The organism is Comamonas sp. MYb69 (assembly GCF_037479315.1).
Lineage (GTDB): Bacteria > Pseudomonadota > Gammaproteobacteria > Burkholderiales > Burkholderiaceae_C > Comamonas.
Map to the genome: position 1 here is coordinate 1 of NZ_JBBGZG010000024.1, position 48,787 is coordinate 48,787.

Here is a 48,787-nt window from a genome sequence, read left to right on the forward strand (position 1 = left end):
CCGCGTGGCGCCAGCGGCCGGCTTGGGCACTGCCCCGCCGCACCAGCAAGGCCGGCTGCCGCAGCCAGCCCGTTGCCGTTTGCAGCGCATGGCCCTGGGCCTGGCACCAGGCGGCCAACTGCGCCTGCCAGCCCGCCGCCTGGCCGCTCACCCGGATGGATTCGCCCACGGCGACAGCGGCCAGGCCGTGCTTGACCAGCAGGTGCGCACCGGCATCAAAGCCCAGCCGGCCCAAATCAACCAGCGGCATGCTCGCGGGGTCGGTCTGGCCTGGGCTTGCAGGGCACGTACTGCTGCAGGGGGCTGGCGGTTTTTCCATGGGCCTCAGTACCGGTAGTCCGCCGCCAGGATGCGGCCCGCGTCATCGTAGAAGCGCTCATCGCGCACCGCACGGGACAAGGGCACATAGCCCGAAGCGCGGCCGGGATGCCAGACCTTGAGGCCTTCCAACTCCAGCAAGGGGCGAATCAGCGGGTCATCCCAGGACATGGCCAGCAAAATCTCGGTAAAGCGCGCCGCATCGGCAGCGCTGATGCTCGGGCCGGCGGTCATATTGCAGTGGTCAAAAGGCTGCGAGGTGTCGAGCACGCGCGTGGCGCCTGCAGGCAGGGTCCCTTCGGCGGCAAAGGCCAGGTAGTTCTTGGCAACCATCCAGGACGCCGCAATCTCACCGGCCACCATGGCCTTGGCCGCCAGGCGCTCGCCACCAATATGGTCGCCATGCTTGCCGCCCAGCACATCAAAGCGGCGCGCCTGAAAATCCTGGCCCGCCAGCAGGCCGTGCTGGCGCAGGTGGTCCAGCGGAATCAAGGTGGCCTGGGGCGAATCAATGGCGCCAAAGCCCAGGGTCTGGCCGCGCAGGTCGGCCAGGGTCTGGACGGGGCTGTCTGCGCGTACCACCAGCAGCGACTGCACATCCATGTCGGTGTCACGCATCGCGATCGATCGCACCTGCTGGCCGGCGGCCCGCGCCATCAGCTCGGCGCGCACAAAGGCGAGCGGCGAGTTCCAGGCCAGTTGCACCGTGCCATCCATCAGCGCCTCTGTGAGCGACTCGTAGTTGGAATACAGCACATAGTCAAAGTACAGGCCTTGCTCGATGAAGTGGGCCTTGAAGCCCTCCCAGATGGTGATGACCTTGGGCGCATAGGCCACGGCGCCCATCTTGAGGGTGGTGTAGGAAGCGGTCATGAATGCGTATATCTCCGGTTGATTGGTCACAGGGGCTCAGGCTGCAGCGTCGCACAGCGCCTTGCCCAGCAGGTCATAGATCACATCGGTGGTGGGCGCCATCACCGAGGCCGCGCGGGCATCGCGGAACAGCCGCTCAATGCCCAGGTCCTTGCGGAAGGCCGCGCCGCCGCAGACGCGCATCGCCGTATCGCTCACCTCCAGCGCCGCCTCGGCCGCAGCGGCCTTGCATTGCAGCAGCCGGGTCTTGGCATCGGGCCGCCCGGCCAGTACCGCTTGCACGGCGTCATCGCGCAGCAAGCGGGCCTGGTCGGCCTTGAGCTGGGCCTTGGCGAGGTAAGCCCGGATGGTCGGCAGGTCGGCCAGGCCGCTGCCGTTTTCGGCAAAGCGGGTGGTGGCCACATGCTGCAGCGCGCGGCGCAGCACCCCTTGCATCAGGCCGACCGACGTGGTCGCGATCAAGGTAGGGAAATACGGCATCAGGTAGCGCGCCTTGAGGTCCTCGCCCTGGCCATCCTCGCCCAAGCGGCAGGCCAGCGGCACAGCCACATCCTGGGCGATGATGGGAGACGAGGCATTGCCGCGCAGCCCCATGCCATCAAAGCGCGACGGAATCTGCAGCCCGGGCAGGCGGCTGTCGACCAGCCACAGCGTATTGCCCTCGCCCGTGCTCGCCCGGGAGATCCAGACATAGGAATCGGCCTCACCCGCCGAGGTGATCATGCTTTTGTGGGCATTGAGCAGCACCGCGCCCTGGCCCTGCGCAGCGGCGGTACCGGTGGGCGCCCAGATATGGCTGCGCGAGCCGGTCTCGGACACCGCCAAGGTGGTGATATGGCGGCCCTGGGCAATGGCGCGGCGCGTGTCCTCGGCCGCAAAAGGCTCGATCAGCGCCACGCCGCAGTAGTGCATGGTCAGCACCATGGCCGTGCAGGGGCAGTCCTGGGCAATGCGTTCCACCACTTGTACCGCATCGTGCAGGCCTGCGCCCATGCCCCCTACATCAGCGGCACTGATGAGGCCCAGCAGCCCCTGGCTACCCAAGGCCTGCAGCGCCTGGCGCGGGTAGACCGCCTGGCTATCGGTATGCGCGGCCGCCGGCGCAATGAGGTCGCGCACGATCGGCTCCAACGACGAAAGGATGTCCATGCTGCTCCAGATGCTGGCGCAAAGGCAGGCCCATACCGGAACCCATGGGGCAGAAAGCGGCCAGGCGCATGCTGCGCTCCCGAGCCCCTACCCCGTGTTTCCTGTCGCACACAGACCTGCAATCACGACAGACGTCACATTGAAAAAGGCATTATAGGCAGCGACTTTGCAGCCAGATGGCAGCGGGCGCACACGGCGATTGCCCAGCGTTTTGCCATTGCAGACTGGAAAAATCTACAATAGCCCCTTTTTTGACGCGGCCCAGCGCCCCTTGCCGGGCAAGCGCCACCCCTGCCGCTTGTGCTGAGCGGCACCTCCATGACCATGCAATCTTCTTCGACGCCTGCTGCTGGCCCCGTGCCCGAGCCCATCATCACCAACGCACGCGATGCCAGCAGTGCGCCCGGCCATGCGCCTGCGGATGTGGCCCATCCCAAGACCATCCGCTCCTACGTGCGCCGCGCAGGCCGCACCACCACCGGACAGGCCAAGGCCTTTGAGACGCTGGGCACCCGCTATGTACTGCCCTACACCGGCGAGGCCTTCAATGCCGAAGCAGCCTTTGGCCGCCAGGCCAAGGTGATTTTGGAAATCGGCTTTGGCATGGGTGAGGCCACCGCGCACATCGCCCGCGTTCGCCCGGACGACAACTTTCTGTGCTGCGAAGTGCATGAGCCGGGCGTGGGCGCGCTGCTCAAGCGCATTGGCGAGCAGGACATCACCAATATCCGCATCTTCCAGCACGACGCCGTGGAAGTGCTGGAGAACATGCTGCAGCCGGGCTCGCTCGACGGCATCCATGTGTTCTTCCCTGATCCCTGGCACAAGAAAAAGCACAACAAGCGCCGCCTGATCCAGGCGCCGTTTGTGGCCCAGCTCGTCGCCCATTTGAAGCCCGGTGGCTATATCCACTGCGCCACCGACTGGCAGCCCTATGCCGAGCAGATGCTCGAGGTGCTCTCGGCCAACCCCGAGCTGAAGAACACGGCCGACGGCTACGCGCCGCAGCCCGAGTACCGCCCGCTGACCAAGTTCGAAAACCGGGGCTTGCGTCTGGGCCATGGTGTCTGGGACCTGGTGTTCACCCGCGCCGCATAAGCGTGCTGGGCTAAATGGCCCACGCTCTCGCAAAGGCTGCCTCGGCAGCCTTTTTCGTTTTTGGCTGCCCGGCGCACCGCGCTGGCCAGGTAACCGTTGCTTTGCGTATCAAAATTGATAGCAGAATCGGCCGCCTGCAGCGCACTATGCGGTAGGATGGCTGCTGGCACCCACGCGCTGGGGCCAATGGCACACGCCGCCCCCTGCCCCACGGTTGTGGGTATAAACCTTGCGCCCTGCTCTGGTGCGACAGCCCCTGGCGGGATGCAAGGCTTGTGACGCAGCGGCCCGGGCTGGCAGGCCATCACACCGGAAAACTGCAATGACCGTCTCTCGCTTCCATATCCCGCAACAGGACCACAGCCCTTCTGCCGAGCAACCGGCTGCGCTGCGCAGCTATGGCTGGGCGTCCGCCGTGCCGGGCCCCTCGCTGCTGATCTTTGGCGCCGTGCATGGCAATGAGCAAAGTGGCACGCATGCGATCCGCCGCTGGATCGAGCGCTTTGAATCCGGCCAGGTGCGCCTCAAGCGCGGGCGCCTCACCATGGTGCCCGTGGCCAACCCCAAGGCCTTTATCAAGAACGAGCGCGAAGGTGACCGCAACCTCAACCGCAACTTTGTGCCCCAGGCCAAGCCGCAGAACTTTGAAGACCATATGGTCAATGCACTGGCACCGCTGCTGGAGAGCCATGATGCGCTGCTCGATCTGCACTCCTACAGCGGCGAAGGCCGGGCCTTTGCGATGACCGGCCCGCTCAACAACACTGGCACGCTGGAGCCCTTTGCCCGCCAGCAAGAGGAAGAGGCCTTTGCCAAGGCCGTGGGCCTGCCCGTCATCGTGCAAGGCTGGCTGGAGGTGTATGAGCAAGCCGTCAAGGCCAGCGGCGGCGCGATTCGTCCCGAGCATGGCATCGGCACCAATGAGTTCATGCGCAGCCGGGGGGGCTACGCGATCACCGTGGAATCGGGCTCACACGAAGAGCCCCAGGCCATCGAGGTGGCCGACCGCTGCATCGCTGGCGTGCTGGCCCTGCTGGAGATGGCCGATGTGACCGTCGAGCCCGTCGCCCAGTACACCACCCACCATATGCGCCAGGTGTTCATGCGCCAAAGCGCCGATGACCGCATGCAAAAGGAGTGGCAGAACTTTGATCCGTTCAGCCAGGGTGACCTGCTCGCGACCCGCGCCGATGGCAGCCAGATTCTGGCGCCCTTCGATGGCTGCGTGATCTTCCCCCAGCCCGATGCCGCCGTGAACCGCGAGTGGTTCTACCTGGCGCAGACGGACCACAGCTGATACAGGGAAAGCGGGCTGCCCATTAAGGGCAGCCCTTTAAATTTCCGGGACCGGGTCAAGCTGTCCGCGTCAGCCTGCCGTGACGATGCTGACGCCGCCATCAACGGCCAGGCATTGGCCAGTGATGTGTTTGCCGGCATCGCTGGCCAGCAGTACCGCAGCGCCCTTCAAATCATCATCCCCGCCCAGGCGCCCCAGCGGCACGCCGGCCGTCATCGCATCCTCGCCGATCTGGTCAATCAGGCCAGTGGCCATCTTGGTGCGGAAAAAACCCGGCGCAATGGCATTGACGCGGATGCCGTAATGCCCCCATTCGGCAGCGAGCGCGCGGGTGAAGTTGATGACCGCGCCCTTGCTGGTGTTGTAGGCGATGGTTTTCATGCCCACCGGGTTGCCGCCCAGCCCGGCAATCGATGCCAGGTTGATGATGGCGCCCTGCCGGCGCGCAATCATGCAGCGCTTGGCCAGCTGCTGCGACAGCAGAAAATAGCCACGCACATTCAGGTTCATCACCTTGTCCCAGGCAGCGGCCGGATGGTCTTCTGCCGGCGCCCCCCAGCTGGCACCGGCGTTGTTGACCAAAATGTCCACATCGCCCACGCGTTCGAGCACCTCGATGGCCAGGCGCTCGATCTCGCTGTCGACCGCGCAGTCGGCGGCGATCCAGCGCGCATCGATGCCTGCGCCGCTCAGCTCCGCCACCGCGGCCTCCAGCTCACTGGCCTTGCGGCTGGTCACCACCACCTTGGCACCGGCCTCACCCAGCGCGTGGGCCAGCTGCAGCCCCAGGCCACGTGAGCCGCCGGTGATCAGGGCCGTCTTGCCGGTCAAATCCAATAATTGCCCAATCTTGCGCGTCATGCAAAGGCCTCCTGGTATGCCTGGAAAAGGGGTTCAGCGAATTATTCAAAGGGGCCGTCAAGCCGGCAGCACATAGTCCTTGAACTGCTCGCGCAGCCGGGTCTTGAGCATCTTGCCGGTGGCGCCCAGCGGAATGGCCTCCACAAAGATCACGGCATCGGGGATCTGCCACTTGGCCATCTTGCCCTGGTAGAAGGCGAGCAAGTCCTGCTCGCTGACAGCGGCGCCCTTCTTGAGCGCGACAAACACCACCGGCCGCTCGTCCCACTTGGGATGGGGCATGCCCACGCAGGCAGCCATCGCGACGGCCGGGTGCGCCATCGCAATGTTCTCGATATCGATGGAGCTGATCCATTCACCGCCGGACTTGATCACATCCTTGCTGCGGTCGGTGATCTGCATAAAGCCATCGGCATCGATGGTGGCCACGTCACCAGTGGGAAACCAGTCGCGCCCCTGCGCATCAGTGACCAGCGGCGAGGCGCCCTCGCTGCGGTAGTAGTCGGCCACCACCCAGGGGCCGCGCACCAGCAGGTCGCCATAGGTCTTGCCATCCCAGGGCTGGTCCTGGCCATCGTCGCCAACGATCTTCATGTCCACGCCAAAGATGACCCGGCCCTGCTTGGCCAGCAGCTGCGCCTGGGTGTCGGCCGGCAGCTCCAGGTGCTTGTGCTTCAAGGTGCAGACGGTGCCCAACGGGCTGAGCTCGGTCATGCCCCAGGCATGCAGCACGGTGACGCCATAGTCTTCCTGGAAGGTCTTGATCATCGCTGGCGGGCAGGCCGAGCCGCCAATGATGGTGCGCTGCAGGCTGCTAAAGCGCAGGCCCTGGCTTTGCACATGGCTCAGCAGCATCTGCCAGACGGTGGGTACGCCGGCGGCAAAGGTCACCTTTTCCGCCTCCATCAGCGCGTAGACCGAGGGGCCATCGAGCGCCGGGCCGGGAAACACCAGCTTGGCACCATTGAGCGGCCCGGAAAACGGCAGGCCCCAGGCGTTGACGTGGAACATCGGTACGACCGGCAGCACCACATCGCGCGAGGAGATATCCATCACATCGGGCAGCGAGGCGCCATAGGCATGCAAGACGGTGCTGCGGTGCGAGTACAGCACCGCCTTGGGGTTGCCCGTGGTGCCGCTGGTGTAGCACATGCCGCAAGCGGTGTTTTCGTCAAACTCGGGCCACTGGTAGGCGCCGTCGGCAGCCGCAATCCAGGCCTCGTAGGCAACCAGGCCCGGGATGCCGGCATCGGCAGGCAACTGGTCGGCATCGCAGAGCGCCACCCATTGGCGCACCGTCGGGCAGCGCGCGTGGATGGCTTGCACGATAGGCAGGAAGCAGCTGTCAAAGCACAGCACCTCGTCTTCGGCATGGTTGACGATCCAGACCACCTGGTCCGGGTGCAGCCTGGGGTTCAGGGTATGGATGACCCGGCCCGATCCGCCCACGCCGTAGTACAGCTCCATATGGCGGTAGCCATTCCAGGCCAGGCTCGCCACGCGCGTGCCCGCTGCCAGCCCCATGCCATCCAGGGTCTGCGCCAGTTGCCGTGAGCGCTGCGCAAAATCGCCATAGGTGTAGCGGTGGATATCACCTTCCACTCGGCGCGAGACGATTTCGGTATCGCGGTGGTAACGCTCCGCAAACTCCAGCAGGTTGGAGGTCAGCAGTTGCTGCTTTTGCATCAGGCCTAGCATTGGGTCTCCTTGTGGTATGGCCAGTGGCGGCGCACAGTCAAGGCTGCACATACCACCACCGGCATGCATCTGTTTTTATAGCGCGTGCGCGCGGCAAAGGGCATCGTAGCAACCCGCACTGCCAGCGGGCTGCATGAGCAAATGCCTGCAGCTTATGACGAGGCATACAGTACAGGCAGGCGCGCGCGGTGCGCAGCGCGCGCTGTCACCTAGGCTGCAGCACTTAGAATCGGGCGCTGCGCTCTCACCCCCTTCCCCATGCTGATCCCCGACTACATCGACGAACACCTGCTGGTGCTGAACAAGCCATCGGGCCTGTTGTGCGTCCCCGGCCGGGGAGAAGACAAGCAGGACTGCCTGAGCGCCCGGGCCCAGCAGCAATGGCCCGATGCGCTGGTGGTGCACCGGCTGGACCAGCCCACCTCGGGCCTGGTGGTGATGGCGCGCAGCCTGGCCGTGCAGCGTGCGCTGGGCGATGCCTTTGCGGCCCGCGCCGTGCGCAAGCGCTATACCGCCGTCGTCTGCGGCAGCCCCGCTGCACAACCGCTGCCACCCAGCCATGCGCTGCATGCCGCGATGCCGCAGGATGGCCACCGCTGGAGCCTGGTCGATCTGCCACTGATCGCCGACTGGGAGCGCCGCCCTTTGCAGCGGGTGGATGGGGAGATGGGCAAGCCCAGCCAGACCTGGTGGCGGGCGATGAATGCGGAGGAAGCGGCCGCCCTGCCCGCCATCCCTGCCGGCAGCACGCGCCTGTGGCTGGAGCCGCTGACCGGTCGCACCCACCAGCTGCGCCTGCATATGCAGGCCATCGGCCATGCAATGCTGGGTGATGGCCTCTATGCCAGCGCCGCAGTGCAGGCGATGGCGCCACGCCTGCTGCTGCAGGCGCAGCAGCTGGGTTTTGCCCACCCGGTGACCGGCCAGTGGCTGGACTGCCGGCTGGCGGCTGATTTCTAACGGCCGTGCTGGAACGGCCGGATCGTCTTAAACGTGGCGCATCAGGCCGCCATCCACGCGGATGTTCTGGCCGGTGATATAGGCCGCCCCCTCGGAGGCCAAAAAGGCCACGGTGGCGCCAATCTCGTCGGCCTTGCCGTAGCGCTGCAGTGGCACCGCTGCCTGGCGCTCGTCCTTCTTGGGCAGGCTGTCGATCCAGCCGGGCAGCACATTGTTCATGCGGATGTTGTGCTTGCCGTATTCGTCGCAGAAGATCTTGGTGAAGGCCGCCAGCCCGGAGCGTGCCATGGCAGAGGTAGGGAACAGCGCTGCCGGCTCAAACGCCCAGGCCGACGAAATATTGATGATGGCGCCGCCGCCCTGCTTTTGCATAATGGGCGCAACCAGGCGCGTGGCGCGCACCACGTTCAGAAAGTACACCTCCAGGCCCTTGATCCAGTCCTCATCGCTGATCGACAGCAGATCGCCCTTGGGGCCGTGGCCGGCACCATTGACCAGCACATCGATGCGGCCATAGCGCGCCATCACCGCATCCACCAGCTTTTGCATGTCGGCCACATTCTGGTTGGAGCCCGTCACGCCCACTCCGCCCAGCTCCTGGGCCAGCGCCTCACCCTTGCCCGAGGACGACATAATCCCCAGCGCATAACCGGCCTGGTGCAACTGGCGTGCTGCCGCTGCGCCCATGCCGGATCCACCGGCGATCACGATGGCTACTTTGGGTTGGTTCATGCTGTGCTTCCTTTGTCTTTGTGATTCCAAAGCTGCCCATCCTAACCAAGCCGCCGCGCTTGTGCAGGCCACCGGGAAAAACGCCGTAACGCCCAGGCCCAACTGCCGTTACGATAGCAGGTTATGACCACCAAACACCTCACCATCCTCACCGGCGGCTCGCGCGGCATGGGCCTGGCCATGGGCCAGCAACTTCTGGCCAAGGGCCATACCGTGCTGAGCATTGCGCGCCGCAGCTCCAGCGCGCTGGCCGCTGCCGCTCCATCGCCGGACCAGCTCATCCAGTGGGAGCAGGACCTGGGCGATACCGATGCCGCCGCCCAGCGCCTGGGCGACTGGCTGCGCAGCCTCCAGGCCAGCGACTGGGCCAGCATCACCTTGATCAACAACGCCGGCGTGATTCCGCAGATCGCGCCGCTGTCCGACCTGGCCACACCCGACCTGCGCAATGCGCTGCGCGTGGGGCTGGAGGCGCCGATGGCGCTGACGGGGGTGTTTCTGGGTGCGACCGACAGCTGGACCGTGCCCAAGAAAGTGCTCAATGTCTCGTCCGGCCTGGGCCGCCGCCCGATGGCATCGCAGGCCGCCTACTGCACCGCCAAGGCCGGCATGGATGCCTATGCACGCTGCGTGGCGCTGGAAGAAGCCCACAAGCCCCATGGCGCCAAGATTGTCTCGCTCGCACCCGGCGTGATCGATACCGACATGCAGGTGCAGCTGCGCACTGCCGATGCGGGCGCCTTCCCCGATGTGGGCAACTTCAAGGGCCTGCATGAGGGCGGCAAACTCAGCAGCCCGGCAGAAGCCGCTGCCAAGGTACTGGGCTGGCTGGACCGCGCCGACTTTGGCCAGAACGTGATCGCCGACGTGCGCGAGCCTTGAACCACGGCGTGTAGCGCAGTCCATGTCCGGCATGGACTGTCACCAAGGTGCGCGCTGGCCGCCTGCGGTTTGCACATGGGCCGCCTGGCTGGCAATAATGCTGCAAGGCAACATTTGCATGCCCATTCCAACCTAAACAGGAGACCTTTCCATGTCCCGTGAAGTACTTGTCTGCAGCGCCGTGCGCACTGCCATCGGCACCTTTGGCGGCAGCCTCAAGGATGTTCCACCGACCGAGCTGGGTGCGCTGGTCGTCAAGGAGTCGCTGGCCCGCGCCGGCATTGAAGGCAAGGACGTGGGCCATGTGGTCTTCGGCCACGTGGTCAACACGGAACCCAAGGACATGTACCTGAGCCGCGTGGCCGCCATCCAGGGCGGCTGCCCGCAGGAGACGCCGGCGATGAATGTCAACCGCCTCTGCGGCTCGGGCCTGCAGGCGATTGTGACCGCCAGCCAGGGCATTTTGCTCGGCGACTATGACGTGGCGATTGGCGCCGGCGCCGAGAACATGAGCCGCGCGCCCTACGCCAGCACCACCAGCCGCTGGGGTGCACGCATGGGCGATTTCAAGATGATCGACATGATGACCGGCGCGCTGCACGACCCCTTCCACAACATCCACATGGGCGTAACCGCTGAGAACGTGGCCAAGGAATTTGGCATCAGCCGCGATGACCAGGACCAACTGGCCTTGAGCAGCCACCAGCGCGCCGAGCAGGCCTGGGCCGAGAACCGCTTTGCCGGCCAGATCGTGCCGGTCATCCTTAAAAGCAAGAAGGGCAATATCAGCTTTGACAAGGACGAGCACTTCCGCGCCGGCGCCAAGATCGAAGACTTCCAGAAGATGAAGCCCGTATTTATCAAGGAAGACGGCACGGTCACCGCCGCCAACGCCTCGGGCATCAACGACGCCGCAGCGGCGGTGGTGCTGATGGAAGCGGCCGCCGCCAAGGCGCGCGGAGCCAAGCCGCTGGCCCGTTTGGTGGGCTATGCCCATGCAGGGGTCGATCCCAAGATCATGGGCATTGGCCCCGTGCCCGCGTCCAAGGCCGTGCTGGCCAAGACCGGCCTCAAGCTGGACCAGATGGATGTCATCGAGGCCAATGAAGCCTTTGCCGCGCAAGCCTGCGCAGTGACCAAGGGCCTGGGCGCGGACCCTGCCAAGGTCAACCCCAATGGTTCGGGCATCTCGCTAGGCCACCCGATTGGCGCGACCGGCGCGATCATCACCGTCAAGGCGATCCATGAGCTGCACCGCACCGGCGGCCGCTATGCGCTGGTCACCATGTGCATTGGCGGCGGCCAGGGCATTGCCGCCATCTTCGAACGCGTCTAACCAAGCCTTAAAGCGCCAGCGCAGTCCCCACGGGCAAGTCTTCCACCGGCTTGCCCGCCGCAAAGCGCTTGGCCGCAAACTGCCCTGCCACTTCGATCTGGCCACCCTGCACGCGCAGCCAGCTGCCTTCGGGCAGAGCCACTACCTGCTTGTCCGGGTTGGCGACCAGGAACTCCGCCAGGCGCTGGTCGCGCGTCTCTCCCTGGTGGCCGGGCGGCAGGCTGTTGTGGTAGTGCGGATTGATGCAAAACGGCACCAGGCCCAGCGCGCCAAAGCCCTGCGGGTCGACGATGGGCATGTCATTGGTGGTGTTGATCGTCAGGCCCGCCAGATTGGCCCCTGCACTCCAACCGGTATACGACATGCGGCCCGAGCGCACCGCATCACCGATGCGCACCAGCCAGCCCCGCTTGCGGCATTGGGCCAGCAGCTGGAAGGTATTGCCGCCACCGACGATGATCGCCTGGATATCCCCGGTCAAGAACTGGTCCAGGGCATTGTCCTGGTGCGCGCCCACCAGCTGCACGCCTGTATGCGCAATGGCATCCTGCACCTGCGCGGTGTAGTCATTCCAACTGAGCGTCACACCCGCAAAGGGCACAAACAGCGCCTTTTGCACGCCGTTCATCTGAAGGGCCAGCGCTTCGCGGCAAAAGGTCAGGTAGCCGCCATCGGGGGCGCGTGAGTTGCTCAACAACAGTAACTGCATAACACCTCTTTGAATGAGGCAGCCAGCATAGCAGCCCGTGCACTGCGGCGGCGTCACCCAAGCACAGAAGGTCGGCGCCGACAAAGGAGCCGAGCGCAAAAAAAAGGGACTGGCGCGGCGGCATGCACCGCACCAGTCCCCTCTTGGGCTATCGACGGCTTACTTGCCGCTGTCCAGCCGCGCCTGCATCGCCTTGGCGCGGGCGTCCGACGGTGGGTGCGAATCCATCAGCGAGTTGCCGCTGCCGCCGCTCAGCTTGGCGAGCTTCTGGAACGCGGTGACAAGGCCCTTGCGCTCCATCTTTTGCTTGGTGAGCAGGTCAAAGGAGTAGTTGTCGGCGGCAGACTCATTGGCCTGCGAGAACTGCGCATGGATAAACTTTTCACCCAGCTCGCCCGCTTGCGAGCTCGACAGCGATGCCAAGGTGGCATTGCCGCTGCTCGCAGCAATCTGGCGTGCGGCCGATGTCGCATAGGCCGTCTGCATGCGGCGCTTGCTGTGGCCCAGCGCCACGTGGCCGATTTCATGGCCGATCACGCCGCGCAGTTCGTCGTCGTTCATCAGGTCCATCAGTCCGCTGTAGACGCGGATGCAGCCATTGGCCATTGCCCAGGCGTTCACATCGCTGGTCAGGTAGACCTTGTAGTCAGCCTTCTTGCCTTCCACCTCTTGCGGCATATTGGCGACGACCTTGGCCAGACGCTGGCTGTACTTGTTGTTCGCAGGCGCGAGCTTGTTTTGCTTGTCCAGCGCGGCGCAGGACTCATTGGACAAGGCCACGACATCGCCATCGGTCAGTGTCATGGCCTTCATCGCCGTGGAGCCCGAATCCATCAGACCGCCCAGGTTGCCCGCGTCCATGGTCTTGCAACCGGCCAAGGCCATGGCTGCAACCAGACCCGTGAGCATCAAAGTTTTGCGCATTCGCTATCTCCTCATCTACACGTTAAAAACGTGCATCATAGCGTGCGCTTATCGAAGTAATAGTTTCTATACCCCGCAGATCACTCAGGCTGCTTTCTGCGCGGCGGCCTGCACAGATGCCTCATCCGGTGCGGTGGCCGACACGGCCTGCAACACCACCTCGCGCTTCAAGGTCGGCACAAAGCTCTCGATGAACTGCAGCGCATAGGCACGCAGCCACACGCCCTTGCGCAGCGCAATGCGCGTGGTGTTGACCTTGAACAAATGGCCCGCGTCGATGGCGCGCAGGTTGCGGTCGCGCTCCTCGTCAAAGGCGATCGAAGCCACAATGCCGATGCCCATGCCCAGCTCGACATAGGTCTTGATCACGTCCGCATCCATGGCGGTCAGCACCACATTGGGCGTGACCTCGGCGGCGGCAAACGACTCATCGATGTGCGAGCGGCCGGTATAGCCCTGCTCATAGGTGATGATCGGAAAGCGCACCAGCGACTGCAGGGTCAATGGCCGTCCAGCCTCTTGCTGGGCCAGCAAGGGGTGGCCCGGGGGCACGACCACCGAGTGGGTCCAGCGGTAGCCCGGCAGGGTCGCCAAGCTTGCATAGCCGGTGAGCGCCTCGGTGGCCACACCGATATCGGCCGCGCCGCTCAGCAGCATCTCGGCGACCTGGCGGGGCGAGCCCTGGTGCAGGTGCAGGGCCACATCGGGAAACTGCTCGCGAAAATCGCGCACCACCAGCGGCAGCGCATAGCGTGCCTGCGAGTGGGTGGCGGCAATGCTCAGCTGGCCGCTGCGGCTGGCATGAAAATCGGCACCGGCGCGGCGCAGGTTTTCGGACTCCAGCAGCAAGCGGTCCACAATCGGCAAAATGGCCTCGCCCGGTGGGGTCAGCCCGGTCAGCCGCTTGCCAGCGCGGATAAAGATGTCTACGCCCAGCTCGTCTTCCAACTCGCGGATCTGGCGGCTCACGCCTGGCTGCGAGGTGTAGAGCACATGCGCCACCTCGGTCAGGTTGTAGCCATTGCGGGCGGCTTCACGCACGGCCCGCAGTTGCTGAAAATTCATAACATTCACCTTCTTGGACCCAACCGCCAGGGGGTACCCGGCGGCCGGTTCAGCGTCCTTGCTTATTTCTTGGTGTAGATCTGGTCAAAGCTGCCGCCATCGGCAAAGTGCGCAGCGTCGGCCTTGGTCCAGCCGCCAAAGGCCTCATCGATGGTGAAGAGTTTGAGCGTCGCGAACTGGCTGGCGTACTTGGCCTTGGCCGCTTCGGCGGTGGGGCGGTAGAAGTTGCGGCCGGCAATGTCTTGGCCTTCGTCCGAGTACAGGTACTGCAGGTAGGCATCGGCAATCTTGCGCGTGCCGCGCTTGTCCACCACCTTGTCGACGACAGTCACGGTGGGTTCGGCCAGGATCGACAGCGAAGGCGTGACGATCTCGAACTTCTCGGGGCCAAACTCCTTCAATGCCAGGTAGGCCTCGTTTTCCCAGGCCAGCAGCACATCGCCCTGGCCGCGCTGCACAAAGGTCACGGTCGAGCCGCGCGCGCCGGTATCGAGAATCGGCACATTCTTGAACAGCTTGCTGATGTAGTCCTTGGCACCGGCTTCACCGCCGTAAGTGCGTTTACCAAATTCCCAGGCGGCCAGGTAGTTCCAGCGCGCGCCGCCGCTGGTCTTGGGGTTGGGGGTGATCACCTTCACATCGGGCTTGATCAGATCGCCCCAGTCCTTGATGCCCTTGGGATTGCCCTTTTTGACCAGGAACACAATGGTCGAGGTGTAAGGCGCGCTGTTGAGCGGCAGGCGCTTTTGCCAATCGGCCGGCACCAGCTGGCCGTGCTTGTTCAGCGCATCGATGTCACCGGCCAGCGCCAAGGTGGCCACATCGGCTTCGATGCCATCGATGATGGCGCGCGCCTGCTTGCCTGAGCCGCCATGCGACTGCTTGATGGTCACGGTCTGGCCGGTCGTGTCCTTCCAGTGCTTGGCAAAGGCCTGGTTGAACTGGTTGTACAGCTCACGGGTCGGGTCGTAGGACACGTTGAGCAAGGTCACCGGTGCTGGTGCCTGGGCATGGGCTGCGCCGCTAAAAACTGCGGGTGCCAGCGCCATCAGAGACGCGACTGCGGCTGCGGCTATCGGAAACTTGATAAAGTGGCGGCGTTGTTGCATGGAACACTTTCAGAATGGCAAAAGTCGTAGGGCTTGTTAGGCTTGAACACATTCTGAAACGCGGCCATAAAAACTCAAACTACTATTAATTCAGTTTTTTATGACTGAAACTTATTAACAAGACGCGAAAACGCATCTGCCAGGCCCGGTTTCGGGGCTGGCAAGGCAGGAAGCTCGCCAGCGCCCCAACCCTGGTTGGTGGTGCGGGCAAAGCAGGCCATGCTGGGCAACCGCCCGCAGACTGCGGCAGCATCGGGCAAGCACCCTGCCAGTGCAACAGCGTCAACCCAACGAAGGAAGCATCTCCCATGGCACGTATGGTCAACTGCGTCAAACTGCACAAAGAAGCCGAGGGCCTCGACTTTCCCCCCTACCCTGGTGAGCTGGGCAAGCGCCTGTGGGAAAACGTGAGCAAGGAAGCCTGGGCTGGCTGGCTCAAGCACCAGACCATGCTGGTCAATGAAAACCGCCTGAACCTGGCCGACCAGCGCGCCCGCCAGTACCTGGCCCGCCAGATGGAAAACCATTTCTTTGGCGAAGGCGCCGATGCGGCCGTCGGCTATGTGCCGCCTACTGCAGACTGATACGGCAGTCGCAAAAGTGCAAGCCTGGGACAGGTCCCAGGCACAAAAATGGCAGCCGAGGCTGCCATTTCTTATGTCCCTGCGCGATGGGCTCGCTGCGCAGTCCGTAAACATCCCTCGGTAGAAATATAGGGTTCAGAGGGCTATCGTCCAACGCCTGCTGAAATGCGGCCATGGCTACTGGACGACATGCAGAACGAGTTCCCCAATTTAGCGGCGAGGGTGGAGTACGCCTAGGTCGTACAAACTACACGCCAAGCCTTGCGTGAACTGCAGCTTCCGCCTCTTCCCTGCGGGGCGTGCTAATACCTTACGAACCAGGCCAACATGCGGGGCGCTATCTCCCGCACCGCCCGCACCGCCCGCACCGCCCGCACCGCCCGCACCGCCCGCACCGCCAGCATCGCCGGCATTCAGGCACACGCAGCATCACCCAAAAGGCAGTCCACGACGCAGCCCAGCATCTGCTGCACATCCGCCACCTCCACCGCGCCGGGCAAGGACAGCTCACCGTGCAGCACGAAGACCGGGCGCCCCCACTTCAGCCCCAGGGCCATCTCGGAGAGCGTTCCCATGTTGTAGCCCACGGCGACCAGGCACAGGGCGCTGCGCGCAATCAAGGCGTTGCGCATTTCACCGATCCCGGTGGGCAAGGCCACGCTGAGATAGGGATTCGCATGGCGCTCGTCCTCCTCGGGCAGGATGCCGATGGCGACGCCGCCTACTTCGGTGGCGCCTTGTGAGGCCGCAGCCATCACACCACCGCGCCCACCGCACACGATAGCCATGCCGGCAGCGGCCAGCGCACGGGCGATCCGGCGTGCATCGGCGTAGACCTGGCCATCGGCATCACCCGGGCCGATGACCCCTACCGGCCGACGGTGGCGCGCCGGGCCGGCTTGGTGCTGGGCCAGCCGCCGCAGCGCCTCGGTCAGCCCGGGCGGCAAGCCCAGGGCATCAATGTGATCCTGCGGCATGTTGTTCACGTTGGCGTGCAATCGCGTCTCCCAATCCCATGACGATGACGCACAGCGCCATCAAAAGCAATGACAAGGCAGATGCGACGCTCAGGTCCGATCCGCCATCGCTGACCTGTGCAAACAGCATCAGCGGAAGAATGTTGAGCTGCGTCCCCACCAACGCCAGCGCCGTGCCGTAGGTGCCCATCGCAATGGCAGCCACCAGGCAGGCGTTGGACGCCACCGATGGCGCCACCTCGGCCACCACCGTGTCGCGGAACGCGCGCCATCGCGTGGCGCCCAAGGTGCGCGCCGCCAGCATGGGCCGCAGATCGAGGTTGGCAAACACCGGGTAGAGCGACAGCGCCACGCGGGGCACCAGGTAGTAGGCATAGGCGCAGCCCAGGCCGACCGTGCCATAGATCCAGCTGCCCACAGCGGCGCCGTCAAAGCCCAGCGCCACCAGCAGCTGTGTGACAAAGCCCGAGCGCCCAAAGGCCAGGATGAAGCCATAGGCGATCACCAGGCCCGAGAAGGCCAGCGGCAGCCCCAGCAAGGTCATCATCCAGCGCCGGCGCTGCAGCGGTTGGCGCCCCAGCTCAATGGCGATCACCGTGCCCACCAAGCCAGAGACTGCACCAGCGGTCAGGCCCAGCACCAAGGTGTTCAGCACGGCCCGGCCCAGCAGCGGGTTGCCCCACAAGCGGGCAAAGGCGCTGCCGCCGTCCGCCATGGCCTCGGGCACCAACGATGCCAGGGGCAACACAAAGAACAGCGCCATAAAGCACCAGGCAGGCCAGGCGCCAAAACGGCGGATCCAACCGCTCATGAGCGACCCAGCGTGGCCTGCGCCCAGAGCTGGTCGATCTCGGCCTTCTTGGCCGAGGCCTTGATGACATCGAGCGGACGGATCTGCGCTGCCGCAGGCAGCTTGCTAGCCACATCGTCGGGCAGCTTGACGCCTGGAACGGCAGGCCGCACGAAGCCCTTGGCAAAGAGCTGCTGGCCGGCCTCGCTCATGATGAAGTTCAGCCACAGCTTGCCGGCGTTCGGGTTGGGGCCACCCTTGACAAGGCTGATGGCGTACGGCGCTGCCACGCTGGCTTCCTTGGGGATGACGACCTCGCAGGCCTCGCCCATGCCATCGCTATGCTTGGCCTTGAGGCCGTCATTCTCGTAGCCGATCCAGATGGGGATCTCACCCTTGATGAACTTGGCATAGGGGGTGGTGCCCTCCACGCGCTGCACGTTGCCTGCGGCATGCAGCTTGCCCAGGTAGTCCGTGCCGGGCTTGACATTGTCTACGCTGCCACCGTTGCCGTAGGCTGCGGCCAAGGTCAGCACCTGGCCCACGCCGGCACTGCGGGGATCCAGGTAGGTCACGCTGTTCTTGTACTCGGGCTTGAGCAGATCGGCCCAGCCGGTGGGCACATTCTTGACCAGCTTCTTGTTCACCAGGAAGGCGATGTTCAAGGTGTGGATGGTGAACCAGCGCCCTTCTGCCTCACGGAACACCTCGGGCAACTTGTCGAAGTGGATGGGCTTGAAAGGCGCGACCACATCCTTCTTCGCGGCATCGACGGCCGAGGCCGCGAAGTAGTACGCGGTGTCTGCCTGGGGGCGGCGGCGCATCTTCTCCAGCGCGACCACGGTAGCTGCCGATCCCAGGTCGTTGTAGCTCAGCTCGACATCGGGGTAGCGCTTCTTGAACTCGGCAAACAAGGCCTTCCAGTTGGCCCATTCCGGCCCGGTGTCGAAGGAGACGCAAAAACCTTCTTTTTTGGCCAGCTCGTAGAGCTCTTTTTCTCCGGCATAGAGCTCCGCGCCCTCTTGCGCCCAGGATGTGCGCTGGACCAGGGCTGCCAAAGGCAAGGCAGCAGCGGCTTGGATGAGATGTCGGCGTTGCATAGCGGTTTTCCTTCGTTGAAAAAGTACGGTGTCGGTGGGGTGTTGAACGGATGTGAGGTGCTCAGGCATCCAGCAAGCGGATGTGCTCGGGCGCGATGGCAATGGCCTGGCCTGCCGGCTGCCGGCCTTCGGCCAGGAAGGCGCGCGGCGCACCTGCCACCGCAAAGTCATAGCGCGTAAGCGATCCCAGATAACGGCAGGCGCCTGGACGCCCCTGCAAGGTATTGGTCTGCCCAGGCTGCGGGTCTGGCTCAATATGCTCGGGGCGGATCAGCGCCTGCACCTTCTGCCCGGGGCGATGGCTGCCGGTGGGCACGGACAGCTCGGCAAAACCAAAGTCCACGCGGCCGCTGGCGGCCACCTGCCCTTCCAAAATGGTGGAGAGCCCCACGAACTCCGCCACGGCGCGGCAGTTCGGCATGTCGTAGATTTCCTTGGGCGTGGCGATCTGCAGCAGCCGCCCTTCCTTGAGCACCGCCACCCGGTCGGCCATGGCCAGCGCCTCTTCCTGGTCGTGGGTGACCAGCAAGGTGGTGGCACCAAACTGCTGCTGCAGTGCACGGATCTGGTCGCGCAGATGGCCCCGCACGCTGGCATCCAGCGCGGACAGCGGCTCGTCCAGCAGCAGCGCACGCGGGTCGATGGCCAGCGCGCGCGCCAGCGCCACCCGCTGCTGCTGCCCGCCGGAGAGCTGCTGCACACCGCGCTGCGCAAAATCCGACAGTCCCACCACCTCCAAGAGCTCTGCCGCCCGGGCATGGCGCTGTGCGGCTGGCATCTTGCGCAGCGCCAGCCCGTAGGCCACGTTGTCCCGCACCGACAGGTGCGGAAACAGCGCATAGCTCTGGAACACCATGCCAATGCCGCGCTGGTGCACCGGCGTGCCCGCCATGTCCTGGCCCGCCAGTGCGATGCGGCCCTGGTAGCCGGTCTCCAGCCCAGCAACCAGCTTGAGCAAGGTGGACTTGCCCGAGCCGCTGGGGCCGATCACCGCCACCAGCTCGCCCTGGCCAATATCAAAGGACACCTCATGCAGCCCTTGCTGGCTGCCGGGGTAGCGGTAACTGACGTTCTGGAAAGTCAGGCTCATGGGGATTTACGCAAAAGAGAAGAAGACAGAAGCGCTGCCAGGCTGGCCAGCAGCAGCAGGATCACCGTAGCAGCGCAGGCAAAGCCGGTTGCGCCATAGAAGGCCTGCAGCAGCACGACGGGATAGGTGCGGTTCTGGAAACCGACCAGCAGGTTGGAGAGGTTGAACTCCCCGATCGACAGCGCCGCCACCATCACCAGCCCGGACAGCATGCTCTGGCGCAGGCTGGGCAGCACGATGCCGCTAAAGCGCTGCCATTCGCCCGCGCCCAAGGTGGCGGCCGCCTGCTCCAGCCGCTCGATGCCAAGGTGGCGCAGATCGGTCAGCAAGGTATTGGTGAGATAAGGCAGGGTTGCAATCACATGCGCGGCAATCAGCAGCGGTGTGCTGCCCAGCCAGGGCAAGGTGTCGGTGTTGAAGACAATCATGTAGCCAAACCCCAGCGTGATGGCGGGCACCGCCACCGGCATGGCGCTCACGATGCGGGCTGCGAAAGCGCGGCCACGCGTTGCGCCCTGGTCCAGGGAATAAGCCAGCGGCAGCGCCAGCACCGCGTTGATCGCGCAGGTGGACAGCGCTACCACTAGGCTGGAGATGAAGCCCTTGCGGAACGACGGGTCGCTCCACAAATCCATGTACCACTGCCCGGTGAAACCCGAAGGCAGCAAGCTATTGGTCCAGTTCTGCCCAAAGCTGCCCACGGCCAACAATGCCATCGGCAGCAGCAGATACAGGCCATAGACGATGGCAATGCCACGAACCATCTTGTCTCCCAGTAAAAAATTAATACTTTCCTTTTCAGACACGTTAGTGTAGCGATCGGGCCTTATATTGGTATTGCATTGCTGTGACAATGCGGCACCATCATTGAATTAATGGAAAGTGTTCTGGCTACTTTTCATCAACAAAACCACTGACTGAGACTATGAAACGGGACTGCCCCACCATCCAGGAGCTGCTCGCGCTCGACGCCGTGGCCCGCCATTCCAGCCTGACCCTGGCCGCCTCCTCGCTGTGCGTGACCACCAGCGCCGTGAGCAAGCAGATTGCCTCGCTGGAGGGCTTTCTGGCCACGGCCCTGCTGCAAAAGCTGGGGCGCGGTGTAGAGCTCACGCCCGTGGGCCGCAGCTACTGGCTCAAGATCACGGGCAGCCTGCGCAGCCTGGAGACCGCCACCTACGAGGTCCGCGCCGGCGCGGACACGAATGTGCTGACCCTCAGCTGCGTGCCGACCTTTTTCACCCGCTGGCTCATTCCCCGCCTGCCGCGCTTTCGCCAGGCCCACCCCCGCGCCACCTTGAGCTTCAGCCGCCATCTGGCGCCGCTGGAGAACCTGCCGGCCCATGTCGATGCCGCCATCCGCTACAACCCAGCCGACTACGCCGGTGTGGTCAACGAATACATCGCCGGGCGCGAATTCGTGGTTATCGCTTCCAGCGCGCTGATGCAGGGCCTGCACAAGATCCAGGACCCCGCCGATGTGCTGGCCCATACCTTGCTGCACCATGAAGAAGCCCAGGGCGCCTGGTCGCAATGGGCCGCTGCCCATGGCATCACCCACCAGTTGCTGATTGCGGGCCCTCGGTTTGCGCAGTACTCGGCCTTGATTCAGGCAGCGCGCTGTGGTCTGGGCATCGCCTTTGTTCCCCTCATCCTGGTCGAAGACGAACTGGCAGAAGGCGTGCTGGTCACGCCATTCGAAGGAGCCACCGCCGTCGAGCATGGCCACTACCTGTGCTACCGGCCCGATCGCATGCAGTCTCCCGCCTTTGCGCAGCTGCGGCAATGGCTGCTGACTGAGGGTGGCAGCCAGGAAGCGGTGCCAAGCCTGCCTGGTCATCCCTAAAAAGCAGAAGCGCCACCCGGGTCTCCGGCTTTCTCCAACACCAACGAGATCGCCAAGCCATTGTGTGAGCAAGCGCAAGGGCTGGGCCCGGCGATATGCCTCGGAAAGCGGCCAGAAATAGCGCCCAAGCCCGTTGCAAACAGAAATCAATCAAAGCATTACCAGTGATAGCATCTGCCGCATCCCCCGTCACCGGCCTTCAACGCCCTGCTTCGATGTTCAAGATCTCTGTACCCAGCCTGGCCGTCGCGATGGCGCTGTCCGCATCCGTGCAAGCAGCCGAAGCGGCCGACCTGGCGGCCTTCTGGACCACCACACAACGGGGCGGCAACAGCTTTAACCGCTTGCCGCCGGATGCCCACTATTACGAAGCGCTGCGCGGCTACGGCGCCAGCTGGGTACGGCTGTCGTATGACAAATGGAAGCCTGCGCAGCGCGATTTTTTGATGGGCAATGCGGACGACTACCAGCAGCTGGTGGCATCGGACCTTGCCACGCTCCAGGCATCGGTAGCCAAGGCCCATGCGGCGGGGCTCAAAGTGGTGATTGCGCCGCTGTCCCTGCCGCTGTCACGCTGGTCGCAAAACAACCAGGGGCAGTTTGATGACCGCATCTGGCAGGACCGGGCGCACTGGAAGACCGCCGGCCAGTTTTGGCAGGACCTCGCCCGCGCCTTGAAGGACACGCCCGGCATAGCGGCCTATAACCTGATCAACGAGCCCGCGCCCGAAAAACAAGGCGGCATGCCCGAGCATGCCAGCGCCCAGGCGATGCAGGCCTGGTATGCGAAGGCGAAAGGCGGGTCGCGCGACCTGCCCGCGTTCTACCAGTACCTGATTGCCCAGATCCGGGCCGTCGACCCGGACACGCCCATCATGGTCGATTCCGGCTGGTATGGTGCGGCCGATGCCTTCGCTTACTGGCCCGAAGCGCTGGCTGACAAACGGGTGCTCTACAGCTTTCACATGTACGAACCCTACCAGGCCACCAGCACCCCCAACATGAAGCGCAAGCAGCCCTACCGCTACCCGGGCGAGGTGCCGTTTGCCGGCAAGACCCAGCCCTGGAACCAGCAGCGCGTGGCCCAGTACCTGGGTGCCGTCAACAGCTGGGCGCGCTCCTTGGCGATTGCGCCGGAGCAAATCGTCATGGGCGAGTTTGGCTGTGTGCGCATGCTCGGCAGCTGCAGCCAGTACCTGGACGATGTTCTGTCTTATACCGAGGACAAGCGCTACCACTGGGCCTTCTACAGCTTTCGCGAAGATGCCTGGGACGCCATGGACTACGAACTGGGCCAGGCCAAGGTGGACTGGCGCTACTGGGATGCGATGGAAAAAGGCCTGCCCGACCCGGTCAAGCGCAGCGCGACACCGGAGTTCGAGCCGATCCGCAAGCGCTTGCAGCCGCGCTTGCAGCCGCGCTGAAAGGCGCCGCTTAACGCGCGCTCAGCAGCGTGGTGCTGCCAGGGCGTCCTGGCACATTCAAGGTCGCTACCGGTGCCGGCGTGCTGGCAATGCGCTGGCCACGGCGCCATACGCCCAGGCGCGTGGCTTTGAGGCGCAAGGCCTCCACCGGGTCCTTGGCATGCAGCAGCACAAAGTCGGCATGGGCGCCCTTTTCAATCCCATAGCCTTGCAGGCCCAAGAGGCGTGCGGGGTTGCAGGTGATCGCATCAAAGCATTGCTGCATGCCGGCACGGCTCGTCATCTGCGCCACATGCAGGCCCATGCTGGCCACCTCCAGCGCATCGCCCGATCCCAGGCTGTACCAGGGGTCCATCACGCAGTCATGGCCAAAGGCAACCGTGAGGCCCGCGGCCATCAGCTCGGGCACGCGCGTCATGCCACGGCGCTTGGGGTAAGTGTCATGGCGGCCCTGGATCGTGATATTGATCAAGGGATTGCTGACAACGCCCAGCTGCGCCTCCGCCATCAAGGCCATCAGCTTGCTGACGTAGTAGTTGTCCATGCTGTGCATGGAGGTCAGGTGCGAGCCAGTCACGCGGCCCTGCAGGCCCAGGCGCTGCGTGTGGTAGGCCAGGGTTTCCACATGGCGCGACATCGGGTCGTCCGACTCGTCGCAGTGCATGTCCACCAACTTACCGCGCTCGGCGGCCAGCTCGCAGAGAATGCGCACGCTCTCTGCCCCATCGGCCATGGTGCGCTCAAAGTGCGGAATGCCGCCGACGACATCGACGCCCAGGTCGAGCGCGCGCTTGAGGTTGTCCAGCCCGCCCGGTGTGCGCAGCACGCCGTCTTGCGGAAAGGCCACCAGCTGCAGGTCGATATAGGGCGCCACGCGCTTTTGCACATCGAGCATGGCTTCGACCGGCAGCAGGCTCGGGTCGCTGGTGTCCACATGGCTGCGAATGGCCAGCAGGCCGCGCGCCACCGCCCAGTCGCAGTAGGCCAAGGCACGCTCGACCAGCGCCTCATGCGTCAGCTGGGGTTTGAGCTCGCCCCACAGCGCAATGCCTTCGAGCAAGGTGCCGCTTTCGTTCACACGCGGCATGCCATAGCTCAGGGTGGCATCCATGTGGAAATGCGGGTCCACAAAGGGTGGGCTCAGCAGCAGGCCCTGGGCGTCCACCACCTCGGCAGCGGGCGGCTGCAGGCCCTCGCTCACCTCGGCGATCTTGCCGTCCTGCACAGCGACCGACATGTTCTTGCGGCCATCGGGCAAGCTGGCATTGCGAATCAATAAATCAAGCATTTTTTATCCTTGTAGGCAGACCAGGGTCTGCATCGAGGGGCGCGAAGCGCGGCTCAGCGCTCGCCTTTGCGGTAGGGTTTCATCAGCGCCTGCGGATAGGCAGCTTTGCGGGCCACCAGCACCAGCGCCAGGATCGACAGCAGGTACGGCAGCATCAGATAGAACTGGTAAGGCACGAGGCCATCGCCCGACTGCTGCAGGCGCAGCTGCAGTGCGTCGAAGAACGCAAACAGCAGCGCGCCCAGCAAAGCCTTGCCCGGCCGCCAGGAGGCAAACACCACCAGCGCCACGCAGATCCAGCCCCGGCCGTTAACCATGTTGAAGAAAAAGGCATTGAAGGCCGACAGGGTCAAAAAGGCACCGGCCACCCCCATCAGCGCCGAGCCCGCAATGATCGCACCGCTGCGCACCGCCATCACGGCCACACCCTGGCCTTCTGCGGCCTGCGGGTTCTCGCCCACCATGCGCACCGCCAAACCCAGCGGCGTGCGAAACAGCACCCAGGCCAAGAGCGGCACCAGCAGCAAAGCCAGCAAGGTCAAGGCGGTCTGGTCGCCCAGAATCGGAATCGGCAGCCAGTCCATGGCCTCAAACGGCGTGATCGTGGGCGGCTTGTTCACCTTGGGAAAGCTCACGCGGTAACCGTAGTACGACAAGGCCGTCGCCAGCATCGTGATGCCCAGGCCCGATACGTGCTGCGACAGCGCCAGACCCACCGTCAGCCAGGCATGCAGGCTGCCCAGCACCGCGCCGGTGAGCGCGGCCACCAGCACGCCCGTCCACAGGCCGTGGCCGGCATACACGGTCAGCCAGCCGGTAAAGGCACCGGCCACCATGATGCCCTCGATGCCCAGGTTCAGCACGCCGGCGCGCTCGCACAGCAGCACCCCCAGCGTGCCCAGCAGCAGCGGCGTGGCTGTACGCAGCACGGCCACCCAGAAGGAGGCATTGGCCAAAATATCCATCACATCGCTCATGCTGCACCTCGCGCTGCCGTCTGTTTTTGGGGTTTCAACATCACAGCGCTCACTTTCTGCGCAGGCGGTATTGGGTCATCAGGCTGGCCACCAGCACCGACAAGAGCGAGGCGGCCACGATCACATCGGCAATCGCATTGGGCACGCCGACGGCGCGGCTCATGCTGTCGGCTCCCACCAGCATGCCGGCCACAAACACGGCCGAGGCCACGACACCCAGCGGGTGCAGGCCGGCCAGCATCGCAATCACGATGCCGCTGTAACCATAGCCGGGCGACATGTCTAGGGTCAGGTAGCTGGTGCGGCCCGCCACCTCGATGGCGCCGGCCAGGCCCGCGAGCCCGCCCGACAGCAGCGCCACCAGCACGACGGTGCGGGTCACCGGCACGCCGGCAAAGGCCGCTGCGCGGGGGTTGGCGCCGGCTGCGCGGATGTCAAAGCCCGGCACGGCCCGCTGCAGCAGCAGCCACAACGCGACCGCCAGGCCCACCGCCATCAGCAAGCCGTTGTGCAAACGGGTCTGCGCAATCAGCTTGCCCAGCTCCAGCTCGCCCTGCAGCGCCACGCTCTGCGGCCAGCCCATCGCCATCGGGTCTTTCATCGGGCCATCGAGCAGGTAGGACACGGCCAGCAGCATGACAAAGTTCAGCAGCAAGGTGGTCACCACCTCGTCCACGCCCAGCTTGGTCTTCATCAAGGCCGGGCCCAGCAGCAAGGCCGCGCCAGCCAGTGCGGCGGCCAGCAGCATCAGCGGAAACAGCAGATAGATGGGCAGCTCAAAGCCGGTACCCCCATGCATGCCGCCCACCGCCACGGCCGCCACCGCGCCGGCATAGAGCTGGCCTTCGGCGCCGATGTTGAACAGCCGCGCCCGGAAAGCCACCGCAGCGGCCAGACCGGTCAGGATCAGCGGCACGGCGCGCGTCAAGGTTTCGGACAGCGCAAACAGCGAGCCAAAGGCGCCTTTGAACAGCGCCACATAGGTGGCACCAACGGGCGCGCCTGCCCACAGCACCAGCAAGCCGCTGATGGCCAAGGTAAACACCACCGCACCCAGGGGCGCAGCCACCATGGCCAGCTTCGAGGGGGTTGCTCTTTTTTCTATACGCATTGCAGTCTCTCAGCCCTGGCCCACAGGCGCTGTCATAGGAGATCCGGCCATGGCCAGACCGATGGTCTCGCGGCTCCAGTCCGCAAAAGGCAGCACGGGGGACAGATGCCCCTCGTGCATCACGCCGATGCGGTCACCCAGTGCCAGCACCTCGTCCAGGTCGTCCGAGATCAGCAGCACTGCAGCGCCGGCATCGCGTGCGGCCAGCAGTTGCTGGTGCACAAAGCGCACCGCGCCAATATCGAGGCCCCAGGTGGGCTGGTGCGCCACAATCAGGCGTGGCGCCACGCCCTCGGCACCTTGGGGTGCCAGCAGCGCCCGGCCCAGAATCAGTTTTTGCATATTGCCGCCCGACAGCGAACGGGCCGGCGCATCGAGACCGCCGCCACGCACATCGAACTGCTTCGACACATGCTGGGCCTGGCTGCGAGCCTGCGCACGGCGCACCCAGCCCCAGCGTGAGAACCAGGGGCTGCGCAGCCGCTCGGACACCGCGTTTTCCCACACCGGCAAATCACCGACCACGCCGGTGCCATGGCGGTCTTCCGGGATGCGCGCCACGCCCTGGGCGACCAAGGCCACGGCTGACGCCGGCATCGGCGCGCCCAGGTACTGCACGCTGCCCTGGCCCGGGCGGCGCATGCCGCAGAGCATATCGGCCAAGGCCACCTGGCCGTTGCCCGAAACACCGGCAATTGCCACCATCTCCCCGGCCCTCAGCACCAGCGACACATCGACCAGGCGATCGCGCGCGGTGGATGTGGCCGATGCCGTAGTGTGCACATTGCGCAGGCTGCAGACCTCATTGCCCACCTTGGCGGCAGGTTGGCGCTCGGGCAGACTCACGGCCTCGCCCACCATCCACTGCGCCAGCTGCGCCTGGGTGGTGCCGGCGGTTGGCGCCTCGGCCACCAGCTTGCCGTGGCGCAGCACGGCCACGCGGTCGGCCACGCGCAGCACTTCGCCCAGCTTGTGGCTGATGAAGATGATCGACAGGCCTTGGGCCACCATCTGGGACAGGGTCGCAAACAGCGCCTCGCTCTCCTGCGGGGTCAGCACGGCGGTGGGCTCGTCCAGAATCAAGATCTTGGCGCCCCGGTACAGCGCCTTGAGGATTTCCACCCGTTGGCGCTCACCCACCGACAGGCTGCCCACCCGTGCATCAGGATCGACCACCAGGCCAAACTGGCGTGCGACTTCGACCAGCTTGGCGCGGGCCTGGCGCTTGGCTGACTTGAGGCGCAGCAGCGATTCGCTGCCCACCATGATGTTGTCCAGCACGCTCAGGTTGTCGGCCAGCGCAAAGTGCTGGTGCACCATGCCGATGCCCGCAGCCAGCGAGGCGCGCGGCTGGCCCGGCGGCAGCGCCTGGCCCATCACATCAATGCGCCCCGCATCGGCCACATAGTGGCCAAACAGGATCGACATCAAGGTGGATTTGCCCGCGCCGTTCTCGCCCAGCAAGGCCACGATCTCGCCCCGGTGCAGGGTCAGCGAAATGCCGTCATTGGCCACCAGCGGGCCAAAGCGTTTGGTGATGCCGTGCAGCTGGAGCACGACAGGAGAGGAACTTGGAGGAGACATGGGCAAAGGGCCGCTGGGTTCGCTGGGCAGGCGACGGGCCTGGCAGCTGGCACAAAAACAGCTCCGGCATGGGCCGGAGCTGGAAGTTGGTGGCGCCGAGCTGCCAGAGCCCAGCGCCTAGGCAATCCAGGCCCGGCTTACTTGGCCGTGGACTTGGGTTGCGAGTCGTCGACCTTCACGACGAACTTGCCCGACAGGATGTCGGCCTGCTTGGCCTGCACCTTGGCGATCAGGTCCGCCGGCAGCTTTTTCTCGAAGGTACCAAACGGTGCCAGCGACGAGCCCTTGTACTTCATCATCGAGTACGGGCCGTAGTCCTCGGCCTTGTAGCTGCCGTCCTTGACCGCCTTGATCGCGCGCTCGACGCTCGGCTCCATGTGCCACAGCGCCGAGGCCACCACGGTGTCGGGGTACTGCGCCTGGGTGTTGATCACATTGCCAATCGCCAGCTTGCCTTTTTCCTTGGCCGCATCGCTCACGCCAAAACGCTCGGCGTAGAGCACATCGGCGCCCTTGTCGATCATCGCAAAGGTCGCTTCCTTGGCCTTGGGTGGATCAAACCAGCTGTTGATGAAGCTGACGGTGAACTCCACCTTGGGATTGGTTTCCTTGGCGCCCGCCATGAAGGCGTGCATCAGGCGGTTGACTTCGGGGATGGGGAAGCCGCCGACCATGCCGATCTTGTTGGTCTTGCTCATGCCGCCAGCGACCATGCCCGACAGGTAGGCGGGCTCCTGGATGTAGTTGTCGAACACGCTGAAGTTGGGCGCCTGGATCTTGCCCGACGAGCCCATCACAAAGGCGGTCTTGGGAAAGTCCTTGGCAACCTTGCGCGCCGCCGCTTCCACGCCAAACACCTCACCAAACATCAGCTGCGCGCCGCCGGTGGCGTACTCGCGCATCACGCGCTCATAGTCGGCATTGGCCACGTTTTCGCTGGACTTGTACTCGATCTCGCCCCGCGCCTCGGCGGCCTTCAGTGCCTCATGGATGCGGCTGACCCATTGCTGCTCGTACGGCACGGTGTAGACCGCCGCGACCTTCACCTTGGTCTGCGCCCAGGCCGGGGCAGCCGACAGGCCAGCCAGCGCGAGGGGCAGTGCAGCCAGGCAGGTTTGAACAATACGACGCCGTGTAGTCATCAAGAAACTCCTTAGGGGTGAGATCCACTTGCCATCCAAGTGGGCGGGCGAGAGAAGCAAGTTCTGTACCGTGTCTTGCGCCAACGTGCTGCACCCGCTTGTGACCGCTCCTGCATTGAGAGCAGCAACGTGTGGCTGGCAGGCAAGCGGCAGCGCTTGCAGCGGTAGACACACGCACAAGACAAGTGCATCACGCAATGCGTATATACACAGCGCGCCGCGCATTCTACCCAGATCAGCGGCGCTTGAAAGCCATTTTTCGCCACGAGATTGCTGGCAGCAAGCGGGCAGTCCCTATCTTCGGGAATACGCGTAGCGCGATGCGGCACAAAAAAAACCGCCATGCAGGGCGGCATGGCGGTATTTAGGGAGGTGGCGCTGCTCAGTGGTTGCGGCGCAGCTTCATCACAATGGGCATCGCAATGGTGGCCATGCGAATGAGCTTGCGCGGCCCCAGCAGCAGGCCGGCGCCCACCAGGCCAGCGCAGACCAGCGGATGCTCGCGGCCAAAGCTGATCAGGCGCTCGGCCAGGGTGCCATAGGCCATGGGGTGGTGTTGGCCGCCGGTGGCATCGCGGCGCAGCGCCAAGGCTTGTTCACGCGCCAGGCGGCGGCCATCGAGGCGCTCGCGCTGGTTCTGGATGCGCAGCAGCACTTCCCGGGCCTCAGGGTCTGTGGCCTGCAGCAGTTGCAGCTCCGCGTCTTTGCTGGGGTTGATCATCGCTTGGGTCCCTTGCATTACTTGAGACGGCCCTTGACCGCTTGCCAGTCCTGGCGCAGCACGGTCTTGGTCAGCTGGAAGGGGTTGGCGGCCTTCTTCGTGGTCAGGTACAGGAAGGCCAGCACGCCCAGCCACAGCACCAGCCAGACACCGGCTACCAGCCAGGTGGCCAGCATGCGGTTAGGCGTATCCCAGAAAGAAATGATGATGGCGCCCGAGAGCACCGTCAGGGCCACAATGGTCAGACCCGCAACCACCAAACCCATCAGGACCAGCCAGATCAGGTTCTTTTTCTGCTCCTGCCATTCAATGGCCAGCAGATCCATTCGGTCTTCAGCCGCTATGGCGCTTTCCGACAGCAAGGCGCGAAAGCGCGCCAGCATGTCATCGACGCCCAGCACAGACAACCAGTTCATGGACTCTCCTCGTGCATATGGGGCACCTGGGTGCCCCTTGTTCTTGGTGTCGGCCCGGCGGGCCTTGCCAGCGCGGCCATGGTGCCCACGCTGGCTTCGGGCTCAGCTCAGCGGCGCGAGAAGATAAAACCGATCAGCGCGCCGACGGCCAGCGCTGCACCGGCGACGCGCCAGGGCTCGTCATGGGCATAGCGGTCAGCTGCCAGCGCAGCTTCCTTGGCCTGGCGGGCGGCTTCTTGTGCCGCGCGCACAGCGCCTTCACGGGCATCACCCGCGCTGTCTTCCAGGCGTTGGCGCAGTTGCTTGATGTCGGGCACGCCGTCCAGGTCCTTGCTCGACAGCACGCCGCGCAGATCGCTCACCAGTTTTTCCAGATCAGCCTGGGCATTCTCAACGGTATCGCTCAGCAAATTGGATTTACGCATGTTCATCATCCTTTTCTTGGTCAGGCTACAGGAAAGTTCCGCATCCACCATGCGCAGCCAGGGCCGGCTGCTGCAGGGCGCAAGCTCCGTTACATGTTAACGGAGAAAGCGACAGCCACGGGCTCCGATATGCAGCCCTGCCTGTCAGAAGATTCCGACTATCGCCGTCAAACTGTGGCTTTTGTCGCATTTAGGTGCGCATCGCAGGTCCTGCGCACCTGCCTCCTTGACGGCGGTCAAGCCGCTTCCTGGGCCACCGCTTCGTTCACCGCCTGGGCAATGGCCAGGCAGCTGGTCAGCCCGGGCGATTCGATGCCCAGCAGGTGGAACAGGCCCGGCGCGCCATGCACCTCAGGGCCTTGCAGCACAAAGTCGGCATCGGGCTCTCCCGGGCCGCTGATCTTGGGCCGGATACCGGCGTAACCGGCCGCCAGCGCGCCATCCTGCAGGCCGGGCCAGTAGCGGCGCACGGCGGCATAAAAGGCATCGCCGCGTGCCGGGTCGACCACCAGGTCAACGGCGCTGTCCACCCACTGCACATCCGGGCCAAACTTGGCCTGGCCGCCCAGGTCCAGGGTCAGGTGCACACCCAGGCCACCCACTTCGGGAACCGGGTAGATCAGCTGCTTGAATGGCGCGCGGCCGCTTAAGGTGAAATAGTTGCCCTTGGCATAGTGGGCCCTGGGCAGCTGCGACAAGTCAGCGCCTTCGAACTTGCGCGCCAGATCGGGCGCCCACAGGCCTGCGGCATTGACCACGGTCCTGGCCTGCAGCTCGGTGCCGTCTTCGGTGCGCAGCAGGATGCCGCCCTCTTCGCAGCAGGCAGCGGCCAGCGGGCTGTTGAACACGACCATGCCGCCGGCGTTTTCCAGATCGCCCTGCAGGCTCAGCATCAGCCCGTGGCTGTCGACAATGCCGGTGCTGGGAGAATGCAGCGCGGCCACGCATTCCAGCGCAGGCTCCATGGCCCTGGCCTCCTCGCGGCTGAGCAGCACCAGGTCATCGACACCGTTGGCGGCCGCATGGCGGGCAATGTCCTGCAGCTTGGCGCGTTGCGCCTCCGACGTGGCCACAATCAGCTTGCCGCAGCGCTGGTGGTCAATGCCGCGCTCCTGGCAGTAGGCATACAGCAGGGCCTTGCCCTCCACACACCAGCGCGCCTTGCGCGAGCCCTGGGCATAGTAGATGCCCGCATGGATCACCTCGCTGTTGCGCGAGCTGGTGCCGGTGCCAATGGCGTCCTGCGCCTCCAGCACCAGCACCTCACGCCCGGCCAAGGCCAGCTCGCGGGCGACAGCCAGCCCCACCACCCCCGCACCAATCACCACGCAATCGACAGTATCGGCCACTTGCTCGCTCCTTCGCTTTTATATGCCCGCCAGCTTAGCGCCTGGCGCGTCGCCCAAAAGCAAAAAGCCGGTGAAAAACCGGCTTTCGTCAGCGTTGCCTGCCCAGGGCCGCAGGGCCCCGGCAAGTGGCGTCTTCTTACTTGTTGTAGTTGGCGATGCCGTCCACGATTTCCTTGTGGGCTTCGTCCACGCCCTTCCAGCCCAGCACCTTGACCCACTTGCCCTTTTCCAGGTCCTTGTAGTGTTCAAAGAAGTGCGAGATCTGCTGGAGCACCAGGTCGTGGATGTCGCTCAGGTGGTTAATCTTGTCGTAGGCAGGCAGCAGCTTTTGGGTGGGCACCGCCAGCACCTTGCCGTCCACACCGGACTCGTCTTCCATGTGCAGGATGCCGATCGCGCGGCAAGGCACCACCACGCCGGTAGGCAGGGGAAAAGGCGTCATCACCAGCACGTCCACGGGGTCGCCGTCACCCGACAGGGTCTGGGGCACATAGCCGTAGTTCACCGGGTAGTGCATGGCGGTACCCAGGAAGCGGTCCACGAACACGCAGCCCGAATCCTTGTCCACTTCGTACTTCACAGGAGCGGAGTTGGCCGAGATTTCGATCACAACATTGAAGACATCAGGGGCCTTGGAGCCAGGGGTCAGTTTTTCGAAGGACATGCGATTCCTATGAGGTCAATTGAATGGAGGGCCGACAGCGCGCAAAAAGCGGCCCGCCAGCGGCAAAACCCCGTGATTTTAGGTGCATTGGCCAGCCATTGCCCAAAAAATGCCAACCGCATCGTCAAATGCGGTGGTCAAACCCGTGACAACCGCGGGCTCATCCCGGTAGGCGCAGCCCCATTCCTGCGCTATTGTGGGGGCCGTTTCGAGCCTGCCGCCTGGCAGACTCCGCCGCCTATTGCACCCAGAACGGAACAACGCCATGCAATTGCATTACATCGCCAACGCCTCTGTGCCCTCGCTGTCGGGCAAGACCATCCCCGTCATTGACCCCTCGGACGGCCAACCCTTTGATGAGATCCAGCGCGGCAACGCCGAAGACGTGGACCATGCGGTGCAAGCCGCGCGCCTGTGCTATGAGAACGTCTGGCGCAAGACCAGCCCGGCCGAGCGCAGCCGCCTGATGATGCGCCTGTCGGCCAAGGTGCTCGAGCACGCCGACGAACTCGCCGCCATCGAGCAGCGCGACTGCGGCAAGCCCACCAAGCAGGCCAAGGCCGATGCACTGGCCCTGGGCCGCTATTTCGAGTTCTATGCGGGCGCTGCCGACAAGCTCCACGGCGAGACCATTCCCTACCCCCATGATTTCAGCGTGCTGACCTGGCGCGAGCCCCATGGCGTGACCGGCCACATCGTGCCCTGGAACTACCCGATGCAGATTTTTGGCCGCTGCGTGGGCGCAGCGCTGGCAGCGGGCAATGTCTGCGTGGTCAAGCCTTCTGAAGATGCGTGCCTGAGCCTCATCCGCGTGGCGCAACTGGCCGCTGACGTGGGCTTTCCTGCCGGCGCGATCAATATCGTCACCGGCTTTGGCCATGAAGTGGGCGATGCACTGGCCCGCAACCCCGATGTGGACCACATCAGCTTTACCGGCAGCCCCCGCATCGGCACTTTGATCGAGCAGGCGGCTGCCGAGCGCCACTGCCCCTGTACCTTGGAGCTGGGCGGCAAGAGCCCGCAGATCGTGTTCGCCGATGCCGATCTGGATGCCGCCATCCCGACCATCATCAACGCCATCATCCAGAACTCCGGCCAGACCTGCTCGGCGGGCTCGCGCCTGCTGGTCGAGCGCAGCATCTACGAAACCCTGCTCGCTCGCCTGGGCAGCGCCTTCGAAGCGCTGCGCGTGGGCCCGGCCAGCCTGGACCTGGACCTGGGCCCGCTGATCCGCCAGACCCAGCAGCAACGCGTCTGGGATTTTCTGAGCGATGCGCACAACGACGGCATCTCCATCGTCGCCCAAGGCCAGATCGCCGACGAGGCGCCCGAAGGCGGCTACTACCAGGCCCCCACCTTGCTGCGCGATGTGCCCGTGGACCACCGCCTGGCCCAGGAAGAGATCTTTGGCCCAGTGCTGAGCGCCATGGCTTTCGACAGCGAAGAAGAAGCCATCAAGATGGCCAATGCCACCCAGTTCGGCCTGGTGGCCGGCGTCTGGACGCGCGATGGCGGCCGCCAGTTCCGTGTGGCCAAGCGCCTGCGCAGCGGCCAGGTCTTTATCAACAACTATGGCGCCGGCGGCGGCGTGGAGCTGCCCTTTGGCGGCACCAAGGCCAGCGGCCATGGCCGCGAAAAGGGTTTTGAGGCGCTGTATGGCTTTACGACTTTGAAGACCGTTGCGATCCGCCACGGTTGATCCGCACCTTGGGGCGGGCCCCGCCCCCCTGCGCCCCGCGCCGCCCCTGCTCTGCAGCGGCGGCGCGATTGTTTTTACAATGGAGGGCTGCATGCAGCGGACAGCCTCCCGCTGTCACCTGCTGCACAGACAGCCCGCAGCAACAGCCCCATAGTGATCAGCACTGGGGGCATGGCAGCGCCGCCGAGCAAGCGCTGGCCTGCACCAAGCCGGGTCATCCACAAAAACAATCCCACCGCGACACCCTCTTCCATGCCTTTGTCTCCCGTCCCCAACCGCGTCCCCAAACATTTGCGCGATGTGCGCTACCGCAGCTTCGAGCGCGAGGATGGGCTCTGGGATGTTGAAGGTGAGCTGGTGGACACCAAAGCCTATGACCTGGTGCTGTCGGGCGAGCGCAAGCGCAAAGCCGGAGAGCCCATTCACCATATGTGGATTCGCTGTACCATTGATACAACACTTACAGTTGTTGCCATCGAAGTCGCGATGGATGCGCACCCACTGGGCGAATGCCCGCTGGCCCTGCCTGCCATGCAAAAAATGGTGGGCTGCTGCATGGCCCGGGGCTGGCGCAAGGCCATCGAGGCCAACCTGGGAAACATCGAGGGCTGCACCCATATGCGCGAGCTGTTGTTCAACATGGCAACCGCCGCTTTTCAGAGCGTGAACCAGGCCTTTGCCCGCCCCCAATCAGACCAGCCCCCCCGCCACCTGGGGCAGTGCAAGGGCTGGGATTTCAATGGCGCCGGCGTCGCTGCGATCTACCCCCAATTCATCGGCTGGCAAGCGCCCAAGCCAGGCAACACCGGCGCTGCAGCGGTGGCAACCACTAGCGAGAGCCCCGCCGATAAGCCCACCACGGACAGCGCCAACAAAGGCTGAGCGCGCACCCAGCGCCCCGCTGCCCTGCTCCCGCCACCACCGCGCCCCAGCCGCCGTGGTGGCTTTTTTGCGCACACTTTTTTGCAGGCATCCTGGGGGCCCTAAGGCGGTCTTAAGGCACTTCTGATGCTACTTCTGCCGGTACTTCTGCTGCTACTTCTGCCTAGGGGCCAAACTGCGCAGGCTTGCAGAAACCTAGTATTAACCCTAGGAATCTACGACGGCAAAATGCATGGACGTGTTCGCTCAAAATCAAAAATCGTTGAACAATTTTTAATACCACATCCCACAAAAGAAATTTTGAAACCTACAAAAATTAATTATTGTTGAAACCCCGTATAGCGCTACTTTGCAATAACTGTTAATTTTGGCAAACAATTCACCAGCATAGCAGTTGTTTCCGGCGCTGCTGTGGCTGTTGATCGTATTCATCCCGGGCAGCATCCGCTGCGCCCTATTTGTCTCTAGAAGGAGCCGTCATGAAGCGTCGAGTTTTTTGTGCCACCGCCACCCTGGTTGCCAGCATCGGATTTGCCACCGCAGCCGCTGCCCAAACCAAATGGGATTTCGCCACCGCGTATGCGCCATTTAACTTCCACTCCAAAAACAATGAGCAGTTCGTCAAGGACGTAGACGCAGCGACCAGCGGCAAACTCAAGATCACGCCCCACTTTGGTGCATCGCTGTTCAAAATGCCCGAAATCAAGCGCGCCGTGCAAACGGGTAATGCCCAGATGGGCGAGTTCTTTCTGGTGAGCTTCCAGAACGAGTCGCAGATCTTCGGTGTTGACGGCCTGCCTTTCCTGGTGAACAACTACGACGAAGCGTTCAAGCTTTACCAGGCCCAAAAGCCGGCGCTGCAAAAGCTGCTGGACAAGCAAGGCCAGGTGCTGCTGTATTCGGTGGCCTGGCCACCGCAGGGCATCTACACCAAGAAACCCATCAACTCGGCAGCGGACCTCAAGGGCATGAAGTGGCGCGTCTACTCGCCCACCACCGCCCGCATTGGCGAGCTGATTGGCGCGCAACCGGCCACCGTGCAAGAGGCCGAGCTGTCCCAGGCGCTGGCCACCGGTGTGGTCGATGGCCTGATCACCTCGTCGGCCACCGGCGCCGACAACAAGCTGTTTGAAAACCTGAAGTACTACTACAACGTGCAGGCCTGGATTCCCAAGAACGCCGTGACCGTGAGCAAGAAGGCCTTCAACGCGCTGGGCAAGGCTGAGCAGGAAGCGGTGCTCAAGGCGGCGGCCGCAGCCGAAGAGCGCGGCTGGAAGGAATCGAAGGAAGTCGATGCCAAGTCGCTGGCGACCTTGAAGCAAGGCGGCATGAGCATCGAGCTGCCCTCGGCCCAGCTCAAGGCTGACCTGGCCAAGGTGGGCGAGACCGTGATCAAGGAATGGACCGACAAGGCCGGCGCCGAAGGCAAGGCCATTTTGGACGCCTACCAGGCGTCCAAGTAAGCCACGGTCTCCTCTGTGCAGTCCGCCCGGGGCCACCCGCCCCGGCTGGGCTGTGCAGTCAGCAACCTTTACTGCTTTGAATGACAAGCATGCGCAAGCTACTCAATGGACTGTATGACGCCTCTGCCTGGCTGGCGGGGCTGTCGATGATCGGCATCCTCGTGATGGTGCTGCTCACCGTGGTCAGCCGCCTGATCGGCTTCAGTGCCCCCGGCACGGATGCCTATGCCGGCTACGCGATGGCGGGAGCGGGCTTTATGGCCCTGGCCAGCACCCTCAAAAAAGGGGAACACATCCGCGTGACCCTGCTGCTGGGCGCGCTCAAAGGTGGCGCCTTGAAGACCATGGAAGTGATTGCCCTGGGCATCGCAACCATCCTGTCGGGCTTTTTGGCGTTCTACGCCGCACGCCTGGTCTGGCAATCCTGGGAGATCGACGATATCTCCGTGGGCATCGATGCGACGCCGCTGTGGATTCCCCAAATTTTCATGGCACTGGGCACCCTGGTGTTTTTTATCGCCTTTTGCGACGAGCTGGTGCTGGAGCTGACGGGCAAACGCAAACCTGTGGCCAAGGAGGACGCCCACCATGAATGAAATTACCGCCAGCATTGCGCTGATTGTGGTGCTACTGATCTTGCTGGGCGGCGGCGTCTGGGTGGGTCTGACCCTGGCCGGTGTGGCCTGGTTCGGCATGGAGTTCTTTACCGCCCGCGCCGCCGGGGATGCGATGGCGATGACGATCTGGGGATCGGCCAGCAGCTGGACCTTGACGGCGCTGCCGCTCTTTGTCTGGATGGGTGAGATTCTCTACCGCACCAACTTATCGGAGAGCATGTTCCGGGGCCTCGCACCCTGGGTCAACCTGCTGCCCGGCCGCCTGCTGCACACCAATGTGATCGGCTGCACGATATTTGCGGCGGTGTCTGGCTCCTCGGCCGCCACCTGCGCGACCGTCGGCAAGATGAATGTGCCCGAGCTGATGAAGCGCGGTTACCCCGAGAACATGGTCATCGGCTCGCTGGGCGGCCCTGCCACCCTGGGTCTGCTGATTCCGCCATCGATCATCCTGATCGTCTACGGTGTTGCCGCTGAGATGTCGATCTCCAAGCTCTTCATGGCCGGCGTGCTGCCCGGCATCATGCTGGCCCTGCTGTTCAGTGGTTGGATCATCGTCTGGGCCCTGCTCAACCCCAACAAGATCCCCAAGGCCGACAGCTCCATGAGCTTCAAGCAGAAGCTGCACGAGTCGCGCCACCTGATCCCTGTGGTGCTGCTGATCGCCTCGGTGATTGCCAGCATCTACACGGGCATTGCAACGGCCACCGAAGCGGCTGCCATTGGCGTGCTGGGCTCCCTGGTGCTGTCTGCGACGCAAGGCGCGCTCACCTGGAAGAACTTCAAGGACTCGCTGTTTGGTGCCACGCGCCTGTATTGCATGATCGCGCTGATCCTGGCCGGTGCCGCCTTCATGACCTTGTCGATGGGCTATATCGGCCTGCCGCGCCAGCTGGCCGAGTATGTCGGCAGCCTCAACCTGTCGCCTGCGATGCTGATCATCGTGCTGGGCATCTTCTACATCCTGATTGGCTGCTTCCTCGATGGCATCTCCACCATCGTGCTGACCATGGGTGTGGTGCTGCCCATCATCCAGGCTGCGGGCATCGATCCGCTGTGGTTTGGTATCTTCCTGGTGATCACCGTGGAGACCGCGCAGATCACGCCGCCGGTGGGCTTCAACCTGTTTGTGCTGCAAGGCATGACAGGCAAGCAGATCACCTACCTGGCCCGTGTCTGCGCACCCTACTTTGCGCTGATGGTGCTGGCCCTGGTGATTCTCTGGTTCTTCCCCCAGATCGTCACCGCGCTGCCCAACAACATGTAAGCCTTGCGCAGATCCGCGACGAACCGGCTGCCTTGGCAGCCGGTTTTTTTATGCGCCAGCGCTCAGCACAGCAACAGGTCCTGCTGCTCCTGAACCGTGGCCTGCAAAAAGCGCCAGACCACCTGGATGCCCGGCACCGAGCGCAGCTCGGGCGGCATCGACATCCAAAAGGTGCGGGTGAACTGCGCCTGCTCGGGCAGCACACGCTGCAGCAAGGGGTCCTTGTCAGCCAGAAAGCCCGGCAGCACGCCCAGCCCCGCGCCGGTGCGCACGGCGGTGTACTGCGCCAGGATGCTGGTGCTGCGAAAGCTAAAGCGCTGGGGCGCGCTCAGGCTGTCGAGAAACTGCAGCTCCTTGGTGAAGAGCTGGTCATCGACATAGTGCACAAAGCGGTGGCTGGCCAGGCCTTCGGTCGAGGTGATCAGCGGGTGGCGCGCCAGATATTCGCGCTGGCCATAGAGGTACAGCCGGTACTCGGTCAGGCGGCTGGTGACAACGGTATCGCGCACCGGGCGCTCGAGCGAGATGACGATATCGGCTTCGCGGCGCGAGAGCTGCAGCATGCGCGGCACGGCCAGCAGGTCAATGGTCAGCAAGGGGTAGCGCTGGGCCAGCAAGGCCAGGTGCTTGGCCAGCACCTGGGTGCCAAAGCCTTCGGTCACGCCGATGCGCACCACGCCGCTGGGGGTCTCGGCGCTTTGGCTCGCAGCAATCGGCGCAATGCCGCGCGCAATCTGGTCCATGGCCTCGGCGCGCGGCTGCAACTGGCGGCCGGCATCGGTCAGCTTGTAGCCACTGCCCTCGCGGGTGAACAAGGTGGCGCCGAGCTGCTTTTCCAAAGCCTGGATGCGGCGCGAGACTGTGGTGTGCTCCACGCCCAGCGCCTTGGCCGCGCCCACCAGGGTGCCGGCCTGCACCAAGGCCCAGAAAAAGCGCAAATGATCCCAATCCATGCCAGCCCCTTGTCGATGTTGCACAGCATTATTGTGCAAATTTGCAACAGGGGCAGCAGATAGGGACCGTGCCTGGCTCCGATCAGGCGACTTTCGCGCTCTTGCGCTGCCAGGCGTAGGCCAGACCCAGCAGCACAAACCAGGCCGGCGTCGCGATCAGCGCCTGGCGCGTGTCCAGCTCCAGGCTGAGCAGCACCAGCACGGCGGCAAAGAAGGCCAGGCAGACCCAGCACATGAACACGCCGCCCGGCATACGGTAGTGAGACGCTTGGTGCAGCGCGGGGCGCTGCTTGCGGTAGCTGATATAGGACAGCAGGATCAGCGACCAGACAAACATGAAGAGGATGGCCGAGACGGTGGTCACCAGCGTGAAGGCTTCGACCAGGTTGGGTACCACCCACATCAAAAAGGCACCGCCCAGCAGGCAGACGCAGGAGAACAGCAGGCCGCGCGAAGGCACACTGCTGGCCGAAAGCTGGCCAAAGGAGCGCGGGGCATCGCCCTTGAGCGCCAGGCCGTAAAGCATGCGGCTGGTGGAGAACACGCCACTGTTGGCCGACGAGGCGGCCGAGGTCAGCACGACAAAATTGATCACACTGGCCGCTGCCGGCAGGCCGGCGAGCACAAACAGCTCGACGAACGGGCTCTTGCTGGGCACCACATCGCGCCAGGGGGTGACGGCCATGATGGCGATCAGCGCGCAGACGTAGAAGATGATGATGCGCACGGGGATCGAGTTGATCGCGCGCGGCAGGGTGCGGTGCGGGTCCTTGGCCTCGGCAGCCGTGGTGCCCACCAGCTCGATACCGACAAAGGCAAACACCGCAATCTGGAAGCCAGCAAAAAAGCCCATGGCGCCATGGGGGAAGAGCCCGCCATCGTTCCAGAGGTTGGCGATGTTCGCCTGGCGCCCGGCCGGCGAGCTAAAACCGGTGCTGACCATGTAGAGGCCCGTACCGACCAGCGCGACGATGGCCACGATCTTGATCATCGCAAACCAGAACTCGACCTCGCCAAAGAGCTTGACGGTCAGCAGGTTGAGCGACAGCAGCACGGCCACGCAGGCAATGGCCGGGGCCCATTGCGGCAAATCAGGCCACCAGAACTGCGCATAGGCCGAAATGGCAATCACATCGGCAATACCGGTGATGATCCAGCAGAACCAGTAGGTCCAACCGGTGAAGAAGCCGGCCCAAGGGCCCAGCAGGTCGTCCGAGAAATCGATGAAGGACTTGTACTGCAGGTTGGACAGCAGCAGCTCGCCCATGGCCCGCATCACAAAGAACAGCATGATGCCGATGATGGCGTAGACCAGCACGATGGACGGCCCCGCCAGGCTGATGGTCTTGCCCGAGCCCATGAAAAGCCCGGTGCCGATGGCGCCGCCGATGGCGATCAACTGGATATGGCGGTTGCTGAGATTGCGTTGGAGGTCATCGGTTCCGGGCGAAGCCCCCGATTGCTCCGCTGGGGCCTGTTTGCTCATGAGAAAAAAGCGCAGTGCGTTAGCGAGAAAGTTGGTGCGGCCTGCGAGCCAAGGCCCGGACGCACCGCGAAGGTGCGCAAGGATAAAACAGCGTCAGCCCAGCCAGGGGCAAAAGGTTATTATGCTGCGCAACTAATTGTGCAAAGGCAGCAACTTGCCGCCTACGCGCGCGGCCAAGGCCTGCAAAGGCGCAACCGCGCTGGCCTCCAGCACCGACAGCGGATAGCTGTCGCTATCGATGTCGAAGCTGACCAGGCTCAGGCCTTGGCTGCGCAGGTAGTCACCCGCCTCCTGCAAGGCCTCGTGGTTCAGCGCTCGGCTGCCCGCCAGCGCCTGCAAGTCCAGCCCCCGCTGCTGCACGGTCTGGAGCTGCTGCAGCGCCCAGATGGCGTCATCCATGTTCAGCTTCCAATCGAGCTCAAAGCTCTGGCTGCGGCGCTGCAGGCCCTCCACCAGCGCCAGCCAGGGCGTCACATGCGCGGGCTCGTCCATGCCCCGGTTGACCCATTCATCGGCAAAGCGATCGAGGTACTGCGCGGGTTGCTCGATCGCCTGCCGCAGCTCGCCCCAGAGTTCATCGCTATCGTCCAAGGCCAGCGCCTGGCCGAGGGCCATACACAAGGCCTGCCATGCGTCTATCGTGGGCTCGGGTGCGGGCTCCGGCGCAAGCGCAGACGCGGTGCGTTCGCCCTGCACAGGCGCCTTCGCGCCCAACAGCTGACCAATTCTGTCCAACCAACCCATGGCAGTCTCCTTGCTGCAAGCGATCAACCCAGCATGCACCCGGCCGCCAGCAACCCAGCGGATGTGCAGCGCCGCACAGCCCTGTGCAGCCAACCTCTTGTTTGGGCGAATGCGCACATCTACCATGTGCATAACGGTGCGTTGCCCAGCGGCAACCTGCCGCCTCTCTCTACTCTAGATTCCCAGGAGACAAAACATGAACGCACCGCAATCCACCAGCACCTTGGCGCCGACCGTCAAGCTGCTGATCAACGGCCAGCTGGTCGAATCCAAAACCACGCAATGGCGTGATGTGGTCAACCCCGCCACGCAGCAGGTGTTGGCCCGCGTGCCTTTTGCCACGCCCGAAGAGATCAACGCCGCGGTGGCCAATGCCAAGGAAGCGTTCAAGACCTGGAAGAAGACGCCCATCGGCGTGCGCGCCCGCATCTTCCTCAAGCTCCAGCAGCTGATCCGCGAGAACATGAAGGAGCTGGCCGCCATCCTGACGGCCGAGCAAGGCAAGACCCTGCCCGACGCCGAAGGCGATGTCTTCCGGGGCCTGGAAGTGGTCGAGCATGCCGCCAACATCGGCTCGCTGCAACTGGGTGAGCTGGCCAACAATGTGGCCAATGGCGTCGACACCTATACCCTGAACCAGCCTCTGGGCGTGTGCGCGGGCATCACCCCCTTCAACTTCCCGGCGATGATCCCACTGTGGATGTTCCCGATGGCGATTGCCACGGGCAACACCTTTGTGCTCAAGCCCTCCGAGCAAGACCCGATGGTGACCATGCGCCTGTGCGAGCTGGCCCTGGAAGCGGGCGTGCCCCCGGGTGTGCTCAACGTGATCCACGGTGGTGAAGACGCTGTCAACGCCATCTGCGACCACCCCGATATCAAGGCCATCAGCTTTGTTGGCTCGACCAAGGTCGGCACCCATGTATACAACCGCGCATCGCTCAACGGCAAGCGCGTGCAATGCATGATGGGCGCGAAGAACCACGCCATCGTGCTGCCCGACTGCAACAAGGAGCAGTCGCTCAATGCGCTCGCTGGTGCCGCCTTTGGCGCGGCCGGCCAACGCTGCATGGCCTTGTCGGTGGTGGTGCTGGTTGGCGAGGCGCAGAAGTGGATCCCCGAGCTGGTCGAAAAGGCCAAGACCCTGAAGGTGTCTGCCGGTACCGAAGCGGGCACCGATGTGGGCCCGGTCGTGTCCTGCCAGGCGCTTTCGCGGGTGGAGAGCCTGATCGAGCGCGGCATTGCCGATGGCGCCAAGCTCGAGCTCGATGGCCGCAAGCCTGCCGTCGCCGGCTTTGAAAAGGGCAACTTTGTCGGCCCAACCGTCTTCTCCGGCGTCAAGCCCGGCATGGCCATCTATGACCAGGAAATCTTTGGCCCGGTGCTCTGCATTGCCGAGGCCGCCGATATCGATGAAGCCATTGCCTTCATCAACGCCAACCCCAATGGCAACGGCACCGCCATCTTCACGCAAAGCGGCGCCGCTGCGCGCAAGTTCCAGGAAGAGATCGATGTCGGCCAGATCGGCATCAATGTGCCGATTCCTGTGCCCGTGCCGCTGTTCTCGTTCACCGGCAGCCGCGCCTCCAAGCTCGGCGACCTGGGCCCCTACGGCAAGCAGGTCGTCATGTTCTACACGCAGACCAAGACCGTGACGGCCCGCTGGTTTGACGACAGCACCATCGCCCATGGTGTGAACACCACCATCAGCCTGAAATAAGCGGCCTTGGCAAACAACGCAGCGGGCCTTTGCCGGGCCGCTGCAGTTTTGCGGCGATGATCTGGGCTATGCCCCATTTCCTTGCATTCCGCCCAGCGCTGCTGGCTCTGTTTTTTGCAGCCTCGGCTGCCCTCGCCCCGCAGACCGTGCTGGCCCAGGCCGGCGCGGCCTGTGTGAGCGGCGGCAATACCGAGCAAACCAATGCCTGCGCGGTGCAGGCCTTTCAGCAAGCCGATACCGACAACAACATCTTGTATGGCGACGTCATGCGCATTCTGTCGGCGCACGAACGCCCTGCCTTGCGCCGCGACCAGAACGAGTGGATACGCCAGCGCGCCGCCACCTGCAAGAAGCAGCAGGCCGCGCACGAGGCCCAGCCCGACTGGCCGCGCCGCTACCACGAATGCCTGGTGGCCGAAATCGGCAAGCGCAAGAAGGAGTTGATGGTCTGGCTGCACGAAGGCCCGCCGCACTAGCTGCTGCAAAAACCATAGCCAGCCGCGTTCACCACAAAACGCTGCTGCCCGGGCCTCCCATGCCCGGCGCAGCACGATAAGAGACAGGAGACAAGCCCATGGATTTCGAGCTATCAGAAGACCAACGCGCCTTTGCCGACACCGCGCGCGCCTTTGCCCAGGCGGAACTCGCCCCGCATGCCGCGCACTGGGATGCCGAAGCCGTCTTTCCCCGTGAGGCGATTGCCAAGGCGGGCGAGCTGGGCTTTTGCGGCCTGTATGCCCCCGAAAATGCCGGCGGCCTGGCGCTGCCCCGGCTCGATGCCACCCTGGTGTTTGAGGAGCTGGCCGCCGTAGACCCCTCCACCACCGCCTTCATCACGATCCACAATATGGCGACCTGGATGCTGGGCACCTGGGCCAGCGATGCCGTGCGCGAGGAATGGGGGCCCCTGCTCGCCAGCGGCCAGAAGCTCGCCAGCTACTGCCTGACCGAGCCCGGTGCCGGGTCCGACGCCGCCTCGCTCAAGACCCGGGCCGAGCTGGTCGGCCATGACTACATCATCAATGGCAGCAAGGCCTTTATCAGCGGGGCAGGCGCCACCGACATGCTGGTACTGATGGCCCGCACGGGCGACGCACAATCGGGTGCCTCGGGCATCAGCGCCTTTGCCGTGCCCGCGCACCTGGAAGGCATCAGCTACGGCAAGAAGGAAGAAAAAATGGGCTGGAACAGCCAGCCCACGCGTGTGATCAGCTTTGACAATGTGCGCATCCCCGCCAACCATCTGCTGGGCCGTGAGGGCGAAGGCTTCAAGATTGCGATGAAGGGGCTCGACGGCGGCCGCATCAATATCGCCACCTGCTCCGTGGGCGCGGCCCAGGGCGCGCTCACCCAGGCGCAGAGCTATATGCAGGAGCGCAAGCAGTTCGGCAAGCCGATTGCGAGTTTTCAGGCGCTGCAGTTCAAGCTGGCCGACATGGCCACCGAGCTGGTCGCCGCGCGCCAGATGGTGCGCCTGGCCGCCAGCAAGCTCGATGCCGGCGCGCGCGATGCCTCCACCTACTGCGCAATGGCCAAGCGCTTTGCGACGGATGCGGGCTTCAATGTCTGCAACGATGCGCTGCAGCTGCACGGCGGCTACGGCTATATTCGCGAGTACCCGCTCGAGCGGCTGATGCGCGACGCCCGGGTGCACCAGATTCTGGAAGGCACCAACGAGATCATGCGGGTCATCATCGCCCGGCGCATGCTCGATGGGGATGCGCCTGAGGCCATCCGCTGAGCAGGCGCTGCCTTGCCCCCTCCTGCCCAAGCACCCTCCCACCATGCCACGCCGCCCTTTGGACCCTGAAACCCTGCGCCTTATCGATGCCGTGCGCCTGGCACTGGCCGAGCAAGCCGTGGGCGTCTCGGTCGAAGAGAAAACCATGTTCGGCTGCCATGTGTTCATGGTCGACGGCAAGATGTGCCTGGGCGTGGAGAACGACGAGCTGCTGGTGCGCATTGCGCCCGAAACCCATGCCCAGGTGGCAGAACTGCCGGGAGTGCGGCCGCTGTCGTCCAAAGGCTTGATGGACGGCTATTTTCTGGTGGGGCCCGCCGCCTATGCCACGCGTGAGGCCTGGCAGCACTGGATCGATGCGGCGCTGGCCTTTAACCCGCGCGCCAAGGCGACCCCAAAGAAAAAGCCCAAGGCTGCTACTTCCGATCCCTCCGCCAAGCCGCTGAAAAAAGCAAAAACCGCCAAAGCGGCTGGCGATGCGAACCCAACGCCCGCCGCCCGCAAACGCCACAGCGTGTTTGACAGCGATCTTTGAACTCTGACTCCGACGCTGTCTTTCCTTATCCATGCCAACCCACAACCCTGTGCAATAACACTTCAAGGAGACAAATATGGCAACTATCGCATTCATCGGCCTGGGCAATATGGGCGCGCCCATGGCCATCAACCTGGCCAAGGCGGGCCACCAGGTCCGCGCTTTTGACCTGAGCCGCGAAGCGGTGGCCAAGGTTATGGCCGAAGGCGGCAGCGCCGCGACCAGCGCCCAGGAGGCCGTCGAAGGCGCCGAGGTCATCGTCAGCATGCTGCCCGCCAGCCAGCATGTCGAAGGCCTGTTTCTGGGCAACGGCAGCCAGGCGGGGCTGCTGCAAGGCATCGCCAAGGGCGCGCTGATCATTGACAGCTCCACCATCGCGGCAGCAACCAGCCAGAAAGTGGCCAAGGCCGCGCAGGCGCTGGGCATTGGCTTTATCGATGCGCCGGTCTCCGGGGGCACCGGCGGCGCGATTGCCGGCAGCCTGACCTTTATGGTCGGCGGCAGCGCAGCCGACCTGGAGCGTGCCCGTCCGCTGCTCGAGAAAATGGGCAAGAACATCTTCCACGCCGGCGATGTCGGTGCGGGCCAGACCGCCAAGATCTGCAACAACATGCTGCTGGGTATTTTGATGGTGGGCACCAGCGAGGCTATTGCACTGGGTGTTGCCAATGGCCTGGATCCCAAGGTGCTCAGCGAGATCATGCGCCGCAGCTCGGGCGGCAACTGGGCGCTGGAGGTCTACAACCCCTTCCCCGGCGTGCAGGACGCCAGCGCCGCCACGCGTGGCTACACCGGCGGCTTTGGCACCGATCTGATGCTCAAGGACCTGGGCCTGGCGCAGGAAAGCGCGATGACGGTGAAGGCCAGCACCCCGCTGGGTGGCATGGCGCGCCAGCTGTATGCGGCGCACAGCATTGCCGGCCATGGCGCGGAGGACTTCTCCAGCGTCATCAAGATGCTGCAGAAAAAGGGCTGAGCCTCAGCCCTGCTCCGGCGGCCGGCGATCAGCGCGCGGTCGCCGGCTCCGACAGCGCCATCACCATGCGCGCCACCAGGTACAGGCGCGGCGCAATGCAGTCCAGCAGGATGTATTCGCCATACATGTCATGCGCGCCATAGCCGCACACGCCCATGCCCTCGACCACCCCACCCCGGGTGTTGAGGGCGGCAAAAGCGGCATCGGTGCCGCCGCCCAGCGCCACATCGTTCACATGCAGCGGTATGCCCAGCTCATCGCGGTAAATGGTTTGCGCCTGCGCAGTGATGCGGCGTGCGGCGTCGCTCGCCTGCATCGGCGGGCGGCGCAGCTCAAAGCGGGCCGTCACCTTGCTGCCTTCCAGCAGGCGGTTCTTGATTTTTTCCTGCACCGCATCTTGCAGCGCCTGGAAATCCTGGGCCCGCAGCGCCCGGGCATCGGCCTGCGCCTGTGCGTGGGGCGGTATCACATTGCGCGTGGTGCCTGCCTGCGCGATGGTCCAGTTCAGCTTCAGGCCGTTTTCGGGTTGCGACAGGTCGCGCATCTGCAGCAGCTGGTGCGACAGTTCATACAGCGCATTCACCCCCGCTTCGGGCTTGGCCCCGGCATGCGAGGATTTGCCCTGCACATCCAAAAACATGGCGCCAATGCCACTGGTGGCCAGGTGCAGGGTGCCCTGCAGGCCGCCACTCTCGAAAGAGAAAATGGCATCCTGGTCGCGCGCCAGTGCGCTGATCAGCCGGCGCGAGCCCGGCGAGCTGATCTCCTCATCGCTGTTGAACAGCACGGTGATCTCGCCAAAGCTATCATAGCCCAGCTTTTGCAGCATCGCGATGCTGTGCAGCACCAGCGCCACGCCCTGCTTTTCGTCCTCGACACCCAGGCCGTAGACGCGATCGCCCTCAATGCGGAACGGCTGCTTGTCCACATCGCCGCGCTGGTAGACGGTGTCCATATGCGCAATCATCATGATGCGCGACTGCCCCCGGCCCTTGAAGACGGCCTGCACCATGGGGCCGACCTGCTCGGGCGTATCTTCCAGCCGCACCACATCCGTCGCCGGAATGATCTGCACCTCGCCGCCCAGTGCTTTCAGCCGCTCGGCCGCCACCTGGGCGATATAGCTCACGCCGCCATAGTCACGGCTGCCCGATTCGATATGCACCAGGTTCTTCAAGGTCGCCAGCATCGGCGTTTGCTCTGCCTGCGCAGCGGCATAGACGGCGGGCTGGGCTTGGGCGGGTGTTTGGGCATGGCCAGGCAGGGTCCAGGCCAGCGCCAGCAACAGGCAATGAGAGACTAGAGAACGGGCAGACGGTCGATCAGGCATGGGGCCATGATAGCCCGGGTTTGACAACAAATTGTCACAAAACCGCCATCCAGGGAATGCTGCGCGGCGCGCTGGGACTGAACTCCCTACAATCCCCCTTCTTTGAGAGATGATCTTTGCAAGCCATGACTGAGACCGTGCAATGGATGGCCGACGGCACGCCCTACAGCCCCCGCTTTGCTGACCGTTACCACAGCGAAGCCGCCCATGCACTGGCCCAGGCCGAGCAGGTGTTTCTGGCCGGCTGCGGCCTGCCCCAGGCCTGGGCCGGCCTACCGCAATGGCGCATTCTGGAGACCGGCTTTGGCTTTGGGCTCAATTTTCTGGTCACCTGGCATGCCTGGCAGCAAGACCCAGCCCGCCCCGCGCTGCTGCACTTTGTCTCGACCGAGGCCTTTCCCATTGCGGCGGCTGACCTCTTGGCGCAAGCGCGCAAGTTTCCCCATCTGCTGCCGCTGGCCGAAGAACTCGCCGCCCAATGGTGGGGGCTGCTGCCGGGCGTGCACCGCCTGCGCCTGGCCGGTGGCCGGGTGCTGCTCAGTCTGCTGATTGGCGACAGCCAGGCCATGCTGCGCCAGCAAGAGCTGGTGGCAGACAGCATCTACCTGGACGGCTTCAGCCCCGCGCGCAACCCCGATATGTGGAGCCTGCACAGCTTGAAGGCCGTGGCACGCTGCGCCCGGCGCGGCACCCAGTTGGCGACCTGGACCATCGCCGCCCAGCTGCGCCGCGACCTGGCCCAGTGCGGCTTTGCGGTGCGCAAGGTGCCGGGCGTGCCGCCCAAGCGCGACAACCTGCAGGCGAGTTTTGCTCCCCAATGGGAGCCGCGCAAGGCGCCGCTGTGGCCGCTGGGAGCGCAGGCCCTCCCGGCGCGG

General features: G+C 64.2%; 47 protein-coding genes and 1 pseudogene. 19 read left to right on the top strand and 29 right to left on the bottom strand.

Features of this window, described 5'->3' with window-relative positions; genetic code table 11:
• The 3 genes and pseudogenes from WH303_RS23400 to WH303_RS23410 form a co-directional block, all read right to left on the bottom strand.
• Positions 1 to 250, bottom strand: a pseudogene (locus tag WH303_RS23400) (ferritin-like domain-containing protein); the annotation flags it as partial.
• 74 nt (positions 251 to 324) lie between these two features.
• Positions 325 to 1,191, bottom strand: coding sequence for a phosphate/phosphite/phosphonate ABC transporter substrate-binding protein (locus WH303_RS23405; RefSeq protein WP_339521278.1), 867 nt, complete (start codon positions 1,189 to 1,191; stop codon positions 325 to 327).
• A 36-nt stretch (positions 1,192 to 1,227) separates the two neighbouring features.
• Entirely contained in the window at positions 1,228 to 2,340 is a 1,113-nt protein-coding gene (locus WH303_RS23410; protein ID WP_339521279.1) for an acyl-CoA dehydrogenase family protein, read from the bottom strand.
• Between the two features lie 324 nt (positions 2,341 to 2,664).
• Here WH303_RS23410 and trmB point away from each other — a divergent pair, with 324 nt between their 5' ends.
• Positions 2,665 to 3,438, top strand: a complete 774-nt coding sequence (gene trmB / locus WH303_RS23415; protein WP_409515695.1) for a tRNA (guanosine(46)-N7)-methyltransferase TrmB — start codon at positions 2,665 to 2,667, stop codon at positions 3,436 to 3,438.
• A gap of 322 nt (positions 3,439 to 3,760) precedes the next feature.
• On the top strand, positions 3,761 to 4,735 hold the full coding sequence (locus WH303_RS23420; protein WP_339521280.1) for a succinylglutamate desuccinylase/aspartoacylase family protein: 975 nt from the start codon (positions 3,761 to 3,763) through the stop codon (positions 4,733 to 4,735).
• Positions 4,736 to 4,804: 69 nt separating this feature from the next.
• On the opposite strand, the gene WH303_RS23425 is transcribed toward WH303_RS23420, so the two are convergent.
• Positions 4,805 to 5,596: an SDR family oxidoreductase gene (locus WH303_RS23425; RefSeq protein ID WP_339521281.1), complete on the bottom strand. Its 792-nt coding sequence runs from the start codon at positions 5,594 to 5,596 to the stop codon at positions 4,805 to 4,807.
• A 57-nt stretch (positions 5,597 to 5,653) separates the two neighbouring features.
• Positions 5,654 to 7,294, bottom strand: a complete 1,641-nt coding sequence (locus WH303_RS23430; RefSeq protein WP_339521282.1) for a 3-(methylthio)propionyl-CoA ligase — start codon at positions 7,292 to 7,294, stop codon at positions 5,654 to 5,656.
• Positions 7,295 to 7,552: 258 nt separating this feature from the next.
• Here WH303_RS23430 and WH303_RS23435 point away from each other — a divergent pair, with 258 nt between their 5' ends.
• Entirely contained in the window at positions 7,553 to 8,254 is a 702-nt protein-coding gene (locus tag WH303_RS23435) for a pseudouridine synthase (protein WP_339521283.1), read from the top strand.
• A gap of 27 nt (positions 8,255 to 8,281) precedes the next feature.
• Here the strand turns inward: WH303_RS23435 and WH303_RS23440 are convergent, their stop codons facing one another.
• Entirely contained in the window at positions 8,282 to 8,986 is a 705-nt protein-coding gene (locus WH303_RS23440) for an SDR family oxidoreductase (RefSeq protein ID WP_021025075.1), read from the bottom strand.
• Between the two features lie 123 nt (positions 8,987 to 9,109).
• Between WH303_RS23440 and WH303_RS23445 the strand changes: the two genes are divergently transcribed.
• Both WH303_RS23445 and bktB read left to right on the top strand, forming a co-directional pair.
• Positions 9,110 to 9,868 (top strand): SDR family NAD(P)-dependent oxidoreductase, encoded by a 759-nt coding sequence (locus WH303_RS23445; RefSeq protein WP_339521284.1) that lies wholly within the window; start codon positions 9,110 to 9,112, stop codon positions 9,866 to 9,868.
• Positions 9,869 to 10,019: 151 nt separating this feature from the next.
• Positions 10,020 to 11,204, top strand: coding sequence for a beta-ketothiolase BktB (gene bktB / locus WH303_RS23450; RefSeq protein WP_339521285.1), 1,185 nt, complete (start codon positions 10,020 to 10,022; stop codon positions 11,202 to 11,204).
• 7 nt (positions 11,205 to 11,211) lie between these two features.
• Here bktB and pepE read toward each other — a convergent pair whose 3' ends face one another.
• The 4 genes from pepE to WH303_RS23470 form a co-directional block, all read right to left on the bottom strand.
• Positions 11,212 to 11,913, bottom strand: coding sequence for a dipeptidase PepE (pepE, locus tag WH303_RS23455; protein ID WP_339521286.1), 702 nt, complete (start codon positions 11,911 to 11,913; stop codon positions 11,212 to 11,214).
• Positions 11,914 to 12,072: 159 nt separating this feature from the next.
• Positions 12,073 to 12,837, bottom strand: a complete 765-nt coding sequence (locus WH303_RS23460) for a M48 family metallopeptidase (protein ID WP_021025079.1) — start codon at positions 12,835 to 12,837, stop codon at positions 12,073 to 12,075.
• 84 nt (positions 12,838 to 12,921) lie between these two features.
• The gene (locus WH303_RS23465) at positions 12,922 to 13,902 is read right to left on the bottom strand and encodes a CysB family HTH-type transcriptional regulator (RefSeq protein WP_021025080.1); all 981 of its coding nucleotides are present in this window, start codon (positions 13,900 to 13,902) and stop codon (positions 12,922 to 12,924) included.
• Positions 13,903 to 13,964: 62 nt separating this feature from the next.
• Positions 13,965 to 15,011: a sulfate ABC transporter substrate-binding protein gene (locus WH303_RS23470; protein ID WP_133856087.1), complete on the bottom strand. Its 1,047-nt coding sequence runs from the start codon at positions 15,009 to 15,011 to the stop codon at positions 13,965 to 13,967.
• 308 nt (positions 15,012 to 15,319) lie between these two features.
• Here WH303_RS23470 and WH303_RS23475 point away from each other — a divergent pair, with 308 nt between their 5' ends.
• Positions 15,320 to 15,595: an oxidative damage protection protein gene (locus WH303_RS23475; protein WP_027010457.1), complete on the top strand. Its 276-nt coding sequence runs from the start codon at positions 15,320 to 15,322 to the stop codon at positions 15,593 to 15,595.
• Between the two features lie 413 nt (positions 15,596 to 16,008).
• Here the strand turns inward: WH303_RS23475 and WH303_RS23480 are convergent, their stop codons facing one another.
• The 5 genes from WH303_RS23480 to WH303_RS23500 all read right to left on the bottom strand — a co-directional run bounded on the left by WH303_RS23480 (position 16,009) and on the right by WH303_RS23500 (position 20,316).
• Entirely contained in the window at positions 16,009 to 16,572 is a 564-nt protein-coding gene (locus tag WH303_RS23480) for a TIGR00725 family protein (RefSeq protein ID WP_339521287.1), read from the bottom strand.
• Positions 16,553 to 17,383 (bottom strand): ABC transporter permease, encoded by an 831-nt coding sequence (locus WH303_RS23485; RefSeq protein ID WP_339521288.1) that lies wholly within the window; start codon positions 17,381 to 17,383, stop codon positions 16,553 to 16,555. The genes WH303_RS23480 and WH303_RS23485 overlap by 20 nt, the downstream gene beginning before the upstream one ends.
• On the bottom strand, positions 17,380 to 18,462 hold the full coding sequence (locus tag WH303_RS23490; RefSeq protein WP_021025085.1) for an extracellular solute-binding protein: 1,083 nt from the start codon (positions 18,460 to 18,462) through the stop codon (positions 17,380 to 17,382). The genes WH303_RS23485 and WH303_RS23490 overlap by 4 nt, the downstream gene beginning before the upstream one ends.
• A 61-nt stretch (positions 18,463 to 18,523) precedes the next feature.
• Positions 18,524 to 19,552, bottom strand: coding sequence for an ABC transporter ATP-binding protein (locus tag WH303_RS23495; protein ID WP_339521289.1), 1,029 nt, complete (start codon positions 19,550 to 19,552; stop codon positions 18,524 to 18,526).
• The gene (locus WH303_RS23500) at positions 19,549 to 20,316 is read right to left on the bottom strand and encodes an ABC transporter permease (protein ID WP_339521290.1); all 768 of its coding nucleotides are present in this window, start codon (positions 20,314 to 20,316) and stop codon (positions 19,549 to 19,551) included. Before WH303_RS23500 ends, WH303_RS23495 begins: the two co-directional genes overlap by 4 nt.
• A gap of 161 nt (positions 20,317 to 20,477) precedes the next feature.
• On the opposite strand from WH303_RS23500, the gene WH303_RS23505 reads away from it, so the two are divergent.
• Both WH303_RS23505 and WH303_RS23510 read left to right on the top strand, forming a co-directional pair.
• Positions 20,478 to 21,398, top strand: coding sequence for a LysR substrate-binding domain-containing protein (locus tag WH303_RS23505; protein WP_339521291.1), 921 nt, complete (start codon positions 20,478 to 20,480; stop codon positions 21,396 to 21,398).
• A 215-nt stretch (positions 21,399 to 21,613) separates the two neighbouring features.
• Positions 21,614 to 22,822, top strand: a complete 1,209-nt coding sequence (locus WH303_RS23510) for a glycoside hydrolase family 5 protein (RefSeq protein WP_339521292.1) — start codon at positions 21,614 to 21,616, stop codon at positions 22,820 to 22,822.
• A gap of 10 nt (positions 22,823 to 22,832) precedes the next feature.
• Here the strand turns inward: WH303_RS23510 and WH303_RS23515 are convergent, their stop codons facing one another.
• The 10 genes from WH303_RS23515 to ppa form a co-directional block, all read right to left on the bottom strand.
• Positions 22,833 to 24,110 carry an amidohydrolase family protein gene (locus WH303_RS23515; protein WP_339521293.1) on the bottom strand — a complete coding sequence of 426 codons (1,278 nt, stop codon included), beginning with the start codon at positions 24,108 to 24,110 and terminating at the stop codon, positions 22,833 to 22,835.
• A 53-nt stretch (positions 24,111 to 24,163) separates the two neighbouring features.
• Positions 24,164 to 25,087, bottom strand: a complete 924-nt coding sequence (locus WH303_RS23520) for an ABC transporter permease (protein ID WP_339521294.1) — start codon at positions 25,085 to 25,087, stop codon at positions 24,164 to 24,166.
• Positions 25,088 to 25,136: 49 nt separating this feature from the next.
• Positions 25,137 to 26,198, bottom strand: coding sequence for an ABC transporter permease (locus WH303_RS23525; RefSeq protein ID WP_339521295.1), 1,062 nt, complete (start codon positions 26,196 to 26,198; stop codon positions 25,137 to 25,139).
• A gap of 9 nt (positions 26,199 to 26,207) precedes the next feature.
• Complete coding sequence (locus tag WH303_RS23530) at positions 26,208 to 27,782, bottom strand: ABC transporter ATP-binding protein (RefSeq protein WP_339521296.1); 1,575 nt, start codon at positions 27,780 to 27,782, stop codon at positions 26,208 to 26,210.
• 137 nt (positions 27,783 to 27,919) lie between these two features.
• Positions 27,920 to 28,924: a BMP family protein gene (locus WH303_RS23535; RefSeq protein ID WP_021025094.1), complete on the bottom strand. Its 1,005-nt coding sequence runs from the start codon at positions 28,922 to 28,924 to the stop codon at positions 27,920 to 27,922.
• A gap of 382 nt (positions 28,925 to 29,306) precedes the next feature.
• Complete coding sequence (locus tag WH303_RS23540; RefSeq protein WP_133248230.1) at positions 29,307 to 29,645, bottom strand: hypothetical protein; 339 nt, start codon at positions 29,643 to 29,645, stop codon at positions 29,307 to 29,309.
• Positions 29,646 to 29,662: 17 nt separating this feature from the next.
• On the bottom strand, positions 29,663 to 30,061 hold the full coding sequence (locus WH303_RS23545; protein ID WP_021025096.1) for a phage holin family protein: 399 nt from the start codon (positions 30,059 to 30,061) through the stop codon (positions 29,663 to 29,665).
• A 107-nt stretch (positions 30,062 to 30,168) separates the two neighbouring features.
• The gene (locus WH303_RS23550) at positions 30,169 to 30,486 is read right to left on the bottom strand and encodes a DUF883 family protein (RefSeq protein WP_043338381.1); all 318 of its coding nucleotides are present in this window, start codon (positions 30,484 to 30,486) and stop codon (positions 30,169 to 30,171) included.
• 236 nt (positions 30,487 to 30,722) lie between these two features.
• Positions 30,723 to 31,835: an NAD(P)/FAD-dependent oxidoreductase gene (locus tag WH303_RS23555; protein WP_339521297.1), complete on the bottom strand. Its 1,113-nt coding sequence runs from the start codon at positions 31,833 to 31,835 to the stop codon at positions 30,723 to 30,725.
• Positions 31,836 to 31,971: 136 nt separating this feature from the next.
• Positions 31,972 to 32,499: an inorganic diphosphatase gene (gene ppa, locus WH303_RS23560; protein WP_116927687.1), complete on the bottom strand. Its 528-nt coding sequence runs from the start codon at positions 32,497 to 32,499 to the stop codon at positions 31,972 to 31,974.
• A 265-nt stretch (positions 32,500 to 32,764) separates the two neighbouring features.
• On the opposite strand from ppa, the gene WH303_RS23565 reads away from it, so the two are divergent.
• From WH303_RS23565 to WH303_RS23585, 5 genes are all read left to right on the top strand, one after another.
• Positions 32,765 to 34,198 (top strand): aldehyde dehydrogenase family protein, encoded by a 1,434-nt coding sequence (locus tag WH303_RS23565; protein WP_339521298.1) that lies wholly within the window; start codon positions 32,765 to 32,767, stop codon positions 34,196 to 34,198.
• Positions 34,199 to 34,450: 252 nt separating this feature from the next.
• Entirely contained in the window at positions 34,451 to 35,080 is a 630-nt protein-coding gene (locus tag WH303_RS23570; protein ID WP_339521299.1) for a DUF2889 domain-containing protein, read from the top strand.
• A 479-nt stretch (positions 35,081 to 35,559) separates the two neighbouring features.
• Positions 35,560 to 36,543 carry a TRAP transporter substrate-binding protein gene (locus WH303_RS23575; protein ID WP_021025102.1) on the top strand — a complete coding sequence of 328 codons (984 nt, stop codon included), beginning with the start codon at positions 35,560 to 35,562 and terminating at the stop codon, positions 36,541 to 36,543.
• 89 nt (positions 36,544 to 36,632) lie between these two features.
• Positions 36,633 to 37,139 (top strand): TRAP transporter small permease, encoded by a 507-nt coding sequence (locus WH303_RS23580; RefSeq protein WP_021025103.1) that lies wholly within the window; start codon positions 36,633 to 36,635, stop codon positions 37,137 to 37,139.
• Positions 37,132 to 38,427, top strand: coding sequence for a TRAP transporter large permease (locus WH303_RS23585; protein ID WP_027010466.1), 1,296 nt, complete (start codon positions 37,132 to 37,134; stop codon positions 38,425 to 38,427). The genes WH303_RS23580 and WH303_RS23585 overlap by 8 nt, the downstream gene beginning before the upstream one ends.
• Positions 38,428 to 38,489: 62 nt before the next feature.
• Here WH303_RS23585 and WH303_RS23590 read toward each other — a convergent pair whose 3' ends face one another.
• The 3 genes from WH303_RS23590 to WH303_RS23600 all read right to left on the bottom strand — a co-directional run bounded on the left by WH303_RS23590 (position 38,490) and on the right by WH303_RS23600 (position 41,481).
• Positions 38,490 to 39,380: a LysR family transcriptional regulator gene (locus WH303_RS23590; protein WP_021025105.1), complete on the bottom strand. Its 891-nt coding sequence runs from the start codon at positions 39,378 to 39,380 to the stop codon at positions 38,490 to 38,492.
• 82 nt (positions 39,381 to 39,462) lie between these two features.
• On the bottom strand, positions 39,463 to 40,866 hold the full coding sequence (cycA, locus tag WH303_RS23595; RefSeq protein ID WP_339521300.1) for a D-serine/D-alanine/glycine transporter: 1,404 nt from the start codon (positions 40,864 to 40,866) through the stop codon (positions 39,463 to 39,465).
• A 132-nt stretch (positions 40,867 to 40,998) separates the two neighbouring features.
• Positions 40,999 to 41,481: a DUF6630 family protein gene (locus tag WH303_RS23600; RefSeq protein WP_339521301.1), complete on the bottom strand. Its 483-nt coding sequence runs from the start codon at positions 41,479 to 41,481 to the stop codon at positions 40,999 to 41,001.
• Between the two features lie 325 nt (positions 41,482 to 41,806).
• Between WH303_RS23600 and WH303_RS23605 the strand changes: the two genes are divergently transcribed.
• From WH303_RS23605 to mmsB, 5 genes are all read left to right on the top strand, one after another.
• On the top strand, positions 41,807 to 43,330 hold the full coding sequence (locus tag WH303_RS23605) for a CoA-acylating methylmalonate-semialdehyde dehydrogenase (RefSeq protein WP_133856063.1): 1,524 nt from the start codon (positions 41,807 to 41,809) through the stop codon (positions 43,328 to 43,330).
• Between the two features lie 68 nt (positions 43,331 to 43,398).
• The gene (locus WH303_RS23610; RefSeq protein ID WP_339521302.1) at positions 43,399 to 43,806 is read left to right on the top strand and encodes a lysozyme inhibitor LprI family protein; all 408 of its coding nucleotides are present in this window, start codon (positions 43,399 to 43,401) and stop codon (positions 43,804 to 43,806) included.
• A 98-nt stretch (positions 43,807 to 43,904) separates the two neighbouring features.
• Positions 43,905 to 45,071, top strand: coding sequence for an acyl-CoA dehydrogenase family protein (locus tag WH303_RS23615; protein WP_339521303.1), 1,167 nt, complete (start codon positions 43,905 to 43,907; stop codon positions 45,069 to 45,071).
• 43 nt (positions 45,072 to 45,114) lie between these two features.
• Positions 45,115 to 45,606, top strand: coding sequence for a TfoX/Sxy family protein (locus WH303_RS23620; RefSeq protein ID WP_339521304.1), 492 nt, complete (start codon positions 45,115 to 45,117; stop codon positions 45,604 to 45,606).
• Between the two features lie 76 nt (positions 45,607 to 45,682).
• A complete protein-coding gene (mmsB, locus tag WH303_RS23625; protein WP_339521305.1) occupies positions 45,683 to 46,582 on the top strand; it encodes a 3-hydroxyisobutyrate dehydrogenase in 900 nt (299 codons plus the stop codon).
• A 28-nt stretch (positions 46,583 to 46,610) separates the two neighbouring features.
• On the opposite strand, the gene WH303_RS23630 is transcribed toward mmsB, so the two are convergent.
• Positions 46,611 to 47,912: a glutamate carboxypeptidase gene (locus tag WH303_RS23630; protein WP_339521306.1), complete on the bottom strand. Its 1,302-nt coding sequence runs from the start codon at positions 47,910 to 47,912 to the stop codon at positions 46,611 to 46,613.
• A 125-nt stretch (positions 47,913 to 48,037) separates the two neighbouring features.
• On the opposite strand from WH303_RS23630, the gene mnmD reads away from it, so the two are divergent.
• Positions 48,038 to 48,787: tRNA (5-methylaminomethyl-2-thiouridine)(34)-methyltransferase MnmD (gene mnmD / locus WH303_RS23635; protein ID WP_339521307.1), on the top strand; the 750-nt coding region annotated here is incomplete at its 3' end.

What these genes read in the sequence shown, in the direction of transcription:
- WH303_RS23540 (WP_133248230.1), bottom strand. Translation starts at nt 29,645, where the DNA reads ATGATCAACCCCAGCAAAGACGCGGAGCTGCAACTGCTGCAGGCCACA.
- WH303_RS23620 (WP_339521304.1), top strand. Translation starts at nt 45,115, where the DNA reads ATGCCACGCCGCCCTTTGGACCCTGAAACCCTGCGCCTTATCGATGCC.
- WH303_RS23580 (WP_021025103.1), top strand. Translation starts at nt 36,633, where the DNA reads ATGCGCAAGCTACTCAATGGACTGTATGACGCCTCTGCCTGGCTGGCG.
- WH303_RS23410 (WP_339521279.1), bottom strand. Translation starts at nt 2,340, where the DNA reads ATGGACATCCTTTCGTCGTTGGAGCCGATCGTGCGCGACCTCATTGCG.
- WH303_RS23545 (WP_021025096.1), bottom strand. Translation starts at nt 30,061, where the DNA reads ATGAACTGGTTGTCTGTGCTGGGCGTCGATGACATGCTGGCGCGCTTT.
- WH303_RS23465 (WP_021025080.1), bottom strand. Translation starts at nt 13,902, where the DNA reads ATGAATTTTCAGCAACTGCGGGCCGTGCGTGAAGCCGCCCGCAATGGC.
- WH303_RS23440 (WP_021025075.1), bottom strand. Translation starts at nt 8,986, where the DNA reads ATGAACCAACCCAAAGTAGCCATCGTGATCGCCGGTGGATCCGGCATG.
- WH303_RS23570 (WP_339521299.1), top strand. Translation starts at nt 34,451, where the DNA reads ATGCCTTTGTCTCCCGTCCCCAACCGCGTCCCCAAACATTTGCGCGAT.
- WH303_RS23600 (WP_339521301.1), bottom strand. Translation starts at nt 41,481, where the DNA reads ATGGCCCTCGGCCAGGCGCTGGCCTTGGACGATAGCGATGAACTCTGG.
- WH303_RS23495 (WP_339521289.1), bottom strand. Translation starts at nt 19,552, where the DNA reads ATGAGCCTGACTTTCCAGAACGTCAGTTACCGCTACCCCGGCAGCCAG.
- WH303_RS23565 (WP_339521298.1), top strand. Translation starts at nt 32,765, where the DNA reads ATGCAATTGCATTACATCGCCAACGCCTCTGTGCCCTCGCTGTCGGGC.
- pepE (WP_339521286.1), bottom strand. Translation starts at nt 11,913, where the DNA reads ATGCAGTTACTGTTGTTGAGCAACTCACGCGCCCCCGATGGCGGCTAC.
- WH303_RS23525 (WP_339521295.1), bottom strand. Translation starts at nt 26,198, where the DNA reads ATGCGTATAGAAAAAAGAGCAACCCCCTCGAAGCTGGCCATGGTGGCT.
- WH303_RS23505 (WP_339521291.1), top strand. Translation starts at nt 20,478, where the DNA reads ATGAAACGGGACTGCCCCACCATCCAGGAGCTGCTCGCGCTCGACGCC.
- WH303_RS23420 (WP_339521280.1), top strand. Translation starts at nt 3,761, where the DNA reads ATGACCGTCTCTCGCTTCCATATCCCGCAACAGGACCACAGCCCTTCT.
- WH303_RS23510 (WP_339521292.1), top strand. Translation starts at nt 21,614, where the DNA reads ATGTTCAAGATCTCTGTACCCAGCCTGGCCGTCGCGATGGCGCTGTCC.
- WH303_RS23530 (WP_339521296.1), bottom strand. Translation starts at nt 27,782, where the DNA reads ATGTCTCCTCCAAGTTCCTCTCCTGTCGTGCTCCAGCTGCACGGCATC.
- WH303_RS23550 (WP_043338381.1), bottom strand. Translation starts at nt 30,486, where the DNA reads ATGCGTAAATCCAATTTGCTGAGCGATACCGTTGAGAATGCCCAGGCT.
- WH303_RS23425 (WP_339521281.1), bottom strand. Translation starts at nt 5,596, where the DNA reads ATGACGCGCAAGATTGGGCAATTATTGGATTTGACCGGCAAGACGGCC.
- WH303_RS23630 (WP_339521306.1), bottom strand. Translation starts at nt 47,912, where the DNA reads ATGCCTGATCGACCGTCTGCCCGTTCTCTAGTCTCTCATTGCCTGTTG.
- WH303_RS23520 (WP_339521294.1), bottom strand. Translation starts at nt 25,087, where the DNA reads ATGAGCGATGTGATGGATATTTTGGCCAATGCCTCCTTCTGGGTGGCC.
- WH303_RS23460 (WP_021025079.1), bottom strand. Translation starts at nt 12,837, where the DNA reads ATGCGCAAAACTTTGATGCTCACGGGTCTGGTTGCAGCCATGGCCTTG.
- mmsB (WP_339521305.1), top strand. Translation starts at nt 45,683, where the DNA reads ATGGCAACTATCGCATTCATCGGCCTGGGCAATATGGGCGCGCCCATG.
- WH303_RS23475 (WP_027010457.1), top strand. Translation starts at nt 15,320, where the DNA reads ATGGCACGTATGGTCAACTGCGTCAAACTGCACAAAGAAGCCGAGGGC.
- cycA (WP_339521300.1), bottom strand. Translation starts at nt 40,866, where the DNA reads ATGAGCAAACAGGCCCCAGCGGAGCAATCGGGGGCTTCGCCCGGAACC.
- WH303_RS23500 (WP_339521290.1), bottom strand. Translation starts at nt 20,316, where the DNA reads ATGGTTCGTGGCATTGCCATCGTCTATGGCCTGTATCTGCTGCTGCCG.
- WH303_RS23430 (WP_339521282.1), bottom strand. Translation starts at nt 7,294, where the DNA reads ATGCTAGGCCTGATGCAAAAGCAGCAACTGCTGACCTCCAACCTGCTG.
- ppa (WP_116927687.1), bottom strand. Translation starts at nt 32,499, where the DNA reads ATGTCCTTCGAAAAACTGACCCCTGGCTCCAAGGCCCCTGATGTCTTC.
- WH303_RS23535 (WP_021025094.1), bottom strand. Translation starts at nt 28,924, where the DNA reads ATGACTACACGGCGTCGTATTGTTCAAACCTGCCTGGCTGCACTGCCC.
- WH303_RS23485 (WP_339521288.1), bottom strand. Translation starts at nt 17,383, where the DNA reads ATGAGCGGTTGGATCCGCCGTTTTGGCGCCTGGCCTGCCTGGTGCTTT.
- WH303_RS23405 (WP_339521278.1), bottom strand. Translation starts at nt 1,191, where the DNA reads ATGACCGCTTCCTACACCACCCTCAAGATGGGCGCCGTGGCCTATGCG.
- WH303_RS23435 (WP_339521283.1), top strand. Translation starts at nt 7,553, where the DNA reads ATGCTGATCCCCGACTACATCGACGAACACCTGCTGGTGCTGAACAAG.
- WH303_RS23490 (WP_021025085.1), bottom strand. Translation starts at nt 18,462, where the DNA reads ATGCAACGCCGACATCTCATCCAAGCCGCTGCTGCCTTGCCTTTGGCA.
- bktB (WP_339521285.1), top strand. Translation starts at nt 10,020, where the DNA reads ATGTCCCGTGAAGTACTTGTCTGCAGCGCCGTGCGCACTGCCATCGGC.
- WH303_RS23445 (WP_339521284.1), top strand. Translation starts at nt 9,110, where the DNA reads ATGACCACCAAACACCTCACCATCCTCACCGGCGGCTCGCGCGGCATG.
- WH303_RS23590 (WP_021025105.1), bottom strand. Translation starts at nt 39,380, where the DNA reads ATGGATTGGGATCATTTGCGCTTTTTCTGGGCCTTGGTGCAGGCCGGC.
- trmB (WP_409515695.1), top strand. Translation starts at nt 2,665, where the DNA reads ATGCAATCTTCTTCGACGCCTGCTGCTGGCCCCGTGCCCGAGCCCATC.
- WH303_RS23610 (WP_339521302.1), top strand. Translation starts at nt 43,399, where the DNA reads ATGCCCCATTTCCTTGCATTCCGCCCAGCGCTGCTGGCTCTGTTTTTT.
- WH303_RS23515 (WP_339521293.1), bottom strand. Translation starts at nt 24,110, where the DNA reads ATGCTTGATTTATTGATTCGCAATGCCAGCTTGCCCGATGGCCGCAAG.
- WH303_RS23615 (WP_339521303.1), top strand. Translation starts at nt 43,905, where the DNA reads ATGGATTTCGAGCTATCAGAAGACCAACGCGCCTTTGCCGACACCGCG.
- WH303_RS23470 (WP_133856087.1), bottom strand. Translation starts at nt 15,011, where the DNA reads ATGCAACAACGCCGCCACTTTATCAAGTTTCCGATAGCCGCAGCCGCA.
- WH303_RS23605 (WP_133856063.1), top strand. Translation starts at nt 41,807, where the DNA reads ATGAACGCACCGCAATCCACCAGCACCTTGGCGCCGACCGTCAAGCTG.
- WH303_RS23575 (WP_021025102.1), top strand. Translation starts at nt 35,560, where the DNA reads ATGAAGCGTCGAGTTTTTTGTGCCACCGCCACCCTGGTTGCCAGCATC.
- WH303_RS23480 (WP_339521287.1), bottom strand. Translation starts at nt 16,572, where the DNA reads ATGCCGCAGGATCACATTGATGCCCTGGGCTTGCCGCCCGGGCTGACC.
- WH303_RS23585 (WP_027010466.1), top strand. Translation starts at nt 37,132, where the DNA reads ATGAATGAAATTACCGCCAGCATTGCGCTGATTGTGGTGCTACTGATC.